Below are 57,671 nucleotides of genomic sequence, written 5' to 3' on the forward strand. Positions count from 1 at the left end.
ATCAATTTGTTTTATAACGATCTTGCCCGCGATCAGCAGATCCATCAACTGCTGTTCCAAAAGCTCTACCGTCTGCTCATATGCAGATCCGGCACTCGCAGCATCTGAATATTCTGCATAACCGAATGTCGACTGTCCATAGATTCCTTCTACATCGTTCGTTGATCCGCGTGTCAGTTCTACACACCGCCGCAGCAGGATCGGTTTTGGCAGATACATATGACCTTCCCCACCTGCTGTATTCAATGCATATAACAGCGCCGAACGAAGCCGGAATTCCGAATCCTGTGCAATTCCCATCCGGCGTGCAATATCATCTGCCATCCGGAATCCAATTCCATTGATATCTTCTGCCAGCTTATATGGATTCGTCCGAAGGATATCGTATACTTTATTCCCATATGCATTAAAAATACGGATTGCCATGTTCACTGAGATTCCGTACTGGGACAGGAAGATAGCGACCTCCTGAAACTCTTTCTTCTCCAGATAAGATTTTGCGATCTGCTGTGCCTTCCGCTCGGATATACCACTGATCTCTGCAAGGCGTTCCGGTTCCTCCTCCATAATCCGAAGAGTATCATCCTTGAATTTCTTCACGATCTTCTTAGCAAGAACCGCACCGATACCCTTGATGATTCCTGAACCCAGATACCGCTCCATACCAAGTGTATCCTTCGGCATCCGTATCTCATAGGATGTAAAATTAAACTGAATATCATATTGCGGATGGTTCACGTATTCCCCCTCCGCAATCACATAGAGACCTTCACTGGCACCCGGCAGGGTACCAACGAAGATCTCTTCACCTTCTTCGCCTTCTACACACATAACGCAGTAGCCGGTTTCATCACTCTTGTATTTGATTTTCTCTATGTAGCCTTCTCTAATCATGTCCTGTTCCTATGTATCATTTTATGCATTCTCTGCATTTGCCACCGTCGCTGCCTGCTCCATCTCATGCAGCTCCTCCGGCGTGATCGCCGCATTCTGCTTCTTCATGGATTCGTATAACTGCTGTGCAAGTCCAAGTTTTCCCTGATCACTTACCAGTTTTGCATATTGCTGTGCCTGCAGGTCATACGCATAATCTGCATATGGATTATCATCGGAATCATCGGATTTGATCGTCGACTGTACCTGCTTGTACACCTGCTCTACCAGATATGCTTCAAATTCCTTGCATGCAGCCATCATCTCCTCATCTGTCGCATCTGCGGAAGAGGATCTCTTTATTTGGTTAGTCAGATTCCCCACCTGTGCCTGTGATACATACGAGGAATAGTCTTTGTTTGTAAGATTTGTGATATTTTCCATGGTGTTGCATCACCTTTCCCTTTGATAACATTATTATCGTAAGTTATTCGCCTGCTGCATCATCTCATCAGAAGCCTGAATTGCTTTAGAATTCATCTCATATGCACGCTGTGCTACGATCAGATTGACCATTTCATTTGCCACATCTACATTGGATGCTTCCGTATAGTACTGGTGTGTCTGTGTCTGTTTCAGCGTTGCATTTCCATTTTCCGCAACCGCTGCACCACTCGCTACGGTCTGAGAATAATTATTGCTGCCTTCCTTGGAAAGGCCTGCCGGATTGTTAAACTGATAAATACCGAACTTAATAGGACTTCCATTTGCATCTGTAATCACCGCAGGATTCCCCGTTCCATCTGGAAATGCCAGTGTTCCATCCCGGTTGATCACGAGATCCGTTGCCACACGGTTGGACGGCAATATAATTTCATTTCCATATGCATCCAAAACCGGATTACCATCCGATGTACAAAGCATGTTTCCATTTGCGACCGGTGAAATCTCAAATGCACCATCACGTGTATACTGCAATTCTCCACTCTCCGTGCGGATCTGGAAAAAACCATCTCCTTCCAGTGCCACACTGAACGGATTTTCTACATGATTAAGATTACCATTTGTAAATGTACTTGTAATCGCTGCCACACGGCTTCCAAGTCCAACTTCTGCCGCTACCGGTTTATTCTGACCGGCATTGTTCGTCGATGTCGACTGCAGATTCTGATACAGCAAAGACTTGAAACTCGCCTGCTGTGTTTTATATCCAATTGTATTGATATTCGCTACGTTATTCGCAATTGTATCTACATTGACCTGCTGTGCCCGCATACCGGATGCAGCCGTCCAAAGGGATCGCATCATACGCTACTACCTCCTACTTCCATATTGCCCTTCGCTTAGTTCCGTGGCAATTATACTCTTCCGATTTCATTGACCGCCTTGTCCAGTGTCTGATCAATCGTCTGAACCATCTTCTGGTTCGTCTCATACGCTCTTGTGACCGCGATCATATCAACCATCTCCGTTACCATATTGACATTCGACATTTCCAGATATCCCTGATTAACTGTCGCAGCCGCCTGTGTCTGTACCGCGCCATTCACCGCTTCATACATATTCTCACCATAGCTCGACAACGCTTCATAGTTTTGGAAATCAACCAACTGCAATGTTGCAACATAATTGTTGCCGGAATAAATCTCTCCTGCCTGATTCACGCTGATCTTAACCAGATTTGCATCCGGAATCTGTATACGATTACCGCCTTCCGCCAGCACATAATCGCCATCCTTTGTCACAAGATAACCGTCCCTGGTTACAGTGAAATCGCCATCCCGCGTGTAGCGTGTCGTTGTCGTTCCACTCTTGTCTGTTGTGCTGATGGTAAAAAATCCGCTGCCGGATAATGCAAAATTGTACTGGTCTTCTGTCTGTCTGAAATTTCCCTGTGACATATCGAAATATGTCTCACCGATCTTCACACCAAGATTCACGCCACCAATTCCCTGTTTTAAGTTCGGACCAATTGTCGGATCATCAATCTTGACTGCCAGTTGGCGGTCAAAAGACTGCGATGTAACATCCACCTTCTTAAAACCGGTTGTATCAGCATTTGCCATGTTGTTCGTCACAACATCCATTCTTTTTTCTTCGTTGCGAAGTCCGGTCCAGGCCGTGTACAACCCTCTTACCATCGTTTCCCTACTTTCTACTTACGTTCACTCAAAAACTCAATATACTTTCCTGTACCGATTGCCACTGCAGTGAGCGGTTCCTCGGCTGTCATCGTCGTGATTCCGGTATTCTCCTCGATCAGATCCTCCAGGCCATGCAACAATGCACCACCTCCGGTAAGCACGATTCCACGGTCTGCAATATCTGCTGCTAATTCCGGCGGAGTCCGTTCCAACACAGAATGTACCGCATCCACGATCTGCGATGTCACCTCCCGCAGTGCTTCTTCAGTTTCATCCGAAGATACTGTTACCGTCTTTGGAAGTCCTGTTACCAGATTTCGTCCACGGATATCCATGGAGATATTCTCTGGCCGCTTATAACAAGTTCCGATATTGATCTTAATATCCTCCGCTGAACGCTCACCAATCAACAGATTATGACGCTTCCTCATAAAACGGACAATCGCATCATCGAAATCATCACCTGCTACCTTGATAGACGATGACACAACCACTCCATCCAGTGAGATTACTGCGATATCTGTAGTTCCACCACCGATATCGACGATCATATTTCCGCAAGGTCTGGAAATGTCAATACCTGCGCCAATCGCGGCTGCAACTGGCTCCTCAATAATATACACATCTCTTGCCCCTGCCTGATATGTCGCATCCTCCACGGCACGTTTCTCCACATCCGTAACTCCGGATGGCACGCACACGCTGATACGGGGTCTTCTACCGAAGAAACTCTTACCAACTGCCTTCTGGATGAAATATTTCAACATCTTCTCTGTCGTTCTATAATCGGAAATCACACCCTGTCTCAGTGGACGAACCGCAATGATGTTGCCAGGTGTTCTTCCGAGCATCAATCGCGCCTCTTCACCAATGGCTTTGATCTGTTCCGTGTCTCTGTCGTAGGCAACTACAGACGGCTCCTTTAACACAACGCCCTTTCCTTTGACATAGACTAATATGCTGGCGGTTCCCAGGTCGATTCCTATATCTAAACTTGCCACGCCTTGTTCCTCCTATCTATATATCGGAAATTTCCTAATTATCCTTAGCTTTTTTCATAATAATCATGGTCGCAGCGCCACCCTGTAACCACTCAATCGGCACTTCTGTGATGTCCATGATCTCATCAAGTGCCGGCACATAACTGCACCATTTGCTGATCTTACGTCCGGCAATATCTTTACGAACACCGTCCATGTGTTCAAATTTATCACGTAGATTCTTCAGAATCTTGCGGCTGTCTCCACCGGTCAGATCATACCCAAGCATATCATTCAATGCCTTATTCGAAAAGAATACATATCCCGTATATAAGTCACGGATAAAAATTCCCTCATGAAAACTATTGTATGTCTCTATCAGATGTTTATTCACATTTCGCACATTATCATCACCATCTGCGTTCTCCAGCATATTCTGAATCAGCAGAGAAATACTCTGTGAAAAACGAAGTTCTTCCTTTGTCCAGACTCGTTCCGATTTGGACTCTGCAAAAATCAGGACACCGTACAACCTTCCTTCCAGATAAATCGGGTATGCAATCTCTGCCCGGAAATTATATCGCATCAGATTAATCACATCTCTCTGCGTCATATTCGTCCGGTCAAGCATACAGCAACCGTTGCCACGCTTGATTGCATCCATCACAAGATACAAGCGCTCCGGGAGCAGTGTCAATACCTCATCACCCGGCATCTCACCCGATACATCAAAAAAGCTTCTCAACATATAAGATTTCGGGTTCTCCTTATCAAATGTATATAAAAACATACGATCCAGATCCATATGAAGCGCAACCTCCCGCAAGGTCTCGCCAATCACCTGTTCTACATCTTCGCTCAATTTGCTGTTAATCTTCGACAATGCATTGTTGACGATACTCTGTCTCGCAAGTTCTTCACGCAGTTTCTTGCCCGCGCCACGCGACTTTGCAGATTCAACAATAGAATTGTAACTCTGCAACAGAAAGTCAGAGACAAGCTCTGCTGTCGTCCAATGCAGTTCATAAATCTCTTCCAGATGTTCCGTCTCTTCCGGAGTATAGGAGCCAAGTACCCAGAATCCCTGTAAATTATCACCCACGCAGATCGGCGCCATAGCAAGCTTGCCATCACCGCCCTCTTCCCGATCAAAGATATGTGGTTTCATCTCTGCCAGGATTTCTTCCTTCATTGTCTTGAAGAACTCTTTGTAGGTTGGTGTCTCAAACAAATCGTAGAAATCCCCCAGATTTGTTGCCGGTCCAACCGGAGTGGATTCCACCTTACCATTTTCATCGACAAAAACAGAATACAGCTGTGAAAGCTGTGAAAATCCACTCATGGTCATCTCCATCTTCTGAATCTGCGGAATCATACCCGGATTGTCCAATTTGCTAATCACAAGAGATCCGGTTGGAGAAATCTGCATGCGTCTGCTCGGCTTCTCAATTGCCTGCTTGATCTCTTCCTGCTTCTCTGTTTCCTTTTCTGCCGAGATATCCCGGATATAAAACTCAACCTCATAAGTGTGATCCTCTTCCGATACAACCTCTATACAGATATTGACTCTCGCCTGACGAAGTACACCATCATCCCCTACCATACGATACTCATGCACATAATCCTGCACACGGTTTTCAATCGCATTGTGTATCGTCTTCATCACCATCTCCCGGTCTGCCGGATATATATAATCTTCCGATAATTTCAACCCTTTATTCACCATCTCAACATTCATTCCAAGTTCCGATGCATTTGGCGAAATATACACAAGGCTTGAGCCAGGCATGCCCGTAATATAGCGTTTCACTAAAACGATAAATCCTGTCTTCTCAATTGCTTTTCTAAGGTATTTATTTTCTATTACCATGGAACCGCCCCCTTTTTATCGTATCGTAAAAGTATTCGTATCGAATAAGGCTGTCACACAGATGTGCGACAGCCCTTCTTATACCACTTTCAAACGTCTCTCGTTAGTTTTTACCAAGTTCAGGAAATGCCTGATTAGCAGCCTCAATTGTACTGTTCACTGCATCTGCAACTCCGCTGACTGCCTTGTTCATCTGTGTGTTCGCAGTCGTCACCACATTCTGAACCTCTTCCAATGCAGCCTTCATCTGTGCCATATATTCGCTTACACTCTCACACTCCTGTTTTACCTTTACACGCGTGTTGTAGACTTCTGCACTTGTCTGTGTACGCATCTCCTCGCACTCAGCCGTAGCTTCCGCACGCATATTCGCACAGATCTCCTCTGTATGATCGTTTAATGCCTGGCAGGCAGCTTCTGTATCTGCACGAAGCTTATCCGTCTCTTCTCTTGTCTCCTGCTTTACACGATTACACTCCGCATATGCGCTGTCCTTCTTCTCCTGGCATTTACTCTTTGTATCTGCTTCAAGTCTCTCACATGCAGCAACCGTCTCCGCATGCATACGCTGACACTCAGCTGTTGTCTCCTCTGACATCTGACGACATGCATCGCTCGTCTCCTGTGTCAGCTTATCACATTCTTCCTCTGTCTTCGCACGAAGAGCATCACACTCCTGCTGTGTCTGCTTTGTAAGAGTGTCTGCGTTCTCGCGGGCTTCAAGCAAAGTTCTTGAGATCGACTCATAACGGCTGGCAGATTCTTCTTCTCTTGTCTCATATGCCGCCATCTTATCACGAAGCTGTGTAACTTCCACCTGAAGTTCATCATTTACCTTTTTCAAATTCTCGATCGTGCTGGATGACTCATTCAGATTCACCTCCCGCATCGTATGAAGATTCTTCACTGTCTCAGACAATTTCAACACGTTTGCCTTCAAATCGGCAACCTCTTTCTCGTGTTCTGCGGTTAATTCGTCTATATAATTCTCGACTGCCTTTTTGTCGTATCCACCAAATGATGTGGTCTTCAAAGTTACATCCATTCTACAATTCTCCTTTCGAATGACTATTATCCAATATGTTTCTTAATTATACCATAAGTATCTTGTTTATGCACCATTTTTTTATTAGTAAAAATGATGTATTGATATTTACTTTCGCCTTGTGATACATTAAAATAGTGTTTAGTTTTGTTATCTTGGAAAGGTGGTTTTTAAAATGAACTTTAATATAAAATTATATAAGGCGAAAGGAAAGCGCGCAGCTCTTGCTTTTGTCTGCATGCTGCTTGTCTGCTCCCTGACCGCATGTACCGCAAATGTGGAGAAACGCTACCAGACATATATCAAGAGTCTGATTTCCATCAATTACCTTGGCGCGACCAAGGAATATATCGAAGCGTCCGGTGCCAACCAGGCAGATGCAGATGCACTCTACCAGGCAAATATTGATCTGCTCACAGACAATATTTTAACCTATTACAGTGTCAATATTGATGACGCACCCGAGATGCGGGTGCAGTTTGAGGAATTAGCAAAAACCATTTACAGCAAAGTAAATTTCAGTGTCGACAAAGCAAGAAAAGACGGAAGTGTCTATGTTGTAGATGTAACTATTTATCCAATCAACCTGTTTGCACAGACTTCCGCGGATGTAACAAATCTTGTGAATACATTTAATGATGGCGTAAAAGCCGGGCTTTACAACGATTACACGCTCACAGAATACGAAACCGAATTTGCACAGCAGCTGCTTTCTATCCTGAACAATGGTTGTGAGAATATGAGCTATGCAGACCCACAGGTAGTAACGGTAGAAATTATCGAAGACGGAAACAAATATTACATCAGCGACCGCGATTTCAGAAACATCGATGCGGCCATGATCAATTCATCTGTTGTGACAGAGACCGGTACAGCAACAGATGCCCAGTAACTATTTCATAATTTTACAAGCAATTAAAAATGACCGATTGGTTTTACACCAGTCGGTCATTTATTTTTAATAAAATCGTGGATTATCTAGCTGATCATTGCTCCAGCCGGCATATCTTTCTCTGCAGTTAAGAGTGCCAGATTTCCATCGAAATCCTCCGCACAGAGAAGCATACCTTCAGACAAAACACCCGCCAGCTTTGTCGGCTTCAGGTTCGTGATAACTACAACCTTCTTACCAACCATCTGCTCCGGCGTATAGTAATGCTTGATTCCCGATACAATCTGCAGGGTTCTGCCCTGTACCTTTACCTGAGAGCAAAGCAGTTTCTTGGACTTTGCAACTTCCTCGCAGGCGATGATCTCACCCATCTGTAACTGCATACGGCTAAACTCATCAATTGTGATTTCTTCTTTTACAACGGCATCAAGCGTAGGAATCTCAACCTTTTCTTCTTTCTTTACCTTCTTCTCCGGCTTTGGCTCCTCAACAACCTTAGATGGGAAACGCTTCTCAATCTCCTCGAGCATCTTTGGTGCATCGATTCTTGCAAAGAGAATCTCCGGCTGATCCGTTACCTTATTTCCGGATGGGTACAGGCCAAAGTTCGAAAGCTCTGTCACACGACGCTTGTCAGCATTGAGCTGCTTTAATATCTTCTCGGAAGTCTCCGGCATATATGGCTCAAGTAAGCTTGCGCCAATCACGATGCTCTCTACCAGATTGTAAAGAACCGTATTCAGACGATCTGCATTCTCCGGATCCTTAGCAAGTGCCCAAGGCATCGTCTCATCAATATACTTATTGCAACGCTTAAATAAAGCGAAGATTTCTGTGATCGCATCTGCCACACGAAGCTTGTCCATGCATGCATTTACACGGAGTCTGGTGTCAGTTACAACTGCCTTTAGGTCGTCATCGACCGGCTCATGTGCGCCTGCGTTTGACACAACACCATCGAAATATTTATTGGACATGGAAATCGTACGGTTGACGAGGTTTCCAAGTGTGTTTGCAAGTTCTGAATTGATACGCTCAATCACAAGCTCCCATGAGATAACACCATCGTTCTCAAACGGCATCTCATGCAGCAGGAAGTAGCGAACCGCATCTACGCCGAACAGATCTACCATATCGTCTGCATAGATTACATTTCCACGGGACTTACTCATCTTTCCATCACTCTGGATGAGCCAAGGATGTCCGAATACCTGCTTCGGAAGCGGCTCTCCAAGTGCCATAAGGATACATGGCCAGTAAATCGTATGGAAACGGATGATATCCTTGCCGATCAGATGCAGATCTGCAGGCCAGTAACGATGGTACAATTCGTCCGAATTACCATCCACATCATAGCCAAGACCTGTAATATAGTTAGTCAGCGCATCAATCCATACATATACGATATGTCCCGGATCGAAGTCTACCGGAATACCCCACTTGAAGGATGTTCTTGATACGCACAGATCCTGTAATCCCGGAAGCAGGAAGTTATTCATCATCTCGTTCTTACGGGACTCCGGCTGGATAAAGTCCGGATGTGTATTGATATGTTCAATCAGACGGTCTGCATACTTGCTGAGCTTGAAGAAATATGCTTCTTCCTTTGCCGGCTGTACCTCACGGCCACAGTCCGGGCATTTGCCATCTACAAGCTGCGCTTTCGTGAAGAAAGATTCACAAGGTGTACAGTACATGCCTTCGTACTCGCCCTTGTAGATATCTCCCTGATCGTATAATTTCTTGAAAATCTTCTGTACCTGTTTCTCATGATAGTCGTCCGTTGTACGGATAAACTTATCGTAAGATGTATTCATAAGATCCCATATACGCTTGATCTCTGCCGATGTCTCATCCACAAACTCCTTCGGCGTGGAGAGATTCTCAAATGCTTTAATCTCTATCTTCTGACCATGTTCGTCTGTTCCTGTCTGGAAACGAACATCGTATCCAACATATCTCTTATATCTGGCAATGCTGTCTGCAAGTACAACCTCATACGTATTGCCTATATGAGGCTTACCAGATGTGTATGCGATTGCGGTTGTAATGTAGTACGGTTTTTTAGGCATATGAAACCCCTCCCTTATTTTTGTTTTTAACCCACTCTTAATTTGAATTTCTGGACATCACGGTCATCATCGACCACTTCGATCTGCCCGCCAAGCTCACGAATCTTTCCATCAAAATCTTCATACCCACGCAAAATATATTTGATATCATCAATCGTACTGAATCCATCCGCTGCCAGTGCTGCTATGACAAGTGCGGCACCCGCACGAAGATCCGGTGCAACCAGATTCGCACCAGTATAACCATCCACGCCGGTAATGACTGCGGAATTACCTTCTACCTTGATGCGCGCTCCCATACGTGAAAGCTCGCTTACATATTTGAAACGATTCTCAAAAATACTCTCCGTAATGACACTGGTTCCCTGTGACAATGCAAGTGTAACCGCCATCTGCGGCTGCATATCTGTCGGGAATCCCGGATATGGAAGTGTCTTGATCTGTGTTGCTTTGAATCTGCCATCCGCCATAACGCGGACCGCATCATCATATTCGATTACGCGTGCACCAATCTCATTCAGCTTAGAAGAGATTGCCTCTAAGTGTTTTGGAATTACATTCTTTATCAGAACATTTCCTTTCGTGGCTGCTGCCATCGTCATAAATGTTCCTGCTTCTATCTGATCCGGAATGATTGAATATTCGGTTCCTTTCAGCCGCTGAACACCGCGAATCCGGATAACATCCGTACCGGCGCCCTTGATATTTGCGCCCATACTGTTCAGGAAGTTCGCAACGTCTACAATGTGTGGCTCTTTCGCAGCATTCTCAATCGTTGTCTTACCCTCTGCAAGCACAGCTGCCATCATAATATTGATTGTAGCGCCAACGGTCACCACATCAAGATAAATATGGTTTCCAATCAACTGATCCGCCTTCGCAACAACCTTTCCGCCATTCACGATCTCTACTTTCGCGCCAAGTGCCTCAAATCCCTTGATATGCTGATCAATCGGTCGAAGTCCGATATCGCAGCCTCCCGGCAACGCAACCTGTGCATAGTTGTATTTACCAAGCAGGGCACCAAGCAGATAATAGGATGCTCGTATCTTCCGTATATATTCATCATCCACACAAACATCTTCGCCGGTTTTGATTGTTCCGCCGCAGATGGAAACTGTATGATTGTCAATGTATTTTACTTTAGCGCCAATTGTCTCGATCGCACGAAGCAATGTCTTTGTATCTTCTACATATGGTACATTCTCTATAATACACTCTTCGTCTGTCATAACTGCTGCTGCAAGGATACCGAGTGCGGCGTTTTTCGCACCGGCAATCGATACTTCACCTTCCAGAACATTGCCGCCTTTTATAACATATTTTTCCATTTCACACCTCTGTGCTGCCAGTTATTTTTTACGCTACTAGCCCATAATCTTAATAATTATAACACATTCCATTTTTTTGTAAAGCACTTACTTATCTGCCTCACAATAAACGCAGCGATAAATACGATTTTTTTCATCTGCTAATTTAAATATATGCACAATTCCCGGTTCTGTCGATGTGATGCAACGTGGATTTTTACATTTTTTTACATTGATAAGTTTTTTCGGCAACGCCAGCTTCTTTTTCTCAACGGTCTGTCCGTCCTTGATGATGCTGACTGTGATATCCGGATCGATATAACCAAGCACATCCAGATTCACATCGTATTCTTTATCAATCTTCAGAATATCTTTCTTTCCCATTTTACTGCTTTTTACGTTCTGCAGGATGGCTACAGAACAATCAAGCTTGTCGAGTTCAAGGTCATGGTAGACCTGAAGCGCTTTGCCGGCAGTAATATGATCCAGCACAATACCATTTTGAATACTATCTATCTTCATATGATTACCTCCTTCATGTAAATCTATTTACCTACTCCGGAATCTTCGCAAGCTTGTCCGCAGACAAGTTCAATTTTGCACCATTTGCCTTGAGCAGTGTCAGCATCAATGCCATACGCACAAATTTTCCGTTCATAACCTGACGGAAATAGCAGGCACGTGGATCATCATCAATCTCCACTGAAATCTCATTGACACGTGGAAGCGGATGCAGGATCGCAAGATCGGATTTTGCGTGTTTCAATTTCTTTCCATCAAGAATATATGTATCCTTCAATCTGACATAATCTGCCTCATTGAAGAACCGTTCCTTCTGCACTCTTGTCATATAGAGTACATCAAGTTCTCCCATCACCTCTTCCATAGATTCTACTTCTTCATACGGAATATGATTTGCCTCGAGCACTTCGGAAATAATGTATTCCGGTACGCGGAGTTCCTTCGGTGCAATCAGTATAAATTTGATATTTTCATAACGGGATAATGCCTTGATCAGCGAATGTACGGTACGTCCGAATTTCAAATCGCCACACAGTCCAATCGTAAAGTTGTTCAGCCTGCCTTTTTCACGCAGAATCGTAAGCAGATCTGCAAGTGTCTGTGTTGGATGGTTGTGACCGCCATCGCCTGCATTGATGATTGGCACACTGCTCACCATAGATGCCCGCATCGGCGCACCTTCTTTCGGATGACGCATCGCAATAATGTCTGCATAGCAGCTTACTACTCTCGTTGTGTCGCCTACGCTCTCGCCCTTCGTCGCAGAGGAAGACGAAGCCGAAGAAAAACCAAGTACATTTCCACCAAGCTCCATCATTGCTGATTCAAAGCTAAGTCTTGTTCTTGTACTTGGTTCAAAAAATAATGTTGCAAGTTTTTTGCCCTTACACGCTTCACTATATGCTTCTTTGTCATCGATGATATCCTGTGCCAGCTTCAAAATGCCATCGATTTCTTCCACGGATAAGTCTGTTGAATCAATTACATGTTTCATTTCAGGTTTCCTCCCATTGAATGCACGTTATTTTTCTTGAATATCTCATCAATTGCAAACCGGTCTTCCCGATTGCAAACAAGGATATACGTTTTTCGATTCGCACGAATCTTCAGTACGATTACATTGCTGTCTTCCCCCTGGTTTTCCAGGAGGAAAGACCGCATGAATTCCCATTCAATAAATGTGGTTCCGACTAATACACCATCACGTGTTATACCACTCTGAATGCGTGTTGACAGCACAACAAAAAGCACAAACATCAATACCGCAGGCACAAATATATAGATCTTGAAATACACCAATACCACAAGTCCCACGAGCCCAAGGTTCGCATAGATCACCTCGGAATTATTTAATTTGTGATGTAATCGGCTTTTTATTATGATTCCTGCCTGCCGCTTCACAGCAGAAATACATACGAGTACCCCTGAGCCAAACCCAAGGAATAACACGAAGGCCAATACGCCCAACCACACATCCATATATTATACCACTTAAATTCCCTTTATCAATGTATACATGACTGCTTTTTCCGCATGTCTTCTGTTTTCTGCCTGATCGAGAATATGATCGAGGTTCTTCATCTCCACTTCCTTTGAGATCTCGAAGCCAACATGCATCGGCATATCGTGGAACACAAGCGCATGACTGCCCTCTAAGAACTCATCATTCAACTGATATGGCATCATCTTGTCCATAAGCTCCTTCTTCTTATCCTGGTATGCAGGATCATTGAAGAACTCCATGTCAAGCCATGTGTCAGTATAGCAGATATCCATATCCTTCACATACTTCTTCACTTCGTCCATCGGCATGTCCGGATCAAGCTCCACATAGTAGCCTGTCTTCTTTGCTTCCTCGTAGAAATCCGGTCCGCAGGCTGTCTCATTTACAAGCGGAGTCAGTCCGTACAGGGTTCCCTGCTTCATCTTGGAGAAGAATTCTACCAATGAATTGAATACGTTGTTCTTTGCACCGATATATAAGAACTTGACATTCAGACTGCCGAACTTTTCGATGATCGTCAGTGCATCTGCCAAAATCTGACAAGGATGATAAGAGTTATCACAGCCATTGATAAATGGTACGGTTACATTGTCTCCAAACAGTTCAACGGTCTCATTTTTCACGAGACGTGCCATAATAATATCGACATTGCGGCATACGTATTTGATCTCGGAAACCGGCTCGCCAAGGACAAAATTGCTGTCCTTCCAAAGCTGGTTGTAGTACGTTCCTCCAAGCTCTGTCATACCTGTCGTGAAAGAAAGGAATGTTCGGGTACTTGTCTTCTCAAACAATGTATAGAGCTTCTTGCCCTCTAATGCATGGCTGTACTTCTTCGGATTCTTCTTCATATCCAGTGCAAGGTCAAGAATCTTCTGCAGCTCTTCTGCAGAGAAATTCTTGAAATTCAACATATTCTTCATGATTTTTATCCTCTTTTCTTATCACAAATGCAAGGCACACGGGCATCGTCCGATATGTATGCCCGTGTCCCGGGATTTACTATATTCATTCCTGCAGATATCCTACAAATATTTCTTCAGATCATCTACCTTGTCGGTCTTCTCCCATGGAAGGTCGATATCGGTTCTTCCGAAATGTCCGTAAGCAGCAGTCTGCTTGTAGATCGGTCTGCGCAAATCAAGCATCTTGATGATTCCTGCCGGGCGCAGATCGAAGTTCTCGCGGACAATCTCTACGAGCTTATCATCTGCAAGCTTACCTGTGCCAAATGTATCAACCATAATTGAAGTTGGTCTTGCAACACCGATTGCATAAGAAAGCTGAATCTCACACTTATCGGCCAGTCCGGCTGCCACAATATTCTTTGCCACATAACGTGCGGCATACGCTGCGGAACGGTCTACCTTTGTGCAATCCTTTCCTGAAAATGCTCCGCCGCCGTGACGTGCATATCCACCGTAAGTGTCTACGATGATCTTACGTCCGGTTACACCGGAGTCACCGTTTGGTCCACCGATTACAAAACGTCCGGTTGGGTTGATGAAGAACTTTGTCTCATCGTCAATCATATTCTGTGGAAGAACCGGATCAAACACATATTTCTTGATGTCTGCATGGATCTGCTCCTGAGATACATTCTCATCATGCTGTGTAGAAAGGACAACCGCCTCTAATCTGCAAGGCTTTCCGTTCTCGTCATATTCTACAGATACCTGTGTCTTGCCATCCGGTCTTAAATAAGAAAGTGTGCCATTCTTACGAACTTCTGTCAGCTTTCTGGCAAGCTTGTGTGCCAATGAGATCGGATATGGCATAAGCTCCGGTGTCTCGTTTGTTGCATAACCGAACATCATACCCTGATCGCCGGCACCGATTGCCTCGATTTCTTCGTCAGACATATTGTTTTCCTTCGCTTCAAGTGCCCTGTCAACACCCATTGCGATATCGGCTGACTGCTTGTCAAGTGCTACAATAACACCACAGGTATCACAGTCAAATCCGTACTTTGCACGGTCATAACCGATCTCACGGACTGTCTCGCGGACGATTGTCTGGATATCAATCTGTGCCTTCGTTGTGATCTCACCCATAACAAGTACCAGTCCGGTTGTTACGGCTGTCTCACAAGCGACACGGCTCATAGGGTCCTGCGCTAAAAGTGCATCTAATACGGCATCACTGATCTGATCACAGATTTTGTCAGGATGGCCTTCGGTTACTGATTCTGAAGTAAATAATAACTTCTCCATTTGTTCCTCCTTTTGATCTCGCTCCCTGGCAATGGAATATATGCTATGACTCTATACGATGTCTATTGTAATCATTCCACTCCCGGTTCGCTTTACCTTGTGTATATTGTGGTTGTCTCTTAGTCAGCGGCAATTCATAAAAAAGAAATCCGGCTGCAAGCAACCGGATTTGAAAGTCGTTATCAAATCTTCTTATTGCTCGACAACTTAATCTAAGTATCGCTCAGGTCGGCACCTTCCGTCTCCGGGGTTGCCGTGGCTTCTTCGTCCCTTATGACTCCACCACTCTGAATAAGAGAGACATGTTTAACATATATCATATATTTCTACTTGTCAATGGTTTTATTTGCTATTTTCGTTGTATTTTCGCACCATCCGTCGAATTTTATTCCTGTGTACCATGCTTTTTGCAGATAACACGAATCAGCATCGTCACAAGCAGCAGAATCAGTATTCCAACTGCCGCTCCACAACTATCGAGCAGCACATCCTTTACCTGACCGCTTCGTCCCGGCACAAACAACTGGTGAAATTCATCGGTCATAGCATATACAGTTGCCGATCCCCACGCCAAAAGCCCGGCATAGACCTTTCTGCGTCTGCCGTTCATCCACGCGCCGCATAAAAGCATTGCAAAAACCGCATACTCTGTTGCATGTGCCAGCTTCCGAATCGGATGATCTACCTTCTCGGCAAAATCAAGCTGCGCTTCCTCCGACCAGTCCTTGAAATCCAGATGTACAACACGGCCAAACTCCATACCCACAGTGTAACTGTCTTCTGTAGACTCTACTCCTGTCCGCGCAGAAAAACAGAAAATCATAATCGCGAACAATATCGACAATACAAGGAACACAATCTGCCGCTTCGACAGCCTGCCCGGCTGCACCTTTTTATCTCTAGATATGCTTTTTGATTGCATCTGCCAGCGCCTTCAATGATTCCGATTCTGTCTCACCCTGCTTCCAAGTCACCTGCACATCATCCCCTGCGTGACGCGGAATCACATGCATATGAAAATGGTGCACCGTCTGTCCGGCTACTTCGCCGTTGTTCTGTACGATATTCAGTCCTTCACAGCCGGTCTCTTCCTGTACTGCCTTTGCAACGCGGGTTGCAAGCGAAAATACCTTGCCTGCAGTCTCCTCGTCTAACTGATAGATATTGTCATAATGCTCCTTCGTCAAAATCAGTGCATGTCCCTGATTGGCCGGTGCCAGATCCAGGATTACCCGGCACTCCGGTGTCTCATATACCGTTGCAGATGGAATCTCGCCATTTGCAATCTTACAGAAAATACAATCATCTTTTTTCATCTTCGATTACTCCTTTTTGTTAAATCTGATATCCACGGCTTTCATAGTTCACACCCTGTACGCTCTCGTTTAAGGTTCCCTTGCCGTAGGTAAGTCCGGCATATACCTGATGTACATTCTGCATCACTGCGCCCTCGTTGTCAAGTTCGTGCAGATGCGCAAATCCGACACGTAAATTATCGACCATCTGCACACAGCGATCCAGTTCATCCGGCTGCCTGCGCACTTCTGAACGCACAAGCTTTCCATAGACAAATCTTAAAATGGCAATTACATTTCTGCCAAGTGCATCTTCTTTAGAAAAACAATCAATCAGCTCCTGCATGGTACGACGTGCCAGCTCAATATTTTGCAGATACGCAGTTTCATTCCCTGCTTCATACGCTGTCATTGCATCATTTCCATATGTATGAAAGATATCGCACAACACTAAAATCAAGCCGCTGTGATTCTCTTGGCTGACACGCCGTGTGAATTCCTGTTTCATTTCCTGTGTCATATTGATTTCCTCTTATTTCTTGCCCTGCGGACAGAGATTCTCTTTAATTATCAGTTTCCTACAGGCTATTACTGTAACAACTGCAAGATAGATTCCGGACGGTCATTCGCCTTTTGCATCATAGAGATTGCTGCCTGTGACAAAACCTCCTGCTGTGTATATTCCGTCATCTCTTCCGCCATGTCAGTATCCATAATACGCGAATATGCTTCTGTGATACTTTCACTCTGTACCTGCAGGTTCGAATGGATGTCATCCAGACGATTCTCATAAGCGCCGAGTTTTGACCGTGCACTAGATACCTTCTTGACTGCTTCATCAATCTTCTCGATCGCTTTTGACGCATACTCATGTGTATACATGATCAGTTCGTCTACATCCAGCGACTTCGCAGTCAGTTCCGGGATATCAACCGATAACTGCTCTCCCTCATTGGAACCGGTCTGTACTATCATAGTTCCCGCAGACAGCACCTCTATATCCGCACTTATCGTTGCTCCATTTTGTCCTACGATACCCGGGTCTACTTCCACAGTCATAGAGAAACCACTCCGATCCGTAATCTCTATTTTATTTCCGGCAGTTGAAACCGTTGCCGTTGTGGAAAATCCATCGTCCGCGGTTGTGAGTGTTGCTTTACAGTCTTTCCCCTGTACAGACGTACCATCTGTCACTCCCAACACGGCTGCCAGTTCCGGATTCGACACAGAAATCTCAATCTTCTCACTACTACCGTATTCTTTTGTACGGAACAACACCGGCGCACCACTTGCAAAATCAGTTTCCGTACTTCCATCCTGTGTTGCAAATACATCCACATTGATCTTCGCAAGTCCCGTCTGCAGACTCCGATATACTTCGTCCATGGTCATGCCTTCTGAAATCGTTACCGAAAATCCATTCACCTTCAAAGTTCCTGCCTGTTCTTTCGCAATCACAGCCGTCGAATATGAGAACCCTGTCACCATAGATGCCTGCTCTGCATCCGCAGTTACTTTGAGGGAATAAACACCCGTGCTTACCTCAGATGAAATATACGCCGCTTTCACACCATTCACACTTGACAGAGAACGCCTTGTCAGATCTCCATTCAACAGTGTCTGACCGTTGAAAGAAGTTGTCTCGGAAATCTGTGTGAGTTCTGCTGCCAGAGAGTCAATCTCTTCCTGAATCGCGTCACGATCCACTTCATCATTGACATCATTTGCCGCCTGCACTGCAAGTTCACGCATGCGTCCGAGAATACTGTGCATTTCTTCCATGCCACCCTCCGCGGACTGGATAACAGAAATCCCATCATTAGAATTCAATGCTGCCCGGTCAAGTCCCCGGATCTGAGCACTCATCTTCTTTGAGATTGCAAGTCCCGCTGCATCATCCGCCGGACTCGTAATCTTGTATCCCGAAGAAAGTCTGGACATCGACTTTGCAACTTTATTATTTATTTTACCGAAATTTGTCGTGGCATTCATCGCCAGCGCATTGTAGTTAATTCTCATGTTCTGCCTCCTATCATCAACGGCATAGCTCCTACAGTCAGCACCTACGCCTGTCGCATCCGATCTCGTGTTTCTATGTTATTTATCGGAAAGTTGCGCAAATGCCTTAACAAAAAACACCGACGCTTCACAAAGTTTCTGTGTTGCAACTCTCGATGCACCTGTACTTTTCCGTGAATGCTCATCTGTGACCGCATCCCCGACACGTTCTTCCTGTGTAAGACCTGTATCTTCCAGATCATGTTTTCCAAATGTAATCACCGCATCCGCATATTCACTGTTCACAAGCATGTTATAAAACGCTTCTTCCTGCATCTGAAGTGCCGCATTTCCATCCATAGTATCCGTGTAAACCGTGCCTGTACAATGTCCCTGCGCATCCATATACAAAGTTGCTGATAATCTGCCAAACCGCGCAGATGGCAATTGTATATCGATTGCTCCGCTCTGATCAGTGCCACTCTGCAAAGTCAGATTAACAAGTTTCGTTCCCATCTCGGTTGCAACCGGAATCCGGTACTGTTGCCGCTTCGCCATGGAGCCAAGAATACGGAAACCTGCCTGCACCAGCTTCAGATTATGAAAATCTACCGTCTGCGTTCCGCCAAGTTGTGCCTGCGTATACATCTGTTCAACAAGCTGCTGTTGCAGATCCGCATATGTAAGTGACAGGTCATCTCCGCGTCCGAGCTGTTCAAGCAGGCTGTCCGGTTCAAACGTCAGATCGATGTTCTCGCCCGCAAGGGATCTTGCCATAGCGCCTGTCTCCGTATCGACTGCATCCTCTGTCGTATGATCCTCAAAATGCAGATTCTTCATCACCTGCGCCAGAAGATTATATATATTCATACTTTCCGGCGTGTCTGTTCCTCGTAAAATCATATTAGCTGCCTGCGTATTCAAAGCACTTTCTTCCAGATTCTGCTCCTGCAAAAACTGTTCTGTTTCGGCAAGCACATCATCCTCTTCGATCTCCTGCCACGGATTTACTGCATCCTCTGCATCCTGTGCTGTTTCTATCGTCTTCGCATTCTCACTGTCATCTTCCTGCGCATCCAATTCTGCTTCATGCAAAAACGCCGCTTCAATCTGCGCATCCATCTTCGTACCGTGTGTCTGCATCCCGGTCAACAATCCAAAATCATCATCCACTGAGACATCCATACCTGCTGCCTTTCGGCTGCGCATCGCTGTGATCAGATTCCTCACAGTCAGACGACTGCCATTTGCAAACAGATACCCGGCTTCCCGATCTCCGGAGCGTTCCAGCTTCTTCAACACACGATATATTCCAATATAGCCGGATCGTTCCTCCGGGCTGATCTCCCCACGCCGTTCCACGTCACGCAGAAATGTCGCAAAATCCTCTGTCTCCTTCACTCCTGCTTGATAATTTCTATCCCGCAGCGTCCGGTTTAACTCCTCTACTGACAGATCCAACGGATTGATTCCATCACGAATCATAGACAATACGGCTCCCGGCTGACAAGCGGTGATTAGGTCATTCACTTCTCTGTCGTATTGCAGAACCTGCTGCAGATTCTCCTCGGTAATCGCGATCGAATTATATCCCAGAATCCGAACCGCGCGCTCATGCTCCGCATCAGCCGGAAGGTTCATATCCTGCAGGATTGCATCCACATTTGCAAATGCCTTTCGGATGCTGTCTCCCATATCTGCCCGCGGCGCTGTGCCAAGTGCATCGTACTCCCGTTCCATCGCTGCAAAATTTGCCGGTCGTCGGATGGTATCTAATGAAGCACCCGCAATCTGCGACCCGCTGCCTGCCATCGCAAGCTCTCCGCTTGGAACCACTGTGCCTTGCTCACCGGCTTCCTCTCCGGCAACAAGTGTGGCAAGTCCACGCACGGAAATCATCCGCAAAGCATTGCCCCTATCCGTATTCGACTGCATCTGTACTGCTTCCGTATCTGCAGCTGCATTTGCAAGCTTTTCTGCATCGAAAAGAGAGCCCAATCTAACAACCGAAGCATCTCCGATTGCCTGCATATCCCGCTGCAATTCTGTATACACAGTAATATTCTCTTCCGTCGCCGCGACACCGTTTCTTGCGAAAAGTTCTCTTGTCATCTGCGCTTCCACGCTGCGAAGATTCGCAACTACCTGCGACAGATCACGCGTATCAATATTGATATCCTGTTTTAACATCCGAACCGCTGCCTGCTGTGTCATGGAAAGACGCAGCTCCTCCAACTGGCGCAGCGCTGTCACCGCTCGGAGCGATTGCTGTGTCATCCCCATACTCAGCTTCGCATCCGACTGTAGATGATTCTGATTTGACTGTTTCCCTGTTTCCGCATTTAAATGTCCGGCGTTACCTGCGCCTGCTTCATCTTCCCGTGCTGCCAGCATCGCCGCAATCGTAAGTGGTTTTCCTGCACGCACGGTCTCTATAATATCTGTCTCTGTCAGGCTTTCGACTGCCTGCTGCAGTTTATCTGCTTTATCTGTAATATCCTGTTCCTGCTGCGCGTTCATCTGCTCTCCGGTCGGCAACGCATCCATAGGCGTTCCTACCTGCGCCTGCATCTCCATATACGCGCGCATGGAATCGGTCGTAACCGGAATATCATTTGCAAGCATCTGTGCGGCACCGCCCATACTTTGATTATCTACCGGAATGCCTGCCTGTTCGATGATATGCTGCAACTGTGCCTGTAATGTCCGCGGCAATTCGTTCCATGCCTGAGCCGCCTGCGACTGCGCCTGCTCTACTGTCGCACCGGATGTCTGCCTGCTCTGCTGTCCACTGTAATGTGCCTTATAGAGATTCTCCTGATTGAGCGGCATTTTATTTTTTAACAAATATAATATGTCGTTGTTACCAACCTGCAAATCCACATCTGCACCTGCAATCTTCGTGCCGGTACTGGTAAATACGAGATTCGATACATCGCCCTGATCAACCTTTGCCAGTGCCAATATGTTTGCCAGTTCATCCTTATGTGCCTGATCGCGCATCGTATTCACGATATCCATCAGATCTGACAGAGACGCCGATCCCACATCAATTCCCATCATGCGGAGTTTCTTAATCTCCTCCCGGCTGAGCGACCGTGCAATCTCCTTTGCATCCTCGCGCGCCTGTTCCTCATCACTGATCTCCTGCTGCTGTTCGGATTTCGCCTTTTCCTGCATATCCCGACGATATTCTTCGAAATTATCCATAACAGTCTGTGCATTCGTCTCAATATTTGCTGTCCGGTCATACTGCACCTGTTCCACAGCCTCAAAGGCATCCATATTCCGAGTGGCATTTGACGCATATTTTTGATTCGCAATGGCTTGTTCGTATGCACGATAGGCTTTTGCTGCTTCCTGTGAATTTTTTATATTGATATTCTGCATATAGGCTCCTTGATCTTCGACTATTATTTTCCGTATTTGTTCTATGTTAATATCGGCATGCCAGCCACAAATCTGAACTTCTGTCAGACAGCTTATTGTGTTAAGGCAAACTGTGTATTATGCCCTTTCGCAAATACAAGCGTTCATACCGGCACCTGTTCATCGCATAAAAAACCGGCACATATACGGGATATGTACCGGTCTGATTTTGTCACTTATAATTGCCACTTCTGGCTGTCAGATTTCATTCCTTATTATGCTGTATAAATCTTCTCTGTCACGGTATGTGATTCACCCGGCGCAAGCTCCTTGTAACCAGACTCCTCTGCCGGAATTGGCTGGTTTGGTGCATCAATAATCCATGTGCAAGGCTCCGGACAGAAGTATCCTTTGTCTCCATGGTCATTCCACACAACCCAGAACTTAAAATCCTTACATACTTCATAGCAGATACGCTTGCCTGTTGCAGCGTCAGTCGCTACTGCACCATAAAATGGCTTGCCATCCAGACTGCCTTCCTCTGCAAAGAATACATCGTTATCAATATCATGCAGCACTGGAACCTGTGAACCTGTCAGGTACTGTCTGTCGTGATTTGTCTGTACGAGCATATCGCCTGTTGGAATGCAGGACTTTGAAAGCTCCCACTTTTCGCCAACCGGGATATACAGACGCATATCCAGGCCATTTCCATCCTTTGTGAAAGGTCCGTTGATCGTTGTGTGGTTACACATACCGTACGGCATCTGCTTGTCAGATGTATTTGTCATCGTAAATGCATACTCCAACCCATCATCAGACAGAGTAAATGTGAATTCTGCCTTGAAGCTCACTGGATATGTCTCAAAAAATTCATCGTTCTTGTCGTATATGTACTCTGTCTTTGCAATTGCCTTCTTGCCTTCTACAGTCGCGCTCACAAGCGTATGCTCACGCTTATGCAGGAAACCATGAATATGGTTGCCAAGTGGATCATTCAACGGAAAATGATAGGTTGCATCACTTACCTTCAACACACCATTTGCAAGACGGTTTGGAAGATATAAGGTTGGAAGACCATACACCTCCGGACTCTTCTTTAACTCTTCTACCGAAAGGGATTCGTCATAACGGAAAATCTCAATGCCATTTTCAACATCCTGCATACGGATGACATTACTGCCTAAAAAAGGTGCCACGATTGCTTTGTACTTTCCTGCGGTCAGTGCAACTGCCTCTTTCCCTTTATAATCAATAACCTCTGCGGAATAACTCATTGTTTTTTCCTCCTTTTCAAGACTGCACTTTTCGTGCAATTTCACTCAAAAAATTTCATTTCAAATCACATAAAATAATAGCACATCGACCATACTATGTCTAGAAAAAAAGAACAACAGACATGCTTTTTGCGTATGATATGGATAGGCATGCATGCAACCGATTTTTCACGAGTCGTTTCGAGTATTACCTTTGAATCTCCCCCTTGCTAAAATACAATACAGACGGTTGCATTTCTATAAAAGGGACCAATCCTTTGGTCCCTTTCTTTTTATAACTTGAACTTTATCTGCACCGGCTCCTTCAACGACTGCCCGCCTCTCGATTTTACACTTCTGGTAATCGTCAGAAAATAATATTCGTTCGTAGAATATGGTTCCAGCGGCTCCACTTCAATAATCTCATTTTTCGTATCATAACGGATATAAGACCGCAGCTTCTGGTTCTGTGAATTCGTCACATACATCGTATCCTTGTTTACCGTATGTGGATCCAGCGGAATATTGAACCGCACACGCCACACAAAGTTTCCCGTCTTAAACCGCAGATCCTGTTTCACTTTATTCGCAAGCTGTGGCGGAATATCTTCTATATCAATCAAATTCTTTGCCATCTTTTGTCACCTTTTTGTACACGTATTTTCTTTACATCACAGAATTGTAACACTACAATGAATTTATTACAATTTTATTATCATTCTTTTCAATATATCGTCATAATTCCTATATCTCTTGAATAAGACTTGAAACATATGGGAATACTGACAGCAATTACATAATTCCGTAGGAGCGTATGATTATGAAACATCATTTTAAGTTTTCCTGCAAAAGACAAAAATTGCTGACCTTTATGCTGATCGGAAGCAGTCTGTTCGTCTGTCTCATAAGTCAGGCACGCGAATTTCCCGCTGTTAAACTACCACAAAAAGAATACCGCTTAACTGGCACAACCCTCCAAAGTGTAAAAGAGATTGTTCCTTATTATGATGATTGCTGCACCATCTATGATCCTTCGCTTTACGAAGGAGAGATCATCGTCACAAACGAAGGAACTGCCGGCACCCAGGAGACAACTACTCTTATCACATATCTGAACGGCCACGAAATGGCACAGGAAGTCATCGATTCCCGGATTATAACCCCTGCCATCGCACGGGAAATCCATGTCGGTACGAAAGAACGTCCGGATTATCTCGTTCCGGTCAAGGACTATGTCATTTCATCCTATGTAGGTCCTCGCTGGGGGCGAAGCCACAACGGCATTGATCTCGCGGTCAACACCGGAACCCCTGTCAAAAGCAGCACAGACGGAGTCGTTATCCAATCCGGCTGGAATGGGGGATATGGCATCAGTGTTTATGTCGACTGTGGTGACGGCATGGTGATCCGTTATGGGCATCTCTCTGAAGCGAACGTCTCTGTTGGTCAGACAGTCTCTCAGGGCGATCTGCTTGGTCTGTCCGGCAACACCGGCAACAGCACCGGACCACACCTGCATTTTGAGATGCGCATCAACGATGAGGTTGTAGATCCACTTAACTATGTAGATCTGGAAAGTGATTGATGTTAGGGGACTAATAGAATCCATTTCTGTAGATTTTCATGAATTTGTCTGTCAAATTCTTCCCCTTATATTCATAGCTCGGAGCCTGCCGTACCGCCTGATTGAACACCAACGTCCCATCAGAAAGTGCATATACCCGCACTCTGCTTTGATAAACAAACAAAATCCGTTCTCCATCGATCAGGATATTGTGCAGTCGTTTCGTGATAACGCCCTGGTTCGGAATACCCATAAGTTCTCCTATATAATTCCATTTTCCTTCAATCCGGCGTAGAAGGAAAACTCCCTTATCAACACCGCGCATCACAAGGAAACAGGTGTTTTCATCCGCGAATACTGCCCCAGTTACCTCCCGTGAAAACACCCGAGTCAACACAACCGTCCCTTTATCATCCCTGATATCCATCCGGTTTCCACACGCCCATACATTCCAATGACCGCCATCAGAAGTACCAATGATTTTCTCCTGCGCATATTGTTTTTTCTCAGGAACTGCCACCTTCTCTGGAAGCAGTTTCACTGATATGGTATCTGTTCGGAAAATATGTACTCTGTCCCAACCTATATTGAATGTCTGAATAAACATCTGTATCCGTTCCAAATCATCACCATTAAAGCAGCCAAAATACCATTCCATTCCCGCACTGTCTTTGTTCTGCTCTATAACCTCTGAAAAATAATCCCAATCGACCGGATACAAAGAATGACCGATCGTGATAATTTTATCAACATCTGTCAGATCTTCAAAAAAGCTCTTATGTGCGTTGATAATCTTGTCGCAATGCTTCGTCAGGTCACTATCCGCTTCCACTATTTCCCGCATGGCTACCTGTTGTGCATCATAGATCATCTGCGCACGCTGTCCGGATAAATTAATCCCTTTCCAGTCTTCTTGAAATTCATACGCCGAATCACTGGCACCTGGCTGATGTCCCAGGATCAGCGGTTCTTTACGGTCCGCCTTCGTCAGCTTTCTCCTGCCATGTATATAACACACATCGCTCCTGCGAACCCCATAAAGACTCTCAATGAATTCTGTATAATTAAAGTCAAGAAACTTTCCACTCCCTATGATATCCTTCAGCGGACGATCCTCTGTTCGCACCTGCAGGGAATGGATCCACCGCTCAAATCTATGCCGCAACTCCCCGGGAAGCTCTGTAAACGGTGATGCTGCCATTTCTGCTGCAGCAAAAAAATCCGCCGCTTGTGCATCCTCATCATATGCATCCATTGCCTCTAATAAATCATTTAAAATATACGGCTGACTCATAGCTTCCACATTGATCTTCGCTAAAGCACCTTCAAAATCCGCCCACAGATCATCTGCCTCTAAATAATTTTCTAAAATAAACCGCAGATAACTGTGCTTTCCAAGTGTCTTCTCAAAATCATAATAGCTTGAATGCGCCCCATGCATCAGATCAAACCCATTTCCGATGACATAAAGTACCTTGTCCCGCGGGTCTGGTACTACAGCTTTCAAAGGAACAACGTTTGAATACTGTTCCTGCAATAAATCTAATTGCTCCTGATATCTCCGCGCGTTCTCTTCCTTCTTTTTCTGCCATTCCAGATTTTCCTGTTGCTTTTGTTCTTCCTGCTTTTTCGCATAATACACCTGACGGCATATCGGACAATACTCCGATACAGAACGCCCGCGCATAGAGAGGACTTCCTGCTCCGCTTGTCTCACGACAAATATTCGATTACAGTTCTTACAAATAACTTCTTTATCATTCATGTTGGTTGCCTTTTATTAACACTATTGTATTGTATAACTATTTGCTTTGGCAGATGCAATAAGCCACGGCTAATTTTTTGCATCAAAAGTTTATATGTCAAACAATATACATTTTACAATGTCTCTAACCTTTCAAATACTTCTAACAATTCTTCATCAATATTTTCAACTGTAAATCTATTAATTATCTTGCTAGTAGAAATTGAAATTCCCAACTCCTCTTGAAACCATCTCATAATATCTGCTAAAACTTTTTTACCTGGACATATATATAATTTATCATCCAACGAAGTCCAGTGTTCGCCCATAAATTGATCTGTATAAGCAAAAATAGTTGACAACGCCAGTTTCGCATTCGCCTGCTTCTTATGCTCGAAAATTTGTTCTTTTACAGTGTTCTCATAGCTGTCTACAATTTCATCAATTGCTTTATACAAAACGTCTTTTTGTATCTTTCCTTTCGTTAATTCCAGCAAAATATCTAAATTAATTAAATAATTTTCAATTTCTTTCCTATTCCAAATATGTAACGATAGGTGATTATTACTAGCCATGTCCTTTCGATTTTCTAATGTTTCTTCACTATAATAATCCCTATCCAAAAGACAATAACTTTTAATTGAATTTTCAGTCTCGCCATATAGAAGCTTTGATGTTCCAAAAGCTTCAGATAAATTACAAAATCCCTTCAATTCTACGTAAGGCATATCTAAAAAGAGATTTTCTTTATCCGGAAATACACTCTGATATATCCTTGATAGCAAGGTAATATCGTGTCCTTCAACAAACAAGCATTTCTTTTTCTGTCCCAAACGAATCAACGAAAGATTCTGCACACTTCCTATATTCTCTATCAATCGTTGCGCTGCATCTAAAGAATTCACATATTTCATATTTCGCTTCTTTTTATTAACAACCATTATATTAGCTGGTGAAACTGCAGAAATTATCTCAACAGAATGTGTTGCAATAATCACCTGTACATCTAACGATTTTAATATCTCTAAGAGTTTTAGTTGCAAATCCGGGTGCATGTATACGTCTGGTTCATCCAGAATGATCGTTTCACAATTTTGACTTCTACAAAGGAACCATATAATTTGCAACCACATTTGCAAACCACTTCCCACTAATCCAATTTCTGCCATAAATTTATCTACTTCTAACATAAGCAAAATTGGTGTATCCTTATCTAATGATTCATAATTATAGTCCAAAGAAACAATTCTCAAATTCTCCCAACTGGCCTCAGCCATCTTCTTAAATTTTCTCCAATATAATTCCTTACTTCGAAATATTTCATTTCTAAAATGTCTAGATGATAAATATGTTTCTTTGTAATTCTCCGTTGTACTACTCTCAAATAATCTTTCCTTTTCTTTAATTAATCCAATTTGTGGTAAAATTGCGATCTGATGATTAAAACAATACTCTTCCGCTTTCGTCTTTAAATTGATCATTTTTCCATTAGGTGCGTACAAAATTGCATATGCTTCTTCGGTCGAAACGTACAATTCAATACGAGCCTCATTATCAAATAAAGCAGCAACATGTGCAATCTTATCTTCATACAAATAAATAGCACTACGTAAATCAATCTTTAATGAATCTACATCAATGCGAATACCTTTTTTCCCAATGCCTATTCCCATTGAAGTAGGAATCGCCCTGTATGTTGTCTTTGTTGATTTTCTTGCAGCGTACGCGATCATTCTTAACGCTTCAGTAATTGTCGATTTACCTGCATTATTTTTTCCTACCAAAACAGATAGATTCTTAAATAAAACACTGTTATTTTCAAAACATCTGTAATTTTCAAACACAATATTCTTTAACATCTATATCCCCCTCGCCAGTATCTCAATTATCACATTTTCTAACATTTATAAAATACAAACAACAGAAGTTCCCAAATCTGTTTTATTGATATGTCTACACATTCAGTAGTTCCATGTCGCTAATATATATTTTTTATTATATTGTAAAATTTCTAGTATTTCAATTACGCTTTTTGCAAAATTCGAACTTCAGTTCGTTCAGAGGTTCAAAAAAACCGCCGAAAGCCCTCCGGCTCCCGACGGTCTAAAATTCCTAATCTCTCCTAAAAATATCTCTCGTATACACCTTATCCACCACATCATCCAGACACGCGTCATACCGGTTCGCAATAATCGCCTGCGCCTTCGCCTTGAACTCATCAAGATCATTCACAACCCGGCTTCCGAAGAATGTACTGCCGTCCTCTAAAGTCGGCTCATACACGATCACCGTTGCCCCCTTCGCCTTGATCCGCTTCATGACACCCTGGATGGAACTCTGACGGAAATTATCCGAATTGCTCTTCATCGTCAATCGGTAGACACCCACGACAACCGGCCTCTCTTTCGCCGCATCATACTCCGCACTCGCACCATACGCTCCCGCGATCTCCAGCACGCGATCCGCAATGAAATCCTTCCGCGTCCGGTTCGACTCCACAATCGCCTCAATCAGATTCTCCGGCACATCCGCATAATTCGCCAGAAGCTGTTTCGTATCCTTCGGCAGACAATATCCGCCATACCCAAAACTTGGATTATTATAATGCGTGCCAATTCTCGGATCCAGACACACACCATCTATGATCTGCTGTGTATCCAACCCCTTCATCTCCGCATAAGTGTCCAGCTCATTGAAATACGACACTCAGAATGCCAGATATGTATTCGCGAAAAGCTTCACCGCCTCCGCTTCCGTATACCCCATGATCGTGTCAATATTCTCCTTGATTGCGCCTTCCTGCAGAAGCTCCGCAAATGTATTCGCCGCCGCAACCAATCTCTCATCATCCATATCGGTACCGACGATAATCCTGCTTGGGTACAGGTTATCATACAACGCTTTGGATTCCCGCAGAAATTCCGGACTGAAAATGATGTTTTCACAGTGGAATTTCTCCCGAATTGACTTCGTATACCCAACCGGAATCGTAGACTTGATAACCATAATCGCAGATGGATTATACTTCATCACCAATTCAATAACCGCCTCCACCGCAGACGTATCGAAGAAATTCTTCTGACTGTCATAATTCGTCGGTGCTGCAATCACAACAAAATCTGCATCAGTATAAGCGGCTTGTGCATCCAATGTGGCAGTCAGATTTAACTCCCGCTCGGATAAATATTTCTCGATATACTCATCCTGAATCGGACTAATCCGGTTATTGATTTTCTCTACTTTCTCCGGGATAATATCAACTGCCATCACCTCATGATGCTGTGATAACAATGTGGCAATTGATAATCCCACGTATCCTGTTCCCGCTACTGCGATTTTCATAATACTTTATTTCTCCTTTGCTCGTTACTTGGAATTAAAAAATGCAGACTGGACAATCGTCTTATCTGCACTTTATTTTACTAATGTAAAGCATCATAGCTATTCAAATTATATAATTTTTATAAATGAAATCAAAAAACCTAATGTGTATAATCTACAGAATATTGATATCCTCTTCCTGCTGTAAACGCAAGAATAATCATCTCTATATTTTTAGGAGAGTAATCTCTGTATTTAAAATAATACAACAATGTTTCCAGAAAATTATCAACGTCTGGTCGCTTCTCAATTAAAATTGACACATCCGTTGGATCAGTAAACAAATACGAACGTAACAATTCGCAAACAAACTCTTCGTTCACAAAGACCACTTCCGCTGATCCATTAACAATTTGTATTGGCTTATGCCTTACTATCCAATACGACAAATACGCATATATTTTTGATTCGTGTACCTTCTCAATATCCTGAAACTCTTTCAATCTATATATATCTACAAAATAATCAATAACCACATGATTCAAAACATCTTCAGATATACAAACCTTATCCTCATATCTCTGTGTTTTGATAAAATCTATAATGAGGTCATTAACCCAATTGTACCGAGAAACTATCCTATTTTCTGTAAAATGATCAATAATAAAATTATAACTGTCATTATACTTATTTAAATCATCCATGATATTCCCTCACATTTAGTCGCTTGTTTTCCAAATATCGAGAACAAGATCCCAGATAATTGTGAAACCTTTGCCTATATAACTCTTCATATCCTCCATAAAAATCCAATCCATGATTTGGGCGATTATCTTTCAGTATTTTTCTCTCACGAATTGCAATTATCAATTTTTCTCCATTTGTCAACTTCTTTTCTTCCATCTCCATCATATCACCCCTTCTACGTTATCGTTATATCCAATCTTCTCATCATATCAAATACATCTATTGTTTTTACACCAAAATATCCGGCAACATCCGGAATCTTTGCTCCTTTATTTGGTGTCTTTTTACTCAATCCACTCGCAGCTTTTTCTTCTGTTACTATTATATAATCATTTGCTTTGGCAGATGCAATAAGCCACGGATCTGCAATATTCCTTTCTGACCATGTATGTAATGCAGATTCTTTATACAACCCACAACTGGCAACATACTGAATAACCTCCTGATAACAGCTCACCGTCTGCGCTGTAACTTTTGGTATCACTGTTAAACCATCAATGTCTCGAATCCATTTTGCTAAATCATCATCACCCTTATTGATTTCTTCCTTAACACTGTCTAAAACAACGACTTTTCCCGAATGGATGTGTTTTTCTAATTCAGTCCAATATGCCGGTACAAGATCAAAAGCATAATAAAATCTAAAAGGTGTCATAAATGAATTTGAATCAACCAAAAATACTTCTTTATCCTTCGTCATACCACACCTCCAAGTCTAAGAGCAATCTCGGAGAATGTCTTTCTGCTTGTATTCGTAAGCCGATATGCTTCTGAATAAGTCGTTCTGCCACTATTAATACTTTCACATAACGCCCTTACAAAACATCCATCCAGGCGATTTCCCATGGTATTATAATAATTTCCACCGTTTGATTCTTTGTTCTCTTTCATTCGCCTATATGCTTCGATTGCATCGTCAATAATGCTTTTATATAAATCATAGCTAATCTTTTTTGCATCAAAAGCTTTTCTGGCAATAACACTTTCTCCACACCTAAAATGCTTCGCAAGATTTTTTATTTTCTCTCTGGAATCGGCATATGCAGCCACATTCCATTCGACCAAAAATTTATCAAACGGAACCATCAATTCACCCGCAACTGCATTGCATAATATTTCTATCGGTTTAACTTCGAGACTATTCCCTCTATCGTTATATAAATCATTTTCTCCAAGCCAAATATGGGCTATCTCATGAAATAAAGAAAACAACCTTGCACCTTGGGAGTCTGCACCATTGATAAAAATAAGCGGTGCCCACTCGTCAACCACAGCAAATGCACGAAACTCATCAACGCTCAGCGTTCTATGTGTATTTTTCCCTACAACACCATTCAGCATAACCACAATTCCACATTCTTCAAGCCTGCTCCGCACATAATTAAATGCTGCATTCATGTTTGTACATGATTCATACCAAATATCACTTAAATCGAGGTTCTTCCTTATTGTTTCCGCAATAAGCTTAAAATCATCATTTCCCCTAAGGCTTCCCACTACTGGTAACACATCAAACCCCGTCTCCTGCCGATATTCTTTCATCCATGCTTGAACACTCTCCATCTCATGAATTGTATCAATTAAATTCCTGCTTGGATGCGCCAATTCAGCACTATCAACCGTCCTATATTCGATAAGCTGTAATTGTTCGACTGGTGGTGTCTGCAAGAAAAAATACCCAAGCGGAATATTTGCTTTCCTGCTAAAATCTTCTATCTGATTGAAAGTAGGAGTTTTCGTGCCATCAAGCCATTGCTTTATATTATTCATCAACTTTGTTCCAAGCTGTTCTTCTCTTGCTTGCCCAAGAGCCCAGCTTATGATCTCTGGTTGAATACTTACACTTATTGCCGGCATACCAACTACCTCCTTTCACCTTATTTTGTTCATCTTATCAATGAACATATCTCTTTGCAAGCGATTTTGAAAAATGCAACTAATACTAGCATTTTAGAAGAATTGGATAACTGACTTACTCTTTCGTGACACGCAAGCAGCACTGTGTAAAGAATACGGTGTATCCATGACTGCTCTTGGTCGTTGGATTAAACAATACTCAACCGTTGAAACGGATGATGGCGAGGTTCTCACTGCAAAGCAGGTAAAAGAACTTCAGAAACGCAACGCTCAACTTGAAGAAGAACTTCTCATATTAAAAAAAGCGATTGCCATCTTCACGCCACACTCAAACAACGATTAGAAGCTGTTCATAAGCTACGCTTCCAACATGACATCAAAATTCTTTGTAAAGTTTTAGGTGTCAACAGAAGCACTTATTACAAACATTATAATTCAGAACCAGCTGACCGCACCAAAGAAAATCAATACATCTCAAAGATGATTCTTCAGATTTACGCCGATTACAACAAGCGTCTTGGTGCTTATAAAATCACCTATGTTCTTCAGCGTGATTATGGCATAAACATCAGTGTCGGACGAGTGTACCGCCTGATGAGAACTCTTCAGCTACCACGCATGTCCACGGAAAAACCTTTCCGTAATTACCGCCATAAAGATAATGGCAAATGTACCAATCATCTGCATCAAGAGTTCAACCAAAAATGTCCAAACATTGTCTGGGTCAGTGATTTCACATATATCAGAGTCACTAGTAAATGGTATTACCTCTGTATTGTAATGGATTTATTTTCACGCAAAGTCATCGCCTGGAACATTTCTGCAAAACCTGATGTTGATTTAGTAATGACTGCGTTCAAAAAAGCTTATAATAAAAGGAACTGTCCTAAAGGGCTTATGTTCCATTCTGATCGAGGATCTCAATATACTGCTTTTTCATTCAGGCAGTTATTGGATTCTCTTAATGTCGTGCAATCATTCTCAAAGAAAGGTTATCCCTTCGATAATGCTTGCTGTGAATGTTTCTTCAAATACCTCAAAAAAGAAGAAACTAACCGGAGAACCTATCACTCTTTGCAAGAGTTACAGCTATCCATATTTGAATATATTGAAGGATTTTACAACTCGAGAAGGCCTCACGGCTCTCTTGGGATGCTAACACCAAACGAAAAAGAAGAACTCTTCTGGAATCAGGCTTAATGCCTCGTTCCAGAAAGATTTTTCTAATAATCGTGTCCACTTACTTGACTATAGTTCACTTCGCATTGTTATAATATAACTTATAAGTAATAATTCAACAGTTTTTATATTTAGTATATTCAAAACTTTATTTAAGATTCATTGAAAGTTCACATGTCCGGCACCTGTGCCCTCTTCAACTCACAATTTTTATTATGGTTAAACACACCTCTGTACAACCATACACAAATATATGAACAAACTCCTCGGGCTGAAATCAATTTTTCTAAAAACTTGAATAATCTAAGTATTCGTGTTATATTATGAATTAAGAAGAGTACCCACTCCAAAGTGGATGCTCCCAAGAGTTGGTTTTGTCCTTATGGGCATCGCCTCACCTGTGGATCAGACAGGTGAGGCATTTTTATTTCTTCTTGTTTCTCTTATCGAGAAAGGCAAGAAACGCTACAACTAAACTTCCAAAGGCAATAAGCAAGCTCAAAATACCTATAATTACCGAAATAATTTCGAAAGCCGTCATAATAACGCACCTCCCTTCCTATGTAATCCAGTTTTCTGGCATAAGCTCGGGAGGCTACCACCCTGTCATGGGTACTCCAATGCATGTTTCCATGCATATTTAGAATACCATATATCCCCTGTTTATTCAATCAGAATCGAATATTTGTTCGGGTTGTTTTTATCTTTTTAACGCAAAAAACCGCCGAAAGCCCTCCAGCTCCCGACGGTCTAAAATCCCTAATCTCTCCTAAAAATATCTCTCGTATACACCTTATCCACCACATCATCCAGACACGCATCATACCGGTTCGCAATAATCGCCTGCGCCATCGCCTTGAACTCATCAAGATCATTCACGACCCGACTCTCGAAAAATGTACTTCCGTCCTCCAAAGTCGGCTCATACACGATCACCGTTGCCCCCTTCGCCTTAATCCGCTTCATCACGCCCTGAATCGAACTCTGCCGGAAATTATCCGAATTGCTCTTCATCGTCAATCGGTAAACACCCACGACAACCGACTTTTCTTTCGACGCATCATACTCCGCACTCGCACCATACGCCCCCGCAATCTCCAGCACCCGGTCCGCAATGAAATCCTTCCGCGTCCGGTTCGACTCCACAATCGCCTCAATCAGATTCTCCGGCACATCCGCATAATTCGCCAGAAGCTGTTTCGTATCCTTCGGCAGACAATATCCGCCATACCCAAAACTTGGATTATTATAATGCATACCAATTCTCGGATCCAGACACACACCATCTATGATCTGCTGCGTATCTAAGCCCTTCATCTCCGCATAAGTGTCCAGCTCATTGAAATACGACACCCGAAGTGCCAGATATGTATTCGCGAAAAGCTTCACCGCCTCCGCTTCCGTATACCCCATGATTAGCGTGTCAATATTCTCCTTAATTGCCCCCTCCTGCAGAAGCTCCGCAAATGTATTCGCCGCCGCAACCAATCTCTCATCATCCATATCGGTACCGACGATAATCCTGCTTGGGTACAGGTTATCGTACAAAGCTTTCGATTCCCGCAGAAATTCCGGACTGAAAATGATGTTTTCACAGTGGAATTTCTCCCGAATTGACTTCGTATACCCAACCGGAATCGTAGACTTGATAACCATAATCGCAGATGGATTATACTTCATCACCAATTCAATAACCGCTTCCACCGCAGACGTATCGAAGAAATTCTTCTGGCTGTCATAATTCGTTGGCGCTGCAATTACAACAAAATCTGCATCCGTATAAGCTACTTGCGCATCCAATGTTGCTGTCAAATTCAGTTTCTTCTCGGATAAATATTTCTCGATATACTCATCCTGAATCGGACTGATCCGGTTATTGATCTTCTCTACTTTCTCCGGGATAATATCAACTGCCATCACCTCATGATGCTGTGATAACAATGTGGCAATCGATAACCCTACATATCCTGTTCCCGCTACCGCGATTTTCATAACGTGTCACTCTCCCTCATATGTTAAATATTATAAAATTCCTTATACCATTCTGCAAACTTCCGCAGGCCATCCCTTAAGCTTGTACTCGGCTTAAATCCAAAATCACGTTCCAATGCACTTGTATCTGCATATGTTACCGGCACATCTCCCGGCTGCATCGGCACCAGCTTCTTATGTGCCTCAAAATCATAATCTTCCGGAAGCACCCCTGCGCGAATCAGCTCCTGCTGCAGAATATCCACAAAATCAAGCAGATTCTCCGGATGATTATTTCCGATGTTATATACTGCATACGGCGGAATCGGGAGTCCATCTTCCCCCACCTTCTTCTCCGGCGGAGCCATCATAACACGCTTCACACCTTCAACAATATCATCCACATAGGTGAAATCTCGTTTGCAATTACCATAATTAAATATCTGGATCGTCTCACCCTTCAAAAGCTTCTCATTCTTTAGTTAGGAATTGCTATTATATACTCAATGAATCTTATTTAATAACATTACGCTATAACATGTGTATTGTTTTTTCACAATGGCAAAGCTCATAAATATTGATATTATATGTTTTTTCCAAATGTTCCATCACTATATCATTGTTATTTCTATGCACATTTGTCTGAGACAGTGTATCTTTCTGCGTTCCTCTAATAGTAAAGAGCCATTGTGGAAATCCATCTGTATATACTGCCTTTGTTCCTTGCATCAGTTCCATAACTTTCAGCCACAGATCATCAGCCATAATAGCACACTCGATAATTTTATCTTTATTTAAGAAATCATAATAAAAACATCCTGGTGGATATAATATTCCCCCTACACCAGTAGGACAAAGCTCTGCTGATGGAATATTTAAATATGTTGCTTCTTTTTTCCATTTATTATATTTATCAACTCTTTTATCACAAAACGTTATCTCGTGCCCTCTATTACAACAAACACAAGTCGGATAAGACTTGCTTTTTTCTACTAGTTTTTGAATCAGATTGGGCGGATAAAATATATCATCATCTACTGTAATAATGGTATACTCAGGATACTCTTTACAGGTATAGTAGTATTTTTTATGTGAACGCAAATCATCACAAAATCTTATTTCCAACCCATAATTAACCAACCTTAGAAGTCTTCGAGGCAGAGTATCAATAGACTGAAATTGCGTGTCTGCTAACCATAGTATCAGCTTTTTAGGTTTAACAGTTTGATCCAGTAAGGAGCATATCGTTAAATAAACCATTTCGATTCTTGCGGGAAATGTTGTCAATGAAACAATAATATTACTATCGTTATCAAAAGTTTCTCTTTTTTTGTTGCGAATAAAATATTTTATCAAATATTTTACTCGCATGTATATGTTAGCGAAATCACCAAAGAAAGAATACATTATTAGTTTTATTCTTCGCCCCCGTATTCGATCTAAAATTTTGTACAATACTATCAACATTAACTGTACCTCGTTTGATTTTTATTAAGAAAGTAGACATATTCACTGTCGACAACTCACCCCACCGAATTCAGACATACATTTTTCTACATCCGGCCCTTTACGAAATATATTATTCCCCTGTTATCATCACACTTTTCTAAACTTTACAACTAAATTACACTAAATTTTTATAGAGCCGTTCCTAAAGGCATTATATACCGCTAGAAGTACGATCAGTTCCCACATATTCTTGCCATTTTTGCAGAATTTGTAATAGTGTAACACATTTTGGAAGTACCCCCAACAACGTAATGCTACTTTCAGATACAAGTGTAAAAAGCGACCTCCACAGGCTGACACTTTCAGCCATGCAAAGCAATGAATCTATCAAAGTTGTATGAGTTTCTGAAACTTTTCGCAAAACACGAAAAGCTTACCACTATAGCAGGAGATCTATCAATATTATCATTATAAGAATTCTAAATTTCTGTCTTGACAATTGTTCCACTATAGCCATTCTGTTCTTCTAATAAACAAAAATCATTTCATATTGTTTAGCTGTTTTATATCTTCTTGAATTTTCTTGCGAAAAATCACATAATAGATTCCCATCCAGAGTACCCCCATAATAATCATTGATATATATTTATTTAATTTTGTATTCAACATATAGCTATTGATATAGCAAAATACAGTAGCTCCAATAATATTAATACTTAATATTATTCCTAAATCTTTCCAAGGTATCACATTAGAGAACCCATAGTTTATTACTTTTGCTGAATGCCATAACTTTAAGATAACACCTAAAAACTCGCTAATCGCTGTTGCAAGAGCTGCTCCAATCATTCCAATAAAATTCAGAAAGAGATAATTTAAAATCAGATTAGCACAGAGAATAATTACCGAAACCTGCATTACATACTTATTGTTCTTTGTTGCATTAAGAATTATCCCCCACGAGGTAATCTTGACCAACGATGTTATTGAATAAACCCTAAATACCCATATTCCCGTCAGATATTTTTCTGAATACAAAACAGAAATAATTTGATTAGAAAAAACAAACGTTGCGGCTCCAGCCAAACATATTACAAATGCCGAAAGCCGAATAGAAACAGCCCACAGGTGTATTGCCTCGTCTGTTTTTTTATTATTAAGCATATATATCATTTTAGGAATTAAAACTGTTGCAACTGCAATTGATAAGATATTGTATGGAAGCTCCTTTGACATATTGGAATACACCGCAAGATCTTGTGTAGAGAAAAAACCTCCTATCATTATGTTATCTAACTCGATATTTATTGTCGAAACAACAGCAGCAATTCCTAATGGAATGCTATATGATAATATCTCCTTTGTAATTGTCCTGTTAAACGAAAATTTAACTCCTCCAGAAAGTCTGCTCGAAATTACATATACTAACAATGCATATATGATTTGTGCACCAATAAATGCCATCATATATATTCTAAAACTCAAGCCAAAATAAATAACAAAAACACAAATACTCAATATCGTTAGGCTGTATGAAAGCCTATAATTGATCAATATTTTTATCTTATCATATGATATAAAAACATTATCAGCTGAATTATTAATAATCGTGACCCATGGTAACAACAGTATTGCAAATTTGTAATCATACAATAAAGTATTATTATAATATTTTATCAAAAACGGACAAGCCACTGTCATAACAATTGCTATTACAATGCCCATAATAGACGCTATCGAGAAATAATTTGAAAGGAACATCTTTTTTTCATTTTCAATAGTTGTTTTATTCAGGAAATAACTAACCGACGTAGGTAGCCCCAAAGCAAAAATTGAAACGACAATAGTATTAATTGTATTAATCTCCGAATATGTTCCATATTCTATCAACGTTCGGAAACGTGATAATAGCATGACTGTTCCCATATTAACAATTAATGTAACTATTTTCGAAATAGTCAATAATGTTGCGTCTTTTGCTAATGAATTCATTCTATAAATCTCCTGCACTTCTCAACTATGACCATATTCATTCTACATAATTCTTTAAATTTTCTATTCATCAACACCGTTAAGAAATGCATCAAAATTCTTATATATCGGTGTAGAATGGAAAAAAATATTTTTTATCTTTTCACTCCCTTTTACTCCATTAAATTCAAGGTTCATAATATATGCTTTATAATTCTGTTCATTTCTTTCCAAAAAAAGCAAAGAAAAAAAGCCCATTTCCTCAATAGTAGGCTTTCTTTTTTTGGTTTTTATAATATGATCTCTTCGTTTAATGGCGTCTGGTATTCTATCTTTTATTCGTTTATTATAAAACTCCTCAAGTGTATATATTTGCTTTGCAGGAACCCCCGCCCATACTGTGTTTGATGGAATAGATCCTTTGACAACTGATTTTGCACCAATAATGACATTATCCCCTATCGTCGTATCCTTCAATATACAACTATCATATCCCACAAATACGTTATTACCAATAGTAACATTTCCGCCTGGATCTGGAAGAATATCATTATATTTTGTAGCAAATACATACCAAGAATAATCATGTGCAAGTATTGTAGCCGAACTAATACAACAATTCTTTCCTATTTTAATATAATCTAGTCTGCCCGGATCAATCCTACAATTTTGTGGAGCAATAAATCTAGTTTCATCTCCTATCTGTGCTCCCTTGCTCTTCAGATAATTGATAAAGACATCATTTGAATAACAATTTCTATATATTATTCTTTGCGGATGTAAGATACACCCTATAACATCCTTTAATTTTCCCATTTCTTATTTTATCCTCCTGAAAAACAGACTAGATATAAATCCCAATATCCCTACGTTCCTTATTCTGTTACGTATTCTTTGAAATAACGATATCTTTTCATTTGAATACTCTATAAATTTTATTTGTGGAATATGCTCTATTGAATTATAATATTTATCCCATGGAGCCCTATAACATGCGTTTTCATATGCCCAAGGTTTATCAAATTTACCTACATAATGTATAATAACCAATTCTTTTTTTAAATTCTTTACATCTTTATAATTCTCTGCATACACATAATTTATTGCATTAATATATTTTTCATTTAGAAAAAATGGATTGAAATTATATTTTATTGAAATCGGTAAACTCTTTGATGCACAAATACAATTAAGGCACTCTTGATCCATAAGTTTTGTCTTGGCATGATTTAATTTATAGTTCCACAGCCTATGTGCTACATTATCTTCTCTCATTTTTTTTAAATTCAAGAGCATTACCCCTGAATTAAAATAAAAATCGGTAGCTTTCCTGCCAAAATTAAATCGATAGTTATTTATATAATTCCAAAATTCAAATGATGCAGCCAAATAATAATGAGAAATATCAACAGAAAACAAACTATCTAAGCATCCATCCACAATTATGTCAGAATCAAGATACAGCATTGTGTTAATTTTATCAAAATAATTTGCTAATTCAAACTTTATTAACGCAACTGGAGTAACATGTGATTTCTGATTAATTGATGAAAGCCTTTCTGTAAGCAAAGATTTATCAAAAATATTTACAACCAAATTGCCTTCATTTTTTATGAAATTGTTAATTATTTTTACAGATTCATCATTAAATCCAAAAGTGCAAATATGAACAATTATATTTCTACCTTTGTTATTCTCTAATATTGATTTTGTGGTCACCAAAGTTGGTAACAAATAGCCGTCATCTGTTATTAATGCAACATGAAACATTCTTTACTCCTTGTATGATTCAATTTCTACAATTGATTCCTTTATATATTCATTACTTGAACCTACTCCATTAGAATCACCTTTGCGATTTCTGATTACCTTAGCAGGATTCCCTCCAACAATACAATAAGGTTCTATATCCTTTGTAACAACGGCACCAGCTCCTATAATTACCCCTTTTCCTATATGTACCCCTGGTAAAATTGTAACCCTTTGTCCAATCCAAACATCATCGTCAATATATACAGGCTTTATTGCTGACATTCCTTGATCAATCATAGGCACATCACACATTTCAAAATTATGATTTTGAGTTAATATTAAACAATCTGGTCCCATCATCACATTATCTCCAATATGCACTGTACCTAATACTGCATTTATTCCGATTCCTGATCGGTTACCAATTGTACATTTTCTTGAAAAACATGCGCCCTTCTCAATATTTATTTTTTTACCACATTTCTCTAAAAATAACGATGCACAAAAGGCTCTGAATTTTTTAGCCCCCCCCCCCGAAAAATAGACCATTTGATTTCGGTAACCGAATGGCTACTAGATAGTATAATCCCCAACCTACATAGTTCCTCAATCTCATTCCGCTATTCTTCTCCTTTAACAGTATTATTAACATAAGAAAATATAATGGAATATAACAACCATATATATTCGCTTCTTATAAGCGTCGATGCACTCAATGACGAAACAATGAACGTAATTAAAAATAAAGAAATTCCACATCCAATTTTAGCCGCCAAATCGGATCTATATATAAATGTTCTTAATGCCACTCTAAAAGCCTTAATATAAGAATACATAAACCAGATAAAACCAGGTAAACCAAAGCAAACCAAAATCTCTAATAAATAATTATGCATTACTCTTACACCCCCCCAGCTATATACCCTTTTGTGCAAAAACCACCATTCTTCTTGACCTGGTCCGATCCCCAACAAATATGTTTTTTTCAAAAAAACAAATCCATCCATATAAAGTTGCATGCGAGTTGAATCTGAATCAGGTGAAATAAAAAAACCATCAAAATATGGAATAACCAATAGAATCATCATCACAAGTAATCCTATTACAAGTAATTTCGCAGCTTTATTTTTCAAGAAGAAAAAAACGTATAATCCAATAAGAAGTAAAAAAGCAATCATGTTTGCTCGTGAATCTGTACAATAAATAGAAAATCCTGAGAGCAAGAACATAATCATATAAAAAATTTTCATATATCTTTTTTTAGAATTTAAAAATAAAATAAGTCCAATACAACACCCAATCAGTATCATTGTTGAATAGTTATTTGAATTTAAATTCATCGCTGCCGGTGAATGTAATCCTAATGAATTATACTCTTTTTGATAATTCTTTATATAGTTTACATCTCCTACAAATAAATACTTTCCGGTAAACATTTCAAGATACCCCAGAGCTAATTGCACCAAACTTGCACAATAAAAGCATTTGAGACATTTAAGTACTTTTTGATTGTCATCAATTACAATAGGTACTAATATAAAATACAATAAGGCTATAATCAAAGTAAATACTACTTTAAACCATTCAGTATAATCCTTAGTCCATAATAATTGTATTATAGATATAACAATCAGCACAAAAGGAAATATAACTATTTTCTGAATAGTTTTAAACTTATGCAAATGCAAAATAAATTTATTACGTGCTAAATAAAACATAATAAATATAATTAAGCTTATTCTTGAAACATCAAAAACTACAGGTCCTATATTTATTGAAAAAAAACTTGAATTTAATAAACATACAAAACAAATAAAATAAACAATAGTCTCCATTTTTATTTCACCATATTCAAATATTACTTTAATGTTCAATTTCTTAGAAATTTTAAAATAGACTTACGCGCTACATATCAAATTTGAATTATTTACTCAAAATAAACCACACTTTCTACGTCATAACTGGTTATATGCTTTTAAAAGATTCGATACCAACACTGATTCAGAAAAATTTTTTAAGGCGTATTCTGAAATTTCTTCTCTGTCATATTGATCTAGATTTTCGAGAAAACTAGTTAGTTCCTTAGTTAATTCTTCAATTTCAAAAGATTTTGCAATCATCCCAAACCTCTCCGAAATAATAATATCATCGGTTCCTCCACATTTTGACGAAAATACCGGAAGTCCACAAGCCATCGCCTCTATAAACGCTACTCCAAACGTCTCAGATTTACTTAGTAACACAAAGGCATCAGATTTTAATAAATTAATTACCAAAATTTTTCTATCCACATTCCCCTCAAGGATGATTTGATTTTGAAGATTATAAAAATTTATAATATGTTGCAATTCATTTTTCAGTATTCCTTCGCCAAAAATACGTAATTTTATTTTTTTATTACCTATCTGATAAATACATTTAATTAGTAATTCAAAATTTTTTATCGGTAACAAATGTCCAACACTTACCAATTCTATACTATCATTTAAATCTCTTCTTCTTAATTTGAAATTATTGTTAAATATCAAAGGATCTAACACATTAGGAACAACTTCAAAATCAAGCCCTGTCGATATTTTCAAATTCTTTTTTAAGCATGTACTAACGCATAACCGTTTATCTGCTTTAGCATATGCTTTAGTAGAAATATTGAAATACTCTGACTTTGGATTTGGCATATTGACTAACGAGTTATGTTCTGTAACAACCAATGGTATATGCAATTGCTTTGCTATCATACTAATTAAATAACAATATGGTCCCCAGTGAGCGTGAATAACATCAACATTTAAATTTTTAATATACTTTTTATATTTTAAACCTAAATAACATTTTCCTATAAGGTATTTAATTCTTTTCGGTAAAAACCGAATATGCAAGGGAATCACCTTAATTCTTATGTTATTCAGGGTTTTATCATAGGAGAAAACGTGTTTTGAATGAAATATTGTTCTTAAATCTAATGCAAAAATATTTACCATATGACCTGCTTTTTCTAACGCAACTGCTTGATCATATTCAAAATTTCCAACTGGATTTTCTCTATCAGACCATCCCATTGAAACTACTAAAATTTCAGCCATTAATTTTCCTCCATATTGTGAATTAATAGATCAAAAATATTTGCCTAGAGCAAAAACAATATCAAATAAAATACGAATAAACTTTATTAACTAAATTAAACGGAAGAAATGATGCAATACAATAAACCAAGCTTTTGAAATTAGGAGAATATTTAAACGCTTCTTTCGCATACTTTCTAACTATTTTCCGATTATTTGTCTTAAATGCTTTTCTTGCCACAATAAGATTATCGTTCATTCGTATTTTTTTTATTTCCTTTGATGTTAACTTAGACTCTCTAAGATACTGATATTTTTGATATATATACTGGGAAGCATTCAAATACTTTTCATAATTCCAGGAAATCTGACTATTTGATTTTAAGTTATGATACTCTACACACGGGATTTGAACTATCCCCACTTTTGTTACTTGACAAAGTCTAATCCACAAATCATAGTCTTGCATTGCTTCTAGATTTTCATCGAACATTTTTACCAAATCTAGCAATTCGTGTTTTGTCAATACAGTAGTTGTTGACCCTATAAGATTGTATTTTAAGATTTCCTTTGAACAATCCTGCGGAGCACTCGGTGTAAAGATAGTTTGTTTCTTTGTATCATCATCAATAGAATTAATAGCCGTACAAACTAAACCAATATCTGAGTTCTGTTCTATAACATTCATCTGCAGTTGTATTTTATCTTCATGCCACTCATCATCATCATCCAAAAAAGCAATATATTCTCCTTTACTATTTACTATACCAATATTTCTAGCATGATTTCCGCCTTTTCCTGGGAAATATGATATATACCTTAGATTTGAATATTGCGATTCATATTTTTTCATAATTTCATCTGTCCCATCATCTGACCCATCCGAGACAACAATAACCTCTATTTTTTTATATGTTTGATTTAAGGCAGAATTGATTGCTCTGCAAATAAGATTTGCTCTGTTGTGTGTAGGAATCACAACACTCACAAACTTTTCTATGTAATCCATAAACTCTTCTCCTCATATCCTATAATTACACTATAATACAATCACTTTAAATCACCCGTATTTTCAAATGGTTTTGAATACTTAATTTGTTCTAATATCTTAGCATCCACCAACGCTCTATACCACCGATTATACATCCAATGATACACAAATCCCTCTTTTCCATCCAAAAAGCCAAGCTGAAATATATAACAATAAATAAACAATAACCACGATCTTATAAACATAGGGAATTTATAATATATACCAAATTTTTTTTGTCTGAGACCTTGAATTTCTTTATCCTGTTGATGTATATTGCTATCTTTTCCTTCTAGATATTCAAAATAATCCTGCATTTCCCTCGTTGCATACCAGTTTAATTTGTTAATCCAGAATGTCATATCTTTATAATCATAATGAATAAACCGCTCTTTACAATAAATTGATATTCCAGAAGATAAAACAGTATGTTCATCCATTTTTCGGTCTTCAATTCTTCCTATTCCTGTTTTGAAAAGCATCAACTTCCGTTTCTGCGATCCACCGTGTTTTAACTTTCTTCCCATAAAATAAAGCCAAGCTTCCATTGTAACGCCATTAACATTATCATTGTCATGTTCCTTCATAATCTTTTCTAATGCTTTACATAGATTAGGTGTTAAACGCTCATCTGCATCAAGTCTAAATGTCCATTTTGTTGTTATATTCGTATTATCAATTCCCCAATTAAACTGCCTTGCATAATTTTCAAACGGATGTTCATAAATGTCAACAAAGTCAAACCGCCTTGCTATTTCCAATGTCTTATCTGCACTCCCACTATCTACTATGACTGCTCTTCGAGCAAACCCCTTTATAGAATCCAAGCAATCTTTGATATTTATTTCTTCATTTTTTGTCAATATTATAAACGTAACGTCCGCCATTTTTATTTCCCTTTTCCCAGTATTTTTTCAATTGATTGTTGATAACTTACCCGTCTATATTTCCCATTAAAATGGTTTGAGATTGCCATATCATATCCCTCATTGCCAAAAACCTTAGACACTACTCCAAACCTTTTTCCTAACTTTAACAAGAAAAAATTAAATATCGTTGTCATCCAAATCCGATGATTGGCAGTATTTGCAATATCCTTAACTAAATCACTAGTACATATGTATTTCTCCTGTTGAGGGTAATAACTCCCCCCCTGTTTACTTTCTGCAATCAATCTAACAAGTTCACACAAATTATCTGCATAAATCATACTTCTATAATTATGTATATACGGAAATAATGGGGCTTTTAAAGAAAGTTTAGTTAGTTTTTCAAAATTATCTGTTGCATTTTCCCCATATACTAAGGGTGAACGTATAATTGCTACTTTAAACCCATCATCAGCAAGCTTGTTAATTTCCTCTTCACCCATTAATTTACTTTTTCCATATATGTTGTCTGGCATTGGAACAGTCCCCTCATTAATGGGGCTAAAAGAGCTGAAGGTATTTGTGTTTCCATATACTATCATAGAACTCATATGTATGAATACTGGAACACCATCCTTCTTAGCTTTAGCTGCTAATCTTTGGGGTAATTCTACATTCAATCGAACAAATTCTTCATCTGTTCCTTTTCTTGCATTATTATGAGCCAATCCAGTTGCATTAAAGACAGCATCATATCCTCCAAAATCCATATCTTCCCATTCACTACTGCGTACAGAAATTGCTTCTACAACACAATCTGTAAATTGCTTCATATAATTTTGAAAGCATAAACTCACATATCCATTTCTACCTAACACTAACACTTTCATGATTTTATTCCTATACTAACTCTCCCGCTTTCCAAATAGATTGCCATATTTTTTCTTACACATAGCTGCAAATATACATCCCAATATTACCCACGCAATAGCAATGACAAATTCTTCTTTAGAAAATATACATCCACTTCCTGGTATCAAATACAATATTGCCATTATCCCAGACATAACTGCTGCAATTATACCAACTATCATATAGTTTTTTACCTTATATGGTCTATCTATATCCGGTTCTTTTTTTCGTATTGTCAAAAAGGCAATTGAAACCATACAGTATGCTATACAACATGCAAAACTCGCCGTATCAGATACCCAAACGAGCATTTTGCGTCCAAAAAAAACTGACACAATAGAAAGAACACCCACAAGTAAAACCGCATTAACAGGTGTTTTATATTTTTCGTGCAATTTTGCAAATATAGGAGGGATCAAATGAGCCTCTGCCATAGAAAACAATGCACGACTTCCACCAATTAAAAAAGAATTCCAACTTGTAATTATGCCACACAAACCACCGATTATAAGAATTTTTGCCATATTGGAGCTAGAAAATGCTTTTGCCATAGCATCCGCTGTAACTAAACCACTTCCATTTAAAGAACTGTTTATATCCTCAATATTCATGATGTATCCAACTGCAAATGCTACCATAGCATAAAATACAACAGCAAGTATTATCGATAAAAGCATCAATTCCCCTACTTTTTTCAGTGACACATTTATTTCTTCTGCAACCTGTGGAATTACATCAAAGCCAAACAAAAAGAATGGCGCTATTACCGCCACAGAACTAATATTTTTTAAAATATCACCTTTCGAATCACCTACAAACATTTGATTTTCTACATTTACTAATGATCCTTTAAATATAGATGCAACAACTAGAATAATACCCACTATAGCGATTATAATTGTCAATGCCGTCTGTAAGAAAGTAGCAGCTTTTATACCTCGAATGTTCACATATGTTATCAGTGATGCCATAACGATTGCCATAATCAACCAAGAAGCATACACATCAAATCCCGCAATAGTATACAAATATCCCTTTAGGAATCCTGGGAAAATATACTGCATGACCGTAGGTAATGAACATGCTTCAAAACAAACAACTCCTATATAACTCAAAATAAGGAACCATGTACATACAAAAGAACCCATTGCTCCAAAAGCTTTATAGCTAAATACCCTCTCTCCACCACACTGTGGAAATGTTGTTGTTAGTTCCGAATAGGTTAAGCCAACAAAAAATATCATAATACCACCAATAACAAAACCCAAAACCGTACCCAAAACACCTGCTTTTGTTAACCAATTTCCTGTTGATACGACCCAGCCCCATCCTATCATCGCTCCGAAAGCTGTAACAATAATATCAAGCGAATTTAATACTTTATTAAACTGTCTGTTATTATTCATTCACTCTTCCCCTATTTTCTCATTTTTGTTAGCTTGTACCACATAAATATGTAAAAAGGAATATTATCATTCATCCCTTTATACATCTTGCACTTAGATGCTTTAAACTGTTTTCTCCATTCTTTTTTTGATATCATACCTGTTTTTACGCGAGCATCATAATCAAAACATTCTGCCATTGCAGTCAATCCTTCAGGTATTTTTTTATAATATTTTTTTTTATCTATAGCCCCTTTTTTCATGGATTCACACCAGTATATCACCTGTGGCATTCCTGCAATCGTTGTTGCATATCCAAGTGCTGTATTTCTGAAATTAATTTCCAAAAACCACAAATCTCCATTTTTATCCTGCATGAACTCAAATTCAAAAATTCCTTCTAGACCTATTTCCTCAACCACGCTAGAAATTTTGTCCTGCATATCTTTATTTTGGGAATTCTTAATATACCAATAAGGTGAATATTTGTCTGGCATATTATATACTTGATTTGCTTCCATCACAACAAAGACATCTTTGCCCTTATTTACACTAAATGCATCAAAAGAAATTTCATCAACTTTTTCAATATATTGCTGAACTAAAATTTCATCACTTTTTATATGATGATAAGCACTTAGCAAATCTTTATCGTTATGACAAATAAATACTATATCTTTCCACTCAGTTCCAATAGAATTAATTGCCTTTGTCATAATTGGATAAACTATATCTTCTGGTATTTGTCCAACTTTTACTTTCCACGTTTTTGCGATTTTTATTCCATGTTTTGAAACCAAATCCATCATAATATCTTTATTCATAAAATGCGCAATGCGACCAGGCTCACCAGCATTATAAAAATAAAAATAATCTTTTAATTTATCATAGTACTTGTCCAAACAGGAAACCGTAACATCATCTCCTGTCAAAATAAACGATTTATCCGTTGTACTTTTGGCAAATTTTTTATAAATAAGTTTTATACCATCCTTCGTGGTGTTAACATAATATCTTTCTTTTACATATTTACTTTGTCCTACAAATTTCAGTTCGCCCTTAACAGCAACAACAATAGGATGAATACCCGCTTCCCCTAAAGTTCTCACTATCCCCAAGGGATTATAATGCTCTTTTGTTACAAAGACAATATATTCACTCATCTAACAGATACTCCTTTTTCTTCCCATTCTTTCAATGTTTCCTCACTAACAGTTCCTTCTCGATACACATTAAGCATTGGTCTATCATCAGCTCCATAATTATTTTTGATTCTCTTGTATAATATAATAAATGTACATATTAACACTTTTACATCCATACTAAAAGAAAGTTTTTCTGCATAATAAGCCTCCAACCGAAGTTGTGTTTCCCAATCACATTGCACTTCTTTACTCAAACAATCTGGCGGTAGCAATCCGCCCCTTACTCTATGCGCAACTCTTTCATTTTCCCTATAATACGGTAAATAAAACGCTGGCTGTGGTCTAGGTCCTACAATTGACATATCCCCCTTTAATATCATAAACAACTCTGGTAATTCATCCAAAGACGTTGAACGAAGTGCTATTCCAAATTTTGTCAATCTATCCTTTTCTGACAAAAGATTCCCCTTTGCATCTTTTTCGTTTGTCATAGAGCGAAATTTATATAATTTAAATATTTTCTCATTTTTTCCAATTCTATCTTGTGAAAACAAGATAGGACTTCCCATCTGTATTCTCACAATAATTGCAATTATTATATATAAAGGACTTAAAAGAATAATTGCTATAAGCGAAAGAACAATATCTAATAATCTTTTAATACAATGCCTATACATCTGTTCTTACCCTCTTATAAATGCACATTCATACGCTTCTGCATAATTACACCCTGATTGACTACCTCTGTACGCCGCAAGGCCTTCTAACGCTTCATTACTTCTTGGATGTGGATAAGGACGCATAACTCCCTTATATGCAGATAATGCGTCTAACTTCACTTTCACTCCATCCTTTCCTACTTCAACAAAATAATTTGGCATAAATCGATTTGCTGATGTATCAAGCGACCATTCTGTAGAAGAAGGTACTTCCATATACAACAGTTTCTTTAATGCAGGAATATTTTCCCTTCTCTGAAAAAGCCGAACCGCCGCCTGAACTGCCCTTGAAGTCTCAATGTGATCAATATTGGTATCTGAAGGATGATGGGTAATAATTGCTTCTGCCCCAAAATCTTCGATACACTTTTCAATAAACTGCACTAATTCTAAATGCGGAACTGTATTCATCTTAATATTAGGGAAATCAGCCGCATACACTTTCTTAACCCCAAGTATACTCATTGCTTTCTTTTGGTCTTCCACCAACGTATCGGATATATTAGCACGCGCTGCTGCATGATTTGCCATTGTTGCAATCGCAACTTCGTTGCCCTCTCTAATAAGTTTATAAATGGTTGCTCCCGCTCCCAACACCTCATCATCTGGATGCGCTACTACTACTAGGTATTTCATTTCCGTTACTCCTCTTTTTTGACATTATAAAAAGAGCCTTAGATTGCTCTAAGACTCTTTGCTCACTCATTTTCCAATATTTATCTAATTGTATCTCTATTCTTTCTCCACTTTCTCAATCACGCAGTGGTGTTCCTTACTCTTTTTATCATAGTCAATTCCCACCAATAGAATATCTCCTGTGTATGATTCAAAGCCCCTTGCATACCGCTTCTCTTTGATCTGTTTTATTGCGGTATCCGCTGATTGATTCCATTTTAACTCTACCACCAGCAATGGATAAGATCCTGCATATTCCGGTTTCGGAATATAGACAATATCTGCGAATCCTCTGCCTGTAGGGAATTCCCGGATTGGCTTGAAGTAATATTGTACCGCAGCCAGATATCCGATAGTGATTGTGCTTGTAAGTGAATTCTCATTATTATACTGAATTGCTGATGCATATTCTGCGTGAATCTTCTCGATTCCTTCTGCAACCGCACCTGCATCCATATCTAACGTCGCATCCAACAGTTCCATAGATGCATTTTCAAACTCCCGCAGTTCATTCCATGTTTTTTTCCTTGTCGCATAGAGAAATTCCTGCCGTATCTCCTCATTTGGTATCCACGCCATACGTGTCCTCTGATTGTACGCCAGATATCCGAGATGAATCAGCAACGTAAGTACATCATCTTTTCCTGCGAAGCTTACCATGTCATTCTGGAAGCTCTGCACCTCAACCTCAACAGATGCTCCGGATAACATCTCTATGATAGATGTGCGCAGCCCATCGAAATCCATGTTGATAAGCGGCACGATCATTTCATACGTTCCGGTCTGTGACCAATAACTCTGGAACTCACCCTGTAGCATGACACTGACAACCGCCTTCGGATTATAGATATGATGTCCATTCAGTATGTAGCCATCATACCAATGCTGCACTTCTGTGAATTCCCGATGATAACGGTCACATAATTCTTTTACTTCTTCTTCCGTGAATCCAACATATGGTGCAAGCGGACCAGCGGCAAGCATCGTGAACTCATCGAAGTTATTCAAGGCTGATTGTGTGCGCAATCTCTTGATTGGCAGGATTCCTGTCAGATACGCCAAGCTTAAGTATTTCGTAGGCTCCACGCCCTTAAACATACCCCGCAGGAAATTGATATACTCCTCCTGCACCGCCTGATTCATAGCGGCATCACGTATCAAGACATCCCACTCATCTATAATAACAATAAATGTATTGCCGGTTGCTGCATAGACCCGCGACATTGCTTCCGGCAAAGATATAGAATCATCCGTTATGATCTCCGGGTATTGCTCCCGTAATTCTCTTGTAGTCTCCCGGTTAATGTATGCTACAACATTCTCGACACCACCTGCCGGGGTGATACACCACTGCACATCAAAATGAATCACATCATACCGGTTCATGTGTGTCTGACAACCCGGTTTTGATGCAATCTGATATCTGGCAAACATATCTGCCGACTGACAGCCTTTGCTATAATATGCCGTCAGCATATCTGCTGTGATAGATTTTCCGAATCGTCTCGGTCGGCTGTTACAGATCATCGCCTGCTTCGTGTTCAGCACTTTGTTCGTATATTCCAGAAGTCCTGTTTTATCGATATATATTTCTGAATTTACCGCCACCGCAAATGCTGCGTTGTCCGGATTCACGAATCTTCCCATTCATTCACACCTCTTGGTTGTTTGACCCCACATTGTTATTATCATTTTATCCCATTCAGGAGGCTTTTACAACCATAGGATTTTATAATCCAAATAAAGTTAATCGTGATTAAGTTAATTTAGATTATATTTACCAAACCATTTATCATTCCATCTTCTCCACGATCTCCAACCCAACCTTCACTTCCGATACCCGGTTGAAAAGTTCGACTTCCAGCACCGCCATCCGCTTATGCCGGTCGATGCGCTTGATCATGCCTTCCATGCCGATGAGTGGTCCTTTTTTTATGATGATTTTATCGCCCTCGATCACGCCGACTGACACTGCAACATTCGTTGTGTCTCCGGTCAATCTGCGCAGAAGCTGTTCTTCCTGCTTATAAATCGGGTAGAGCTCATCTCCTGTTTTTAAAACCTTCGCATGTTCAGTTGCCTTGCGAAGCGCCTGCCGCACCGGTTCCACCTGCGATGCTTCCAAATCCATGAACAGATACCCCGGAAAAAGCTTCTCCTTTCGTATCTGCCACTCGCCACGGTATTTCTGCTTGCGCTCCCGCGTCAGAATGTGAATCTTCTCTTTATTCTCATGCCCGATCTGCGCCACAATCTCATCTTTCACGATATCCTCTTTGCCCGTCAAAGTCCATATTACATAGTACATATCTTTCACATCGCATACGAAAGTATGCGATTCGCATCATACGACATCCTTTCCTAAAAATGGGTGTGCTTCGCCATCCGGGAACGCCATCAAATTTTCGCGCCCGATTCTTATCCTGTGTATATCCTCACACCCTCTATAACGCGCACGCGGCGGCGATTATTTCCTGCATGATTTCTGTTCTAACTTGTCTTCACTATCTTTTATCCAACCCACACGATTCTACGCATGTTCTCCGATATACGTCGGAACCAGCTCTTTCACGATATCGTGCAGATCTTCCTCGTTGTCATTTGCTTTGTGCTGCAGTTTCTGCAGTCCATCTAAGAATGCCTGATACTCAAAATCCATCGGCTTTGCGATGTGGATCAGCTTATTCTCTGTCTTCTGTAATCCTTCCTCTGCCATGAGCTTCTCTTCGTAGAGCTTCTCACCCGGGCGAAGTCCGGTATATTCAATCCTGATGTCCACACCCGGCTTATGACCGGACATCTTAATCAGATTTCTGGCTAATGTATCAATCTTCACACTTTCTCCCATGTCAAGGACGAAGATTTCTCCCCCCTTGGCAAATGCCCCCGCCTGCAATACCAGACTGACAGCCTCCGGGATTGTCATGAAATACCGGATAATGTCAGGATGTGTCACCGTAACCGGGCCGCCATGCTCGATTTGTTTCTGGAACAGCGGAATTACCGATCCATTGCTGCCGAGTACATTTCCGAATCGCACAGCTACAAACTCTGTCCGATGCTCATCTGTTGCTGCAACCTCACGCAACGCAATCGTTTCTTCATTGTTCCCGTGTCCGGTATACTCAATCAGGTGATAAGTACCATTTCTCTGAATCATATCCATGGACTGAATGATCTTCTCACACATCCTCTTGCTCGCACCCATAATATTGGTTGGATTGACTGCCTTGTCGGTACTGATCAACACGAAGCGGTCACAGTGGTTCTTAATTGCCGCAAGTGCTGTCTTGTACGTGCCAAAGACGTTGTTCTTGATTGCCTCACACGGACTGCCCTCCATAAGCGGTACATGCTTATGCGCCGCTGCATGGTATACGATATGCGGTTTATATATCTCAAATACCTGATTGATTCTTCGGCTGTCACGCACAGAACCGATCAGGACGGCTAATTTCAAATTCGGGAAATCATGGCGCAGCTCCTGTTCGATATCGTAGGCATTATTCTCATATACATCGAAGATGATAAGCTGCTCCGGTCGGCTCGCTGCAATCTGTCGGCACAGTTCGCTGCCGATCGAACCTCCGCCACCGGTTACAAGAACACGTTTTCCTTCGATATACCCGGTCACACTGGCAAGGTCTGTCCGGATTGGTTCTCTTCCAAGCAGATCCTCCATCGAGATTGGGCGGAGCTGGCTTACCTTTACATCTCCATCCACAAGCTGGTAGATACCGGGTACCGTCTTCACTTCACAGGCTGTCTCATTACAGATTCCCAGGATTTCCCTGCGCCGCTCCACGCTCGCACTTGGAATCGCGAAGATAATCTGCTGAATCTTGTATTTCTCCACCATCACCATAATATCATCCCGCGTTCCAACGACCGGTACACCTTCGATATAACGGCTTTTCTTATTCACGTTGTCATCAATAAAGCATTTCACACGCATGTCAAGTTCCGATGAGCGGTTAATCTCACGCATCAGCATCTGTCCGGCGGAACCCGCACCGATAATCATCACATTGGTCGTGTTCTTTCCTTGTGTTCGGTTACGCTCTGTGACAAGCAGTCGGTAAGAAAACCGTATTCCGATCACACCGATATATTCCAACACAAATCCAAGTGCATAATAGGAGATCGGCATCCGCTGAAGCAGGAAAGTAATCCCGAAGAAATTAACAGCTCCTGCGATTCCTACAGCATACGTCATTGGCAGCAATTCATTAATCCCAAGGAACCGCCAGATGCGCTTATACATATTCATGCACAGGAACACTGCCAGTGTCACGATTGTCCTAAGTGGAATATATTCAATCCAGGCTTCTAAGTACTGCAGATCTATGGCAGAGAATCTGCAATCAAACCGCACCCACAACGCCAGCGCATATGCCGCATTCACAACGATGGCATCATAGATCATAAGCATGGCTGCCACGATATGCCAATGTTGAATTTTCTTTTTCTTTTGTGTGTTTCCCATTATCCCATTTCTTCCTATCGTCGTTTGTTTTGTACCCTTCAGCTTATATCCCAAGTCTTCACATAATCCTGGGTTATCTTCCTGTTAAGTCCCCTTCATTCAGCAATACACCACTTACGATCCATCGGTTCTCCGGGCTTGCGCCAATACAGGTTGAGAGTGATACGATATGGCTCGCTGTGTTGACACTCACCTCGTTATTATGTTGGTCAGTCATACTGTTACTACTGTTGATATCGTTAATATAAGTCGCCCTGCCACTTGTCTCGTCCATGTCGTAATACATCAGGATATTTCTGTCGTGAAAGGTGACTGCTGCGAATATCTGATATACTAAAACCTTGTCCGGCGTGTAAATATAGATATACGGATTCGCATCGAAGAATTCTTTATCTTCATAGTTATGCAGATTCTGGAACATCGTTCCGTCCTTCATATTATGTCCGTAGATGATTGTTGCAAAATCCGTAAAATCTTTTTTATTTCTAAGCTGTGTGTAGATACACCCCGGATATCCGGTACTGCCATCCAGATTATGATCCAGATAATAGTCCTGCTCTGTCGCATGCTGGAGGATCGGATAGTCGATCTGTGTCCCCGGTATGTAGATCCATGCATAGATATCTGCGTTTTCTGCATGCAGGGCATCCCAGTCAAGATTCTTCTCCGGTACCGTGATGCCAAGCTCCGCAAGTACATCCACCTCTTCGGCCGGCTCTGCGGACGTAGCGGCTTCGACACTTCCTGTCACCTGCGCCTGCTCTGTGACATTCACGCTTTCCTGCATATCACTGTATCTATCTTCTGCTCTTTTTTTCTTCGTTACATCGAAAATGATGATTGCCAGGCATACCACAAATCCTATGACAAACATCGGCAGCAACGCTCTCGCTGTACTGTTCTTCGATTTTTTTGATTCTGTATTTTGTGTATTGTTCTGTTTCTTATTTAATTCGGTTTTATTCTGTCTTTCCTGACTCATAGTTCTTACCTTTTTTTCATATAGGGGACTGTTTCCAGTCCCCAAACCACATGTTTTTAATGCATTAATTATTCATGTTGTTTTGTTTTTAGTTCTCTTTCTTTCTAGCGCATACAACAACACCTGCAGCACATACAAGCATAGCAAATACGGCTACCGGAATTGTCTCACCAGTCTTAGGAGAAGCTGCACCATCAGCCTTCTTGTCGTTAGCTGCTGGCTTTGTTGCAGGAGTAGCTGCCTTATCAGCAACACTGATCTCTACAATCGCAAATGCGGAGAAATCCTTAACTGTGAAAGTCAACTCTCCTTCCTTAGCAGTTGCAGAAAGTGTTTCCCATCCAGTACCTGTATAGTGAAGAACCGCATATGTCTTACCTGCATGGATCTGCTTGTTTTTAAGAGTAACTGTCTTATTTCCTGCATCTGATGAGAGGTTTACAACACTGATCACAGTCGCAGTAACTGCCTTTTTATCTGCTGCGGCGATTGTCTTATCACCAAGCTTCTCGCCAAGTCCCTTGACATCTGCCAGGATATTCGAAGCCTCATTAACAGCTTCTACAACAGTTGTATCTGCAACAGGAGCAACCGTGATATCCTCATCAGTTACCTCTGTAGCATCAGCCATCTGCTTAGCTGACTCAGTTGGTGCTACAACCTGCTCCTTTGTTGTTGAGTCTGCTGGTGTAGTACCTGCAACCGGGCTTCCTGCTGCAAATGCGGTAGTACCAAACATCATAACTGCAACAGCAACGATAGCTGCCATCATTCTCTTCTTCATCGTGAACATTCCTCCTTTCGTAATAATACATGTGGCTTTATATCAAATCCCCTCCGGGATCAGATATCTTTGATTCGTTCTACTCGGTAACTTCCTTGTAGAATACATTTATAATCAAATCATATAGACCGTCCTGGTCTACGATGAATTCCTCTAGTTCATCCCCCATCTGTACTTTTCCCGGAACGGTGTACATATGGGATGGATCAAATCCATACCCGACAACCTCACTGACCATGCTTGCAAAATCCACACTGCTCACAACATAATCCTGCGCCGCATTGTATGCCTGCATCGCCCGGTCTTCTTCCTCGGATGCTGCTGCGGATAATTCTGATGCTAAGTTGATCAGATACTGCTGCTGCCGCTTCAATCTGCCGCTTGCGCTGTCATACTGGTTAATATCTCTGCCTCTCAGATATAAGGTTGCCATGTCTCCTTCAAGCTTCACGGTCTCCCCTTTCTTCAGGGCGATATTTCCGGAACTGTCTTTCAAATCCTCTAACACCTCAACTGTGACACCACCCAGAGCATCATTCATCACAGTAATTCCATCCATATTCATCGCGATATATCCACTGATTGGAATATTGTAGAACAGCCGCTGTACAGCCTCCTGTGTCCGGTCACAACTCAGTCTTTTTCCATCGCCATAGGCATGTTGCAGACAGATCTGCGCAGTTGCCTGTGTTTTAAATGTTCCATCGGCATCATAGACATCAAT

The 57,671-nt window shown here is 40.7% G+C and carries 52 protein-coding genes, 3 pseudogenes and 1 riboswitch (2 of these 56 cut by a window edge); of the genes and pseudogenes, 4 read left to right on the forward strand and 51 right to left on the reverse strand.

Annotation, left to right across the window (positions count from 1 at the left end):
• The 7 genes from recD2 to KP625_RS08770 form a co-directional block, all read right to left on the reverse strand.
• Nucleotides 1-894, reverse strand: the beginning of a protein-coding gene (gene recD2, locus KP625_RS08740) for an SF1B family DNA helicase RecD2 (RefSeq protein WP_238297320.1). Its footprint begins 1,455 nt before the window's first position; the window shows 894 of its 2,349 coding nt (coding positions 1-894); it begins with the start codon at nucleotides 892-894; its stop codon lies off the left edge, out of view.
• 21 nt (nucleotides 895-915) lie between these two features.
• Complete coding sequence (locus tag KP625_RS08745; RefSeq protein WP_238297321.1) at nucleotides 916-1,317, reverse strand: rod-binding protein; 402 nt, start codon at nucleotides 1,315-1,317, stop codon at nucleotides 916-918.
• Nucleotides 1,318-1,350: 33 nt separating this feature from the next.
• Nucleotides 1,351-2,181 (reverse strand): flagellar hook-basal body protein, encoded by an 831-nt coding sequence (locus tag KP625_RS08750; protein ID WP_238297322.1) that lies wholly within the window; start codon nucleotides 2,179-2,181, stop codon nucleotides 1,351-1,353.
• 50 nt (nucleotides 2,182-2,231) lie between these two features.
• Entirely contained in the window at nucleotides 2,232-3,014 is a 783-nt protein-coding gene (gene flgF / locus KP625_RS08755; RefSeq protein ID WP_238297324.1) for a flagellar basal-body rod protein FlgF, read from the reverse strand.
• 14 nt (nucleotides 3,015-3,028) lie between these two features.
• Nucleotides 3,029-4,018, reverse strand: coding sequence for a rod shape-determining protein (locus KP625_RS08760; RefSeq protein ID WP_238297325.1), 990 nt, complete (start codon nucleotides 4,016-4,018; stop codon nucleotides 3,029-3,031).
• Between the two features lie 34 nt (nucleotides 4,019-4,052).
• Nucleotides 4,053-5,867, reverse strand: a complete 1,815-nt coding sequence (locus KP625_RS08765) for a GAF domain-containing protein (protein WP_238297327.1) — start codon at nucleotides 5,865-5,867, stop codon at nucleotides 4,053-4,055.
• Nucleotides 5,868-5,970: 103 nt separating this feature from the next.
• Nucleotides 5,971-6,912: a hypothetical protein gene (locus KP625_RS08770; protein ID WP_177970655.1), complete on the reverse strand. Its 942-nt coding sequence runs from the start codon at nucleotides 6,910-6,912 to the stop codon at nucleotides 5,971-5,973.
• A 175-nt stretch (nucleotides 6,913-7,087) separates the two neighbouring features.
• On the opposite strand from KP625_RS08770, the gene KP625_RS08775 reads away from it, so the two are divergent.
• Nucleotides 7,088-7,804 (forward strand): hypothetical protein, encoded by a 717-nt coding sequence (locus KP625_RS08775; protein ID WP_238297329.1) that lies wholly within the window; start codon nucleotides 7,088-7,090, stop codon nucleotides 7,802-7,804.
• Between the two features lie 86 nt (nucleotides 7,805-7,890).
• Here KP625_RS08775 and metG read toward each other — a convergent pair whose 3' ends face one another.
• The 14 genes from metG to KP625_RS08845 all read right to left on the reverse strand — a co-directional run bounded on the left by metG (nucleotide 7,891) and on the right by KP625_RS08845 (nucleotide 23,978).
• Nucleotides 7,891-9,876 (reverse strand): methionine--tRNA ligase, encoded by a 1,986-nt coding sequence (gene metG, locus KP625_RS08780; protein WP_238297331.1) that lies wholly within the window; start codon nucleotides 9,874-9,876, stop codon nucleotides 7,891-7,893.
• A gap of 26 nt (nucleotides 9,877-9,902) precedes the next feature.
• Nucleotides 9,903-11,207 (reverse strand): UDP-N-acetylglucosamine 1-carboxyvinyltransferase, encoded by a 1,305-nt coding sequence (locus KP625_RS08785; protein ID WP_177970710.1) that lies wholly within the window; start codon nucleotides 11,205-11,207, stop codon nucleotides 9,903-9,905.
• An 87-nt stretch (nucleotides 11,208-11,294) separates the two neighbouring features.
• The gene (locus tag KP625_RS08790) at nucleotides 11,295-11,708 is read right to left on the reverse strand and encodes an aspartate carbamoyltransferase regulatory subunit (protein ID WP_178018327.1); all 414 of its coding nucleotides are present in this window, start codon (nucleotides 11,706-11,708) and stop codon (nucleotides 11,295-11,297) included.
• A 31-nt stretch (nucleotides 11,709-11,739) separates the two neighbouring features.
• Nucleotides 11,740-12,702: an aspartate carbamoyltransferase gene (pyrB, locus tag KP625_RS08795; protein WP_238297333.1), complete on the reverse strand. Its 963-nt coding sequence runs from the start codon at nucleotides 12,700-12,702 to the stop codon at nucleotides 11,740-11,742.
• On the reverse strand, nucleotides 12,699-13,187 hold the full coding sequence (locus KP625_RS08800) for a DUF5673 domain-containing protein (RefSeq protein ID WP_238297335.1): 489 nt from the start codon (nucleotides 13,185-13,187) through the stop codon (nucleotides 12,699-12,701). Before KP625_RS08800 ends, pyrB begins: the two co-directional genes overlap by 4 nt.
• Nucleotides 13,188-13,199: 12 nt before the next feature.
• A complete protein-coding gene (locus tag KP625_RS08805) occupies nucleotides 13,200-14,135 on the reverse strand; it encodes an ornithine carbamoyltransferase (RefSeq protein ID WP_238297337.1) in 936 nt (311 codons plus the stop codon).
• Between the two features lie 102 nt (nucleotides 14,136-14,237).
• Nucleotides 14,238-15,425, reverse strand: a complete 1,188-nt coding sequence (gene metK / locus KP625_RS08810) for a methionine adenosyltransferase (RefSeq protein ID WP_238297339.1) — start codon at nucleotides 15,423-15,425, stop codon at nucleotides 14,238-14,240.
• Between the two features lie 189 nt (nucleotides 15,426-15,614).
• Nucleotides 15,615-15,723: riboswitch (SAM riboswitch) on the reverse strand.
• An 87-nt stretch (nucleotides 15,724-15,810) separates the two neighbouring features.
• Nucleotides 15,811-16,347 carry a VanZ family protein gene (locus tag KP625_RS08815; RefSeq protein WP_238297341.1) on the reverse strand — a complete coding sequence of 179 codons (537 nt, stop codon included), beginning with the start codon at nucleotides 16,345-16,347 and terminating at the stop codon, nucleotides 15,811-15,813.
• A complete protein-coding gene (locus KP625_RS08820; RefSeq protein WP_177969563.1) occupies nucleotides 16,325-16,741 on the reverse strand; it encodes an HIT family protein in 417 nt (138 codons plus the stop codon). The genes KP625_RS08815 and KP625_RS08820 overlap by 23 nt, the downstream gene beginning before the upstream one ends.
• A 19-nt stretch (nucleotides 16,742-16,760) precedes the next feature.
• On the reverse strand, nucleotides 16,761-17,240 hold the full coding sequence (locus KP625_RS08825; protein WP_238297343.1) for a flagellar protein FliS: 480 nt from the start codon (nucleotides 17,238-17,240) through the stop codon (nucleotides 16,761-16,763).
• Nucleotides 17,241-17,308: 68 nt separating this feature from the next.
• On the reverse strand, nucleotides 17,309-18,739 hold the full coding sequence (locus tag KP625_RS08830) for a flagellin N-terminal helical domain-containing protein (RefSeq protein ID WP_238297345.1): 1,431 nt from the start codon (nucleotides 18,737-18,739) through the stop codon (nucleotides 17,309-17,311).
• A gap of 78 nt (nucleotides 18,740-18,817) precedes the next feature.
• Nucleotides 18,818-22,108, reverse strand: coding sequence for a DUF6240 domain-containing protein (locus KP625_RS08835; protein WP_238297348.1), 3,291 nt, complete (start codon nucleotides 22,106-22,108; stop codon nucleotides 18,818-18,820).
• Nucleotides 22,109-22,362: 254 nt separating this feature from the next.
• Nucleotides 22,363-23,364, reverse strand: coding sequence for an aldose 1-epimerase (locus KP625_RS08840; RefSeq protein ID WP_238297349.1), 1,002 nt, complete (start codon nucleotides 23,362-23,364; stop codon nucleotides 22,363-22,365).
• Between the two features lie 272 nt (nucleotides 23,365-23,636).
• The gene (locus KP625_RS08845) at nucleotides 23,637-23,978 is read right to left on the reverse strand and encodes an Ig-like domain-containing protein (protein WP_238297351.1); all 342 of its coding nucleotides are present in this window, start codon (nucleotides 23,976-23,978) and stop codon (nucleotides 23,637-23,639) included.
• A gap of 185 nt (nucleotides 23,979-24,163) precedes the next feature.
• On the opposite strand from KP625_RS08845, the gene KP625_RS08850 reads away from it, so the two are divergent.
• A complete protein-coding gene (locus KP625_RS08850; protein ID WP_238297352.1) occupies nucleotides 24,164-24,928 on the forward strand; it encodes a M23 family metallopeptidase in 765 nt (254 codons plus the stop codon).
• 10 nt (nucleotides 24,929-24,938) lie between these two features.
• Here KP625_RS08850 and KP625_RS08855 read toward each other — a convergent pair whose 3' ends face one another.
• From KP625_RS08855 to KP625_RS08885, 7 genes and pseudogenes are all read right to left on the reverse strand, one after another.
• Nucleotides 24,939-26,672 carry a bacteriophage abortive infection AbiH family protein gene (locus KP625_RS08855; RefSeq protein ID WP_238297354.1) on the reverse strand — a complete coding sequence of 578 codons (1,734 nt, stop codon included), beginning with the start codon at nucleotides 26,670-26,672 and terminating at the stop codon, nucleotides 24,939-24,941.
• A 113-nt stretch (nucleotides 26,673-26,785) separates the two neighbouring features.
• Nucleotides 26,786-28,510 (reverse strand): ATP-dependent nuclease, encoded by a 1,725-nt coding sequence (locus tag KP625_RS08860; RefSeq protein WP_238297356.1) that lies wholly within the window; start codon nucleotides 28,508-28,510, stop codon nucleotides 26,786-26,788.
• Between the two features lie 253 nt (nucleotides 28,511-28,763).
• Nucleotides 28,764-29,993, reverse strand: a pseudogene (locus KP625_RS08865) (nucleotide sugar dehydrogenase).
• 140 nt (nucleotides 29,994-30,133) lie between these two features.
• On the reverse strand, nucleotides 30,134-30,676 hold the full coding sequence (locus KP625_RS08870; protein ID WP_238297358.1) for a hypothetical protein: 543 nt from the start codon (nucleotides 30,674-30,676) through the stop codon (nucleotides 30,134-30,136).
• Complete coding sequence (locus KP625_RS08875) at nucleotides 30,669-30,884, reverse strand: hypothetical protein (protein ID WP_238297360.1); 216 nt, start codon at nucleotides 30,882-30,884, stop codon at nucleotides 30,669-30,671. The genes KP625_RS08870 and KP625_RS08875 overlap by 8 nt, the downstream gene beginning before the upstream one ends.
• Nucleotides 30,885-30,894: 10 nt before the next feature.
• Nucleotides 30,895-31,419: a DUF4411 family protein gene (locus KP625_RS08880; protein WP_238297362.1), complete on the reverse strand. Its 525-nt coding sequence runs from the start codon at nucleotides 31,417-31,419 to the stop codon at nucleotides 30,895-30,897.
• Nucleotides 31,416-32,576 carry an ImmA/IrrE family metallo-endopeptidase gene (locus tag KP625_RS08885; protein WP_238297363.1) on the reverse strand — a complete coding sequence of 387 codons (1,161 nt, stop codon included), beginning with the start codon at nucleotides 32,574-32,576 and terminating at the stop codon, nucleotides 31,416-31,418. The genes KP625_RS08880 and KP625_RS08885 overlap by 4 nt, the downstream gene beginning before the upstream one ends.
• 166 nt (nucleotides 32,577-32,742) lie before the next feature.
• Between KP625_RS08885 and KP625_RS08890 the strand changes: the two genes are divergently transcribed.
• Both KP625_RS08890 and KP625_RS08895 read left to right on the forward strand, forming a co-directional pair.
• Nucleotides 32,743-32,919 carry a hypothetical protein gene (locus tag KP625_RS08890; RefSeq protein WP_238297364.1) on the forward strand — a complete coding sequence of 59 codons (177 nt, stop codon included), beginning with the start codon at nucleotides 32,743-32,745 and terminating at the stop codon, nucleotides 32,917-32,919.
• Nucleotides 32,871-33,776, forward strand: a complete 906-nt coding sequence (locus tag KP625_RS08895; RefSeq protein ID WP_238299929.1) for an IS3 family transposase — start codon at nucleotides 32,871-32,873, stop codon at nucleotides 33,774-33,776. The genes KP625_RS08890 and KP625_RS08895 overlap by 49 nt, the downstream gene beginning before the upstream one ends.
• Nucleotides 33,777-34,179: 403 nt before the next feature.
• Here KP625_RS08895 and KP625_RS08900 read toward each other — a convergent pair whose 3' ends face one another.
• The 23 genes and pseudogenes from KP625_RS08900 to KP625_RS09010 all read right to left on the reverse strand — a co-directional run.
• Complete coding sequence (locus KP625_RS08900) at nucleotides 34,180-34,296, reverse strand: putative holin-like toxin (protein ID WP_238297365.1); 117 nt, start codon at nucleotides 34,294-34,296, stop codon at nucleotides 34,180-34,182.
• Nucleotides 34,297-34,514: 218 nt separating this feature from the next.
• On the reverse strand, nucleotides 34,515-35,747 hold the full coding sequence (locus tag KP625_RS08905) for a nucleotide sugar dehydrogenase (RefSeq protein ID WP_238297366.1): 1,233 nt from the start codon (nucleotides 35,745-35,747) through the stop codon (nucleotides 34,515-34,517).
• 23 nt (nucleotides 35,748-35,770) lie between these two features.
• Nucleotides 35,771-36,178: pseudogene (locus tag KP625_RS08910) on the reverse strand (GDP-mannose 4,6-dehydratase); the annotation flags it as partial.
• Nucleotides 36,179-36,257: 79 nt separating this feature from the next.
• Nucleotides 36,258-37,193 carry a hypothetical protein gene (locus tag KP625_RS08915; protein WP_238297367.1) on the reverse strand — a complete coding sequence of 312 codons (936 nt, stop codon included), beginning with the start codon at nucleotides 37,191-37,193 and terminating at the stop codon, nucleotides 36,258-36,260.
• A 522-nt stretch (nucleotides 37,194-37,715) separates the two neighbouring features.
• A complete protein-coding gene (locus KP625_RS08920) occupies nucleotides 37,716-39,167 on the reverse strand; it encodes an oligosaccharide flippase family protein (protein WP_238297368.1) in 1,452 nt (483 codons plus the stop codon).
• Nucleotides 39,168-39,230: 63 nt separating this feature from the next.
• Nucleotides 39,231-39,962, reverse strand: a complete 732-nt coding sequence (locus KP625_RS08925; protein ID WP_238297369.1) for an acyltransferase — start codon at nucleotides 39,960-39,962, stop codon at nucleotides 39,231-39,233.
• Nucleotides 39,963-39,965: 3 nt separating this feature from the next.
• A complete protein-coding gene (locus tag KP625_RS08930) occupies nucleotides 39,966-40,916 on the reverse strand; it encodes a glycosyltransferase family 8 protein (RefSeq protein WP_238297370.1) in 951 nt (316 codons plus the stop codon).
• 84 nt (nucleotides 40,917-41,000) lie between these two features.
• Nucleotides 41,001-41,156: pseudogene (locus KP625_RS13680) on the reverse strand (DapH/DapD/GlmU-related protein); the annotation flags it as partial.
• A gap of 362 nt (nucleotides 41,157-41,518) precedes the next feature.
• Nucleotides 41,519-42,733: an O-antigen ligase family protein gene (locus KP625_RS08940; RefSeq protein ID WP_238297372.1), complete on the reverse strand. Its 1,215-nt coding sequence runs from the start codon at nucleotides 42,731-42,733 to the stop codon at nucleotides 41,519-41,521.
• A gap of 120 nt (nucleotides 42,734-42,853) precedes the next feature.
• Entirely contained in the window at nucleotides 42,854-43,981 is a 1,128-nt protein-coding gene (locus tag KP625_RS08945; RefSeq protein WP_238297373.1) for a glycosyltransferase, read from the reverse strand.
• 61 nt (nucleotides 43,982-44,042) lie between these two features.
• Entirely contained in the window at nucleotides 44,043-44,969 is a 927-nt protein-coding gene (locus tag KP625_RS08950) for a glycosyltransferase family 2 protein (protein WP_238297374.1), read from the reverse strand.
• A gap of 41 nt (nucleotides 44,970-45,010) precedes the next feature.
• Nucleotides 45,011-45,853 carry a glycosyltransferase family 2 protein gene (locus KP625_RS08955; RefSeq protein ID WP_238297375.1) on the reverse strand — a complete coding sequence of 281 codons (843 nt, stop codon included), beginning with the start codon at nucleotides 45,851-45,853 and terminating at the stop codon, nucleotides 45,011-45,013.
• A gap of 26 nt (nucleotides 45,854-45,879) precedes the next feature.
• On the reverse strand, nucleotides 45,880-46,749 hold the full coding sequence (locus KP625_RS08960) for an NAD-dependent epimerase/dehydratase family protein (protein ID WP_238297377.1): 870 nt from the start codon (nucleotides 46,747-46,749) through the stop codon (nucleotides 45,880-45,882).
• Between the two features lie 15 nt (nucleotides 46,750-46,764).
• Complete coding sequence (locus tag KP625_RS08965) at nucleotides 46,765-48,177, reverse strand: APC family permease (protein WP_238297379.1); 1,413 nt, start codon at nucleotides 48,175-48,177, stop codon at nucleotides 46,765-46,767.
• 11 nt (nucleotides 48,178-48,188) lie between these two features.
• Nucleotides 48,189-49,319: an ATP-binding protein gene (locus KP625_RS08970; RefSeq protein ID WP_238297381.1), complete on the reverse strand. Its 1,131-nt coding sequence runs from the start codon at nucleotides 49,317-49,319 to the stop codon at nucleotides 48,189-48,191.
• Entirely contained in the window at nucleotides 49,316-49,978 is a 663-nt protein-coding gene (locus KP625_RS08975; RefSeq protein ID WP_238297383.1) for a sugar transferase, read from the reverse strand. The genes KP625_RS08970 and KP625_RS08975 overlap by 4 nt, the downstream gene beginning before the upstream one ends.
• A gap of 6 nt (nucleotides 49,979-49,984) precedes the next feature.
• Complete coding sequence (locus tag KP625_RS08980; RefSeq protein ID WP_238297385.1) at nucleotides 49,985-50,656, reverse strand: PIG-L deacetylase family protein; 672 nt, start codon at nucleotides 50,654-50,656, stop codon at nucleotides 49,985-49,987.
• 96 nt (nucleotides 50,657-50,752) lie between these two features.
• The gene (locus tag KP625_RS08985; RefSeq protein ID WP_238297387.1) at nucleotides 50,753-52,342 is read right to left on the reverse strand and encodes an AAA family ATPase; all 1,590 of its coding nucleotides are present in this window, start codon (nucleotides 52,340-52,342) and stop codon (nucleotides 50,753-50,755) included.
• A gap of 145 nt (nucleotides 52,343-52,487) precedes the next feature.
• Nucleotides 52,488-53,003 (reverse strand): antiterminator LoaP, encoded by a 516-nt coding sequence (loaP, locus tag KP625_RS08990; RefSeq protein ID WP_238297389.1) that lies wholly within the window; start codon nucleotides 53,001-53,003, stop codon nucleotides 52,488-52,490.
• Nucleotides 53,004-53,225: 222 nt separating this feature from the next.
• Nucleotides 53,226-55,181, reverse strand: coding sequence for a polysaccharide biosynthesis protein (locus tag KP625_RS08995; RefSeq protein ID WP_238297391.1), 1,956 nt, complete (start codon nucleotides 55,179-55,181; stop codon nucleotides 53,226-53,228).
• Nucleotides 55,182-55,254: 73 nt separating this feature from the next.
• Nucleotides 55,255-56,163 (reverse strand): class B sortase, encoded by a 909-nt coding sequence (gene srtB, locus KP625_RS09000; protein ID WP_238297392.1) that lies wholly within the window; start codon nucleotides 56,161-56,163, stop codon nucleotides 55,255-55,257.
• Between the two features lie 88 nt (nucleotides 56,164-56,251).
• A complete protein-coding gene (locus KP625_RS09005; protein ID WP_238297394.1) occupies nucleotides 56,252-56,947 on the reverse strand; it encodes a hypothetical protein in 696 nt (231 codons plus the stop codon).
• Nucleotides 56,948-57,026: 79 nt separating this feature from the next.
• A protein-coding gene (locus KP625_RS09010) for an LCP family protein (protein ID WP_238297396.1) crosses the window boundary here: on the reverse strand, nucleotides 57,027-57,671 show its 3' portion. It continues 426 nt past the right edge of the window; the window shows 645 of its 1,071 coding nt (coding positions 427-1,071); its start codon lies off the right edge, out of view; the stop codon is at nucleotides 57,027-57,029.

The organism is Eubacterium sp. MSJ-33, assembly GCF_022174665.1.
Lineage (GTDB): Bacteria > Bacillota > Clostridia > Lachnospirales > Lachnospiraceae > Coprococcus_C.

What these genes read in the sequence shown, in the direction of transcription:
- KP625_RS08765 (WP_238297327.1), bottom strand. Translation starts at nt 5,867, where the DNA reads ATGGTAATAGAAAATAAATACCTTAGAAAAGCAATTGAGAAGACAGGA.
- KP625_RS08885 (WP_238297363.1), bottom strand. Translation starts at nt 32,576, where the DNA reads ATGCCGGCAATAAGTGTAAGTATTCAACCAGAGATCATAAGCTGGGCT.
- KP625_RS08845 (WP_238297351.1), bottom strand. Translation starts at nt 23,978, where the DNA reads ATGGCAAAGAATTTGATTGATATAGAAGATATTCCGCCACAGCTTGCG.
- KP625_RS08945 (WP_238297373.1), bottom strand. Translation starts at nt 43,981, where the DNA reads ATGGCTGAAATTTTAGTAGTTTCAATGGGATGGTCTGATAGAGAAAAT.
- KP625_RS08950 (WP_238297374.1), bottom strand. Translation starts at nt 44,969, where the DNA reads ATGGATTACATAGAAAAGTTTGTGAGTGTTGTGATTCCTACACACAAC.
- KP625_RS08820 (WP_177969563.1), bottom strand. Translation starts at nt 16,741, where the DNA reads ATGAAAAAAGATGATTGTATTTTCTGTAAGATTGCAAATGGCGAGATT.
- KP625_RS08890 (WP_238297364.1), top strand. Translation starts at nt 32,743, where the DNA reads ATGACTGCTCTTGGTCGTTGGATTAAACAATACTCAACCGTTGAAACG.
- KP625_RS08850 (WP_238297352.1), top strand. Translation starts at nt 24,164, where the DNA reads ATGAAACATCATTTTAAGTTTTCCTGCAAAAGACAAAAATTGCTGACC.
- pyrB (WP_238297333.1), bottom strand. Translation starts at nt 12,702, where the DNA reads ATGAAACATGTAATTGATTCAACAGACTTATCCGTGGAAGAAATCGAT.
- KP625_RS08880 (WP_238297362.1), bottom strand. Translation starts at nt 31,419, where the DNA reads ATGACGAAGGATAAAGAAGTATTTTTGGTTGATTCAAATTCATTTATG.
- metG (WP_238297331.1), bottom strand. Translation starts at nt 9,876, where the DNA reads ATGCCTAAAAAACCGTACTACATTACAACCGCAATCGCATACACATCT.
- KP625_RS09005 (WP_238297394.1), bottom strand. Translation starts at nt 56,947, where the DNA reads ATGAAGAAGAGAATGATGGCAGCTATCGTTGCTGTTGCAGTTATGATG.
- KP625_RS08970 (WP_238297381.1), bottom strand. Translation starts at nt 49,319, where the DNA reads ATGAGTGAATATATTGTCTTTGTAACAAAAGAGCATTATAATCCCTTG.
- KP625_RS08785 (WP_177970710.1), bottom strand. Translation starts at nt 11,207, where the DNA reads ATGGAAAAATATGTTATAAAAGGCGGCAATGTTCTGGAAGGTGAAGTA.
- KP625_RS08805 (WP_238297337.1), bottom strand. Translation starts at nt 14,135, where the DNA reads ATGAAGAATATGTTGAATTTCAAGAATTTCTCTGCAGAAGAGCTGCAG.
- KP625_RS08770 (WP_177970655.1), bottom strand. Translation starts at nt 6,912, where the DNA reads ATGGATGTAACTTTGAAGACCACATCATTTGGTGGATACGACAAAAAG.
- KP625_RS08905 (WP_238297366.1), bottom strand. Translation starts at nt 35,747, where the DNA reads ATGAAAATCGCGGTAGCGGGAACAGGATATGTAGGGTTATCGATTGCC.
- KP625_RS08830 (WP_238297345.1), bottom strand. Translation starts at nt 18,739, where the DNA reads ATGAGAATTAACTACAATGCGCTGGCGATGAATGCCACGACAAATTTC.
- KP625_RS08975 (WP_238297383.1), bottom strand. Translation starts at nt 49,978, where the DNA reads ATGTATAGGCATTGTATTAAAAGATTATTAGATATTGTTCTTTCGCTT.
- KP625_RS08995 (WP_238297391.1), bottom strand. Translation starts at nt 55,181, where the DNA reads ATGGGAAACACACAAAAGAAAAAGAAAATTCAACATTGGCATATCGTG.
- KP625_RS08875 (WP_238297360.1), bottom strand. Translation starts at nt 30,884, where the DNA reads ATGATGGAGATGGAAGAAAAGAAGTTGACAAATGGAGAAAAATTGATA.
- KP625_RS08940 (WP_238297372.1), bottom strand. Translation starts at nt 42,733, where the DNA reads ATGGAGACTATTGTTTATTTTATTTGTTTTGTATGTTTATTAAATTCA.
- KP625_RS08745 (WP_238297321.1), bottom strand. Translation starts at nt 1,317, where the DNA reads ATGGAAAATATCACAAATCTTACAAACAAAGACTATTCCTCGTATGTA.
- KP625_RS08840 (WP_238297349.1), bottom strand. Translation starts at nt 23,364, where the DNA reads ATGAGTTATTCCGCAGAGGTTATTGATTATAAAGGGAAAGAGGCAGTT.
- srtB (WP_238297392.1), bottom strand. Translation starts at nt 56,163, where the DNA reads ATGAGTCAGGAAAGACAGAATAAAACCGAATTAAATAAGAAACAGAAC.
- KP625_RS08835 (WP_238297348.1), bottom strand. Translation starts at nt 22,108, where the DNA reads ATGCAGAATATCAATATAAAAAATTCACAGGAAGCAGCAAAAGCCTAT.
- KP625_RS08985 (WP_238297387.1), bottom strand. Translation starts at nt 52,342, where the DNA reads ATGGGAAGATTCGTGAATCCGGACAACGCAGCATTTGCGGTGGCGGTA.
- KP625_RS08925 (WP_238297369.1), bottom strand. Translation starts at nt 39,962, where the DNA reads ATGGGAAAATTAAAGGATGTTATAGGGTGTATCTTACATCCGCAAAGA.
- KP625_RS08815 (WP_238297341.1), bottom strand. Translation starts at nt 16,347, where the DNA reads ATGCAATCAAAAAGCATATCTAGAGATAAAAAGGTGCAGCCGGGCAGG.
- KP625_RS08930 (WP_238297370.1), bottom strand. Translation starts at nt 40,916, where the DNA reads ATGTTTCATGTTGCATTAATAACAGATGACGGCTATTTGTTACCAACT.
- KP625_RS08915 (WP_238297367.1), bottom strand. Translation starts at nt 37,193, where the DNA reads ATGTTGATAGTATTGTACAAAATTTTAGATCGAATACGGGGGCGAAGA.
- KP625_RS08920 (WP_238297368.1), bottom strand. Translation starts at nt 39,167, where the DNA reads ATGAATTCATTAGCAAAAGACGCAACATTATTGACTATTTCGAAAATA.
- KP625_RS08870 (WP_238297358.1), bottom strand. Translation starts at nt 30,676, where the DNA reads ATGGATGATTTAAATAAGTATAATGACAGTTATAATTTTATTATTGAT.
- KP625_RS08980 (WP_238297385.1), bottom strand. Translation starts at nt 50,656, where the DNA reads ATGAAATACCTAGTAGTAGTAGCGCATCCAGATGATGAGGTGTTGGGA.
- KP625_RS08800 (WP_238297335.1), bottom strand. Translation starts at nt 13,187, where the DNA reads ATGGATGTGTGGTTGGGCGTATTGGCCTTCGTGTTATTCCTTGGGTTT.
- KP625_RS08855 (WP_238297354.1), bottom strand. Translation starts at nt 26,672, where the DNA reads ATGAATGATAAAGAAGTTATTTGTAAGAACTGTAATCGAATATTTGTC.
- KP625_RS08860 (WP_238297356.1), bottom strand. Translation starts at nt 28,510, where the DNA reads ATGTTAAAGAATATTGTGTTTGAAAATTACAGATGTTTTGAAAATAAC.
- KP625_RS08750 (WP_238297322.1), bottom strand. Translation starts at nt 2,181, where the DNA reads ATGATGCGATCCCTTTGGACGGCTGCATCCGGTATGCGGGCACAGCAG.
- KP625_RS08900 (WP_238297365.1), bottom strand. Translation starts at nt 34,296, where the DNA reads ATGACGGCTTTCGAAATTATTTCGGTAATTATAGGTATTTTGAGCTTG.
- loaP (WP_238297389.1), bottom strand. Translation starts at nt 53,003, where the DNA reads ATGTACTATGTAATATGGACTTTGACGGGCAAAGAGGATATCGTGAAA.
- KP625_RS08960 (WP_238297377.1), bottom strand. Translation starts at nt 46,749, where the DNA reads ATGAAAGTGTTAGTGTTAGGTAGAAATGGATATGTGAGTTTATGCTTT.
- KP625_RS08825 (WP_238297343.1), bottom strand. Translation starts at nt 17,240, where the DNA reads ATGACACAGGAAATGAAACAGGAATTCACACGGCGTGTCAGCCAAGAG.
- KP625_RS08965 (WP_238297379.1), bottom strand. Translation starts at nt 48,177, where the DNA reads ATGAATAATAACAGACAGTTTAATAAAGTATTAAATTCGCTTGATATT.
- metK (WP_238297339.1), bottom strand. Translation starts at nt 15,425, where the DNA reads ATGGAGAAGTTATTATTTACTTCAGAATCAGTAACCGAAGGCCATCCT.
- flgF (WP_238297324.1), bottom strand. Translation starts at nt 3,014, where the DNA reads ATGGTAAGAGGGTTGTACACGGCCTGGACCGGACTTCGCAACGAAGAA.
- KP625_RS08790 (WP_178018327.1), bottom strand. Translation starts at nt 11,708, where the DNA reads ATGAAGATAGATAGTATTCAAAATGGTATTGTGCTGGATCATATTACT.
- KP625_RS08775 (WP_238297329.1), top strand. Translation starts at nt 7,088, where the DNA reads ATGAACTTTAATATAAAATTATATAAGGCGAAAGGAAAGCGCGCAGCT.